The 53,135-nt window shown below is 40.9% G+C and carries 55 protein-coding genes and 2 pseudogenes; 20 read left to right on the forward strand and 37 right to left on the reverse strand.

Annotation, left to right across the window (positions count from 1 at the left end; genetic code table 11):
* Positions 1-30: 30 nt before the first annotated feature.
* The 3 genes from rluF to GJU40_RS03465 all read left to right on the forward strand — a co-directional run bounded on the left by rluF (position 31) and on the right by GJU40_RS03465 (position 3,472).
* The gene (gene rluF, locus GJU40_RS03455; RefSeq protein ID WP_154306350.1) at positions 31-738 is read left to right on the forward strand and encodes a 23S rRNA pseudouridine(2604) synthase RluF; all 708 of its coding nucleotides are present in this window, start codon (positions 31-33) and stop codon (positions 736-738) included.
* A 638-nt stretch (positions 739-1,376) separates the two neighbouring features.
* Positions 1,377-1,859: a hypothetical protein gene (locus tag GJU40_RS03460; RefSeq protein WP_170289312.1), complete on the forward strand. Its 483-nt coding sequence runs from the start codon at positions 1,377-1,379 to the stop codon at positions 1,857-1,859.
* A 380-nt stretch (positions 1,860-2,239) separates the two neighbouring features.
* Positions 2,240-3,472 (forward strand): NAD(P)/FAD-dependent oxidoreductase, encoded by a 1,233-nt coding sequence (locus GJU40_RS03465; RefSeq protein WP_154306352.1) that lies wholly within the window; start codon positions 2,240-2,242, stop codon positions 3,470-3,472.
* A 3-nt stretch (positions 3,473-3,475) separates the two neighbouring features.
* Here GJU40_RS03465 and GJU40_RS03470 read toward each other — a convergent pair whose 3' ends face one another.
* The 19 genes from GJU40_RS03470 to GJU40_RS03560 all read right to left on the reverse strand — a co-directional run bounded on the left by GJU40_RS03470 (position 3,476) and on the right by GJU40_RS03560 (position 20,108).
* Positions 3,476-4,180: a cadmium resistance transporter gene (locus tag GJU40_RS03470; protein WP_154306353.1), complete on the reverse strand. Its 705-nt coding sequence runs from the start codon at positions 4,178-4,180 to the stop codon at positions 3,476-3,478.
* Positions 4,181-4,297: 117 nt separating this feature from the next.
* Positions 4,298-4,681 (reverse strand): gas vesicle accessory protein GvpU, encoded by a 384-nt coding sequence (gene gvpU / locus GJU40_RS03475; RefSeq protein ID WP_154306354.1) that lies wholly within the window; start codon positions 4,679-4,681, stop codon positions 4,298-4,300.
* A gap of 4 nt (positions 4,682-4,685) precedes the next feature.
* Positions 4,686-6,701, reverse strand: a complete 2,016-nt coding sequence (gene gvpT / locus GJU40_RS03480; RefSeq protein ID WP_154306355.1) for a GvpT/GvpP family gas vesicle accessory protein — start codon at positions 6,699-6,701, stop codon at positions 4,686-4,688.
* A 57-nt stretch (positions 6,702-6,758) separates the two neighbouring features.
* Positions 6,759-7,220 (reverse strand): YtxH domain-containing protein, encoded by a 462-nt coding sequence (gene gvpT / locus GJU40_RS03485; protein ID WP_154306356.1) that lies wholly within the window; start codon positions 7,218-7,220, stop codon positions 6,759-6,761.
* A gap of 19 nt (positions 7,221-7,239) precedes the next feature.
* Complete coding sequence (locus GJU40_RS03490; RefSeq protein ID WP_154306357.1) at positions 7,240-7,572, reverse strand: gas vesicle protein; 333 nt, start codon at positions 7,570-7,572, stop codon at positions 7,240-7,242.
* A gap of 32 nt (positions 7,573-7,604) precedes the next feature.
* Positions 7,605-7,889 (reverse strand): gas vesicle protein K, encoded by a 285-nt coding sequence (locus tag GJU40_RS03495; protein ID WP_343031371.1) that lies wholly within the window; start codon positions 7,887-7,889, stop codon positions 7,605-7,607.
* On the reverse strand, positions 7,855-8,130 hold the full coding sequence (locus tag GJU40_RS03500; protein WP_154306358.1) for a gas vesicle protein: 276 nt from the start codon (positions 8,128-8,130) through the stop codon (positions 7,855-7,857). Before GJU40_RS03500 ends, GJU40_RS03495 begins: the two co-directional genes overlap by 35 nt.
* Before the next feature lie 14 nt (positions 8,131-8,144).
* Positions 8,145-8,954 (reverse strand): GvpL/GvpF family gas vesicle protein, encoded by an 810-nt coding sequence (locus GJU40_RS03505; protein ID WP_154306359.1) that lies wholly within the window; start codon positions 8,952-8,954, stop codon positions 8,145-8,147.
* A gap of 12 nt (positions 8,955-8,966) precedes the next feature.
* Positions 8,967-9,221: a gas vesicle protein GvpG gene (locus tag GJU40_RS03510; RefSeq protein WP_154306360.1), complete on the reverse strand. Its 255-nt coding sequence runs from the start codon at positions 9,219-9,221 to the stop codon at positions 8,967-8,969.
* The gene (locus GJU40_RS03515) at positions 9,221-9,988 is read right to left on the reverse strand and encodes a GvpL/GvpF family gas vesicle protein (protein ID WP_154306361.1); all 768 of its coding nucleotides are present in this window, start codon (positions 9,986-9,988) and stop codon (positions 9,221-9,223) included. The genes GJU40_RS03510 and GJU40_RS03515 overlap by 1 nt, the downstream gene beginning before the upstream one ends.
* A 1-nt stretch (position 9,989) precedes the next feature.
* Entirely contained in the window at positions 9,990-10,916 is a 927-nt protein-coding gene (gvpN, locus tag GJU40_RS03520) for a gas vesicle protein GvpN (RefSeq protein ID WP_343031372.1), read from the reverse strand.
* A 24-nt stretch (positions 10,917-10,940) separates the two neighbouring features.
* Positions 10,941-11,207, reverse strand: a complete 267-nt coding sequence (gene gvpO, locus GJU40_RS03525; RefSeq protein WP_154306362.1) for a gas vesicle protein GvpO — start codon at positions 11,205-11,207, stop codon at positions 10,941-10,943.
* 65 nt (positions 11,208-11,272) lie between these two features.
* Positions 11,273-11,542: a gas vesicle structural protein GvpA gene (gene gvpA / locus GJU40_RS03530; protein WP_154306363.1), complete on the reverse strand. Its 270-nt coding sequence runs from the start codon at positions 11,540-11,542 to the stop codon at positions 11,273-11,275.
* Between the two features lie 23 nt (positions 11,543-11,565).
* Positions 11,566-12,033: a gas vesicle protein GvpQ gene (gvpQ, locus tag GJU40_RS03535; protein ID WP_154306364.1), complete on the reverse strand. Its 468-nt coding sequence runs from the start codon at positions 12,031-12,033 to the stop codon at positions 11,566-11,568.
* A gap of 28 nt (positions 12,034-12,061) precedes the next feature.
* Positions 12,062-12,520 carry a GvpT/GvpP family gas vesicle accessory protein gene (gene gvpT, locus GJU40_RS03540; RefSeq protein WP_246188259.1) on the reverse strand — a complete coding sequence of 153 codons (459 nt, stop codon included), beginning with the start codon at positions 12,518-12,520 and terminating at the stop codon, positions 12,062-12,064.
* A 42-nt stretch (positions 12,521-12,562) separates the two neighbouring features.
* A complete protein-coding gene (gvpA, locus tag GJU40_RS03545) occupies positions 12,563-12,817 on the reverse strand; it encodes a gas vesicle structural protein GvpA (RefSeq protein ID WP_154306366.1) in 255 nt (84 codons plus the stop codon).
* A gap of 480 nt (positions 12,818-13,297) precedes the next feature.
* Entirely contained in the window at positions 13,298-13,906 is a 609-nt protein-coding gene (locus GJU40_RS03550) for a hypothetical protein (protein ID WP_154306412.1), read from the reverse strand.
* 8 nt (positions 13,907-13,914) lie between these two features.
* Positions 13,915-15,084 (reverse strand): ParM/StbA family protein, encoded by a 1,170-nt coding sequence (locus GJU40_RS03555; protein ID WP_154306367.1) that lies wholly within the window; start codon positions 15,082-15,084, stop codon positions 13,915-13,917.
* A 1,214-nt stretch (positions 15,085-16,298) separates the two neighbouring features.
* Positions 16,299-20,108, reverse strand: coding sequence for a 5'-nucleotidase C-terminal domain-containing protein (locus tag GJU40_RS03560; RefSeq protein ID WP_154306368.1), 3,810 nt, complete (start codon positions 20,106-20,108; stop codon positions 16,299-16,301).
* Positions 20,109-20,262: 154 nt separating this feature from the next.
* On the opposite strand from GJU40_RS03560, the gene GJU40_RS03565 reads away from it, so the two are divergent.
* The 5 genes from GJU40_RS03565 (at position 20,263) to GJU40_RS03585 (ending at position 23,261) form a co-directional block, all read left to right on the forward strand.
* Positions 20,263-20,460, forward strand: a complete 198-nt coding sequence (locus GJU40_RS03565; protein ID WP_154306369.1) for a hypothetical protein — start codon at positions 20,263-20,265, stop codon at positions 20,458-20,460.
* 151 nt (positions 20,461-20,611) lie between these two features.
* Complete coding sequence (locus tag GJU40_RS03570) at positions 20,612-21,511, forward strand: 3-hydroxyacyl-CoA dehydrogenase (RefSeq protein WP_154306370.1); 900 nt, start codon at positions 20,612-20,614, stop codon at positions 21,509-21,511.
* A gap of 131 nt (positions 21,512-21,642) precedes the next feature.
* The gene (locus GJU40_RS03575; RefSeq protein ID WP_154306371.1) at positions 21,643-22,209 is read left to right on the forward strand and encodes a PadR family transcriptional regulator; all 567 of its coding nucleotides are present in this window, start codon (positions 21,643-21,645) and stop codon (positions 22,207-22,209) included.
* Positions 22,202-22,681, forward strand: a complete 480-nt coding sequence (locus GJU40_RS03580; protein WP_154306372.1) for a DUF4188 domain-containing protein — start codon at positions 22,202-22,204, stop codon at positions 22,679-22,681. Before GJU40_RS03575 ends, GJU40_RS03580 begins: the two co-directional genes overlap by 8 nt.
* 196 nt (positions 22,682-22,877) lie before the next feature.
* On the forward strand, positions 22,878-23,261 hold the full coding sequence (locus GJU40_RS03585; protein WP_154306373.1) for a hypothetical protein: 384 nt from the start codon (positions 22,878-22,880) through the stop codon (positions 23,259-23,261).
* A gap of 89 nt (positions 23,262-23,350) precedes the next feature.
* On the opposite strand, the gene wrbA is transcribed toward GJU40_RS03585, so the two are convergent.
* The 4 genes from wrbA to GJU40_RS03605 form a co-directional block, all read right to left on the reverse strand.
* Positions 23,351-23,965 carry an NAD(P)H:quinone oxidoreductase type IV gene (gene wrbA, locus GJU40_RS03590; RefSeq protein WP_154306374.1) on the reverse strand — a complete coding sequence of 205 codons (615 nt, stop codon included), beginning with the start codon at positions 23,963-23,965 and terminating at the stop codon, positions 23,351-23,353.
* A 474-nt stretch (positions 23,966-24,439) separates the two neighbouring features.
* A complete protein-coding gene (locus GJU40_RS03595) occupies positions 24,440-24,607 on the reverse strand; it encodes a hypothetical protein (protein ID WP_154306375.1) in 168 nt (55 codons plus the stop codon).
* A gap of 15 nt (positions 24,608-24,622) precedes the next feature.
* Positions 24,623-25,603: an SDR family oxidoreductase gene (locus tag GJU40_RS03600; protein ID WP_154306376.1), complete on the reverse strand. Its 981-nt coding sequence runs from the start codon at positions 25,601-25,603 to the stop codon at positions 24,623-24,625.
* Between the two features lie 124 nt (positions 25,604-25,727).
* Entirely contained in the window at positions 25,728-26,930 is a 1,203-nt protein-coding gene (locus GJU40_RS03605; protein WP_170289313.1) for an MFS transporter, read from the reverse strand.
* A gap of 102 nt (positions 26,931-27,032) precedes the next feature.
* Between GJU40_RS03605 and GJU40_RS03610 the strand changes: the two genes are divergently transcribed.
* From GJU40_RS03610 to GJU40_RS03650, 9 genes are all read left to right on the forward strand, one after another.
* Positions 27,033-27,560 carry a CGNR zinc finger domain-containing protein gene (locus GJU40_RS03610; protein ID WP_154306378.1) on the forward strand — a complete coding sequence of 176 codons (528 nt, stop codon included), beginning with the start codon at positions 27,033-27,035 and terminating at the stop codon, positions 27,558-27,560.
* Between the two features lie 48 nt (positions 27,561-27,608).
* A complete protein-coding gene (locus tag GJU40_RS03615) occupies positions 27,609-28,034 on the forward strand; it encodes a VOC family protein (RefSeq protein ID WP_154306379.1) in 426 nt (141 codons plus the stop codon).
* A 219-nt stretch (positions 28,035-28,253) separates the two neighbouring features.
* A complete protein-coding gene (locus tag GJU40_RS03620; protein WP_425481192.1) occupies positions 28,254-29,309 on the forward strand; it encodes a sulfite oxidase in 1,056 nt (351 codons plus the stop codon).
* 340 nt (positions 29,310-29,649) lie between these two features.
* Entirely contained in the window at positions 29,650-30,714 is a 1,065-nt protein-coding gene (locus tag GJU40_RS03625) for an iron-siderophore ABC transporter substrate-binding protein (RefSeq protein ID WP_154306413.1), read from the forward strand.
* The gene (locus GJU40_RS03630) at positions 30,715-31,749 is read left to right on the forward strand and encodes a FecCD family ABC transporter permease (protein WP_154306381.1); all 1,035 of its coding nucleotides are present in this window, start codon (positions 30,715-30,717) and stop codon (positions 31,747-31,749) included.
* The gene (locus tag GJU40_RS03635; protein ID WP_154306382.1) at positions 31,746-32,777 is read left to right on the forward strand and encodes a FecCD family ABC transporter permease; all 1,032 of its coding nucleotides are present in this window, start codon (positions 31,746-31,748) and stop codon (positions 32,775-32,777) included. The genes GJU40_RS03630 and GJU40_RS03635 overlap by 4 nt, the downstream gene beginning before the upstream one ends.
* Positions 32,777-33,595, forward strand: a complete 819-nt coding sequence (locus GJU40_RS03640) for an ABC transporter ATP-binding protein (protein WP_154306383.1) — start codon at positions 32,777-32,779, stop codon at positions 33,593-33,595. The genes GJU40_RS03635 and GJU40_RS03640 overlap by 1 nt, the downstream gene beginning before the upstream one ends.
* Positions 33,596-33,755: 160 nt before the next feature.
* Positions 33,756-34,349 carry a TetR/AcrR family transcriptional regulator gene (locus tag GJU40_RS03645; RefSeq protein ID WP_154306384.1) on the forward strand — a complete coding sequence of 198 codons (594 nt, stop codon included), beginning with the start codon at positions 33,756-33,758 and terminating at the stop codon, positions 34,347-34,349.
* A gap of 238 nt (positions 34,350-34,587) precedes the next feature.
* A complete protein-coding gene (locus GJU40_RS03650; protein ID WP_154306385.1) occupies positions 34,588-35,196 on the forward strand; it encodes a CPBP family intramembrane glutamic endopeptidase in 609 nt (202 codons plus the stop codon).
* 328 nt (positions 35,197-35,524) lie between these two features.
* Here GJU40_RS03650 and GJU40_RS03655 read toward each other — a convergent pair whose 3' ends face one another.
* Complete coding sequence (locus GJU40_RS03655; RefSeq protein WP_154306386.1) at positions 35,525-37,129, reverse strand: glycoside hydrolase family 43 protein; 1,605 nt, start codon at positions 37,127-37,129, stop codon at positions 35,525-35,527.
* Between the two features lie 135 nt (positions 37,130-37,264).
* Entirely contained in the window at positions 37,265-38,227 is a 963-nt protein-coding gene (locus GJU40_RS03660) for an AraC family transcriptional regulator (RefSeq protein ID WP_154306387.1), read from the reverse strand.
* Between the two features lie 297 nt (positions 38,228-38,524).
* Between GJU40_RS03660 and GJU40_RS03665 the strand changes: the two genes are divergently transcribed.
* Positions 38,525-39,613 (forward strand): NAD(P)-dependent alcohol dehydrogenase, encoded by a 1,089-nt coding sequence (locus GJU40_RS03665; RefSeq protein WP_154306388.1) that lies wholly within the window; start codon positions 38,525-38,527, stop codon positions 39,611-39,613.
* Between the two features lie 88 nt (positions 39,614-39,701).
* Here GJU40_RS03665 and GJU40_RS03670 read toward each other — a convergent pair.
* The 12 genes and pseudogenes from GJU40_RS03670 to GJU40_RS03725 all read right to left on the reverse strand — a co-directional run.
* A pseudogene (locus GJU40_RS03670) lies at positions 39,702-40,307 on the reverse strand (TerD family protein); the annotation flags it as partial.
* Positions 40,308-40,370: 63 nt separating this feature from the next.
* The gene (locus tag GJU40_RS03675; protein WP_154306390.1) at positions 40,371-41,456 is read right to left on the reverse strand and encodes a toxic anion resistance protein; all 1,086 of its coding nucleotides are present in this window, start codon (positions 41,454-41,456) and stop codon (positions 40,371-40,373) included.
* Between the two features lie 14 nt (positions 41,457-41,470).
* Positions 41,471-43,093, reverse strand: a complete 1,623-nt coding sequence (locus GJU40_RS03680; RefSeq protein WP_154306391.1) for a YceG family protein — start codon at positions 43,091-43,093, stop codon at positions 41,471-41,473.
* Positions 43,094-43,120: 27 nt separating this feature from the next.
* Positions 43,121-43,915 carry an HAD family hydrolase gene (locus tag GJU40_RS03685; protein WP_154306392.1) on the reverse strand — a complete coding sequence of 265 codons (795 nt, stop codon included), beginning with the start codon at positions 43,913-43,915 and terminating at the stop codon, positions 43,121-43,123.
* Entirely contained in the window at positions 43,912-45,000 is a 1,089-nt protein-coding gene (locus GJU40_RS03690; RefSeq protein WP_154306414.1) for a cysteine protease StiP family protein, read from the reverse strand. Before GJU40_RS03690 ends, GJU40_RS03685 begins: the two co-directional genes overlap by 4 nt.
* A gap of 17 nt (positions 45,001-45,017) precedes the next feature.
* Entirely contained in the window at positions 45,018-46,277 is a 1,260-nt protein-coding gene (locus GJU40_RS03695) for a phosphoribosyltransferase family protein (RefSeq protein ID WP_246188260.1), read from the reverse strand.
* A 64-nt stretch (positions 46,278-46,341) separates the two neighbouring features.
* Entirely contained in the window at positions 46,342-47,541 is a 1,200-nt protein-coding gene (locus GJU40_RS03700) for an HpcH/HpaI aldolase/citrate lyase family protein (RefSeq protein ID WP_154306394.1), read from the reverse strand.
* Between the two features lie 67 nt (positions 47,542-47,608).
* Positions 47,609-48,385, reverse strand: coding sequence for a TerC family protein (locus GJU40_RS03705; RefSeq protein WP_425481189.1), 777 nt, complete (start codon positions 48,383-48,385; stop codon positions 47,609-47,611).
* Positions 48,386-48,422: 37 nt separating this feature from the next.
* Positions 48,423-49,001: a TerD family protein gene (locus GJU40_RS03710; protein WP_154306395.1), complete on the reverse strand. Its 579-nt coding sequence runs from the start codon at positions 48,999-49,001 to the stop codon at positions 48,423-48,425.
* Positions 49,002-49,088: 87 nt separating this feature from the next.
* On the reverse strand, positions 49,089-49,667 hold the full coding sequence (locus tag GJU40_RS03715) for a TerD family protein (protein ID WP_343031373.1): 579 nt from the start codon (positions 49,665-49,667) through the stop codon (positions 49,089-49,091).
* 39 nt (positions 49,668-49,706) lie between these two features.
* Entirely contained in the window at positions 49,707-50,273 is a 567-nt protein-coding gene (locus tag GJU40_RS03720; RefSeq protein WP_154306396.1) for a TerD family protein, read from the reverse strand.
* Between the two features lie 438 nt (positions 50,274-50,711).
* Positions 50,712-51,563 (reverse strand): hypothetical protein, encoded by an 852-nt coding sequence (locus tag GJU40_RS03725; protein ID WP_154306397.1) that lies wholly within the window; start codon positions 51,561-51,563, stop codon positions 50,712-50,714.
* Between the two features lie 547 nt (positions 51,564-52,110).
* On the opposite strand from GJU40_RS03725, the pseudogene GJU40_RS03730 reads away from it, so the two are divergent.
* Both GJU40_RS03730 and GJU40_RS03735 read left to right on the forward strand, forming a co-directional pair.
* Positions 52,111-52,917, forward strand: a pseudogene (locus tag GJU40_RS03730) (BCCT family transporter); the annotation flags it as partial.
* Positions 52,918-53,063: 146 nt separating this feature from the next.
* Positions 53,064-53,135, forward strand: a 72-nt coding sequence (locus tag GJU40_RS03735; RefSeq protein ID WP_154306416.1) for a helix-turn-helix domain-containing protein, incomplete at its 3' end; no start/stop codon positions are given.

Here is a 53,135-nt window from a genome sequence, read left to right on the forward strand (position 1 = left end):
AAATATCCACATAAGGACGTGCTATTCAACATGCGTATCAATAAGTTTATCAGCGAATCCGGGAAGGCCTCCAGGCGCGGTGCGGACAAGTTAATTACCGAAGGAAGAGTCACCATCAACGGGAAAGTCGCAAAAATCGGCAGCCAGGTGCAGCCGGGCGATGATGTGCGTGTCAGCGGAGATCCCATCCGCATGGCGAGAAATTATGTGTATATCGCGCTAAACAAACCCGTCGGCATTACCAGTACTACAGAAAAGCAGGTAAAGGGAAATATCATTGACCTGGTAAACCATCCTTTACGCATTTTTAATATCGGTCGCCTTGATAAAGATTCAGATGGATTGATTTTGCTGACGAATGACGGAGACATCGTAAATGAAATTCTTCGTGTAGAAAACAAGCATGAAAAGGAGTACATTGTTTCTGTCGATAAACCAATTTCTCCTGAGTTTGTCAAGCAAATGTCGGAAGGGGTTGAGATTCTCGGGACGAAAACTCTTCCATGCGAAGTCAGACAGCTGTCAAAGTTTGATTTCCAGATTATCCTGACACAGGGTTTAAACAGGCAGATCCGCAGAATGTGTGAAGCCCTCGGCTACGAAGTATACCGTTTGCAGCGCACAAGAATTATGAACATTCATCTCGGAAACCTTCCTGTCGGGCAATGGAGAGACTTAACGAAAAAGGAAAAAAACCAACTTTTCCGTGAATTGAATTATGAACCGAAAGAATGGTAATCTTGCACTGCAAAGGGGAGAAGCGCACTTCTCCTCTTTTTTTTCTTCAATTAACCAAGCCCTTCAACAGCTTCTGGATAATAGCAAACTTTAGAGTTCTAAACTTTGCTTTGTCATACTCTGCTACCTCTGCAACATTTTGATTCAATAAAATTACAAATCTCACGTTTACGCTTTCTTCCTTTCAATTGCAGACAAACATTCTTACAATGTTACATGAATTTTGAGAAATGACGCCTGCTTTATAGTTGGTTTTATCGTTTGCAGAGGTATGACATTGTCTTTTCTGAATAAAAAACGGATCTTTTCATAGTAATGAAGAAAGATTTTTTATAAGCAACACGATCATCATCAACCTGCTTTTTCTCTGCGAAGTTTACCTTCCTCTAAAGTTGGCACCCTGCACTGTGTGCTGGCTGCCGAGACTTCTGACCTGTTTCCTCCAGCTCTCTCGATGAGTGAAAAATAAGAGACTTTCAACCCTGCATATAGATGGGTAGTCAATTATTCTAAATTTATAGTTATTTGTCTAAAAGTTTCTAGCATTCCCTCTTTCACTTCGACATATCCCGTATACGGCATGTATTACAATCAAATCAGAACAAAAAAACAATACAAGGGAAATGGGGAATGAAAAAGTGAAAGAGAAATTATCTATGTTATCAGCATTTATTTTATCAGTGTCATTATTTATCGGGGTCACGCGCGGCCAGGCAGAAGCATTAGGAAATGGGAATCATCTTTCAGGCATGATTGAGAAATTATCTGCTCATATGAAAGCAGCCTTAATGGCAGCAGGCAGAAATGTGGAGAGAATGATGAAAGAGGCAGGCATACATCAGGTTATCTCAGGGATGATTGGCGCTCTTTCAAATGTAACGCAGATTTATCATGCTGCAGGTGCAGAAAATGAACGTCAAGCCTATTTAAAGACACATACTAACACTTCAGTTCAACGAGCGCCATGTCGATCAAAAGGTGAACCACTCTTCCTGCAGCCGCTTAAGGACAAATTATGGGACAAGCAGCTCAACATTCAGTGTGATACATATCATGCAATCTTTGTGAAGTTCATTGGAGATAGCAGGATCAAGGAAGTTGCAGTCATTGATACATCCTGAAATATGTGAAAAGAGAAGATATCTACTTACCATTTATTTAAGTAATGCTGGACTATAAGTTAATCATAGATTCCAAGCTGCAGCTGCTTTTATGAGCAAAAATCCTAGATGACAAGAAGGAGGAATATACCCTATATCATTTATATTCTAATTACAGGAGGAGATGATCTATCAGTTGAATAACCAGCTTTACCATGTGCATTTTAATTTCATAGAACAGCCTTGAGGGCTAGAATTCGGGTATAAATCCGGGATTCTGCCTTTTTTTTGCTTTGGTTTCCCCCCACTCTGTCCAAAGTTATGATTTTTTTTGGTAGTCTGAATGCCAAAAGCAAAGCCTGGTAATATTAATACTCATAACAGTATAAGGGAGAAGAAAGATGAACCTGCAATCTGGCAATTATTACTGGCCTTCTATATTTCCGGAAGCTCCATCTTATCCAGCACTTCAGCAAGATACTCACTGTGATGTACTGATTATAGGCGGCGGGGGATCAGCAGCACAGTGCGCCTTTCAGCTTGCTGATAAAGGACTGGCTGTTGCTGTCATTGAGAAAGCAAAGATAGGTTCCGGCAGCACTAGTGCAAACTCTGCACTTCTTCAATATTCCGGCGAGAAGTTCTTCACATCCCTCACTCATTCCTTCGGTGAAGGATATATTCAGCGGCATTTGCAGTTATTAAAAACGGCCATTGATGACATAGAACGATCAGCGGAGGTCAGCGGAGACAAGTGCGAGTTCAGGAGAAGAGACACGCTTTATTTCGCCTCAAGTGCAGGGGATGTTCCGCGCCTCAAGGCAGAATATTCCTTTCTAAAGGAGCAAGGTTTTCCCCTCGATTACTTAGAAAAAAGAGACATCCAGAAAAGGTATCCTTTTGTGAAAGAGGCTGCTATATACGTATATAATGATGCGGAATACAATCCCTTTAAATTTGCCCATCAGCTGCTTCTCTACGCTTCAAAAAAAGGTGTCTCAGTATATGAAAACACTGAAATGAACGGCCACTATTTTGATAAAAGCCTGAAAAACACAATTGTTCGCACTAAAAACGGTCATAACATCTATGCCAAAACAGTTATTTTTTCAGCAGGTTATGAAAATATGGATATTCGAAAAGAAAAGCAAGCTTCTTTTGTCAGTACATATACTATGACTACAAAACCCCTTAATGAGGCAAGCCTCAAAGCCTGGTATAACAGGACTTTGATCTGGGAGACTGCACGCCCTTACTTGTACTTAAGAACTACAGCAGATAACCGGGTGATCATTGGCGGACTTGATGAGAACACCACTGATCCGCTTGACCGGGACAGCAAGCTGAATCATAAGATGAAGAAATTGAAACAGGAATTTCAAAAGCTTTTTCCTGAAATAGACGTAGAGCCGGCATTCGGTTTAACAGGTTATTATGGCGGAACAAAAGATGGACTTCCCATTATTGGAAAGTACGATGAATTTCCACAGTGTTATTTTTTGCTGGGCTATGGTGATAACGGAACTGTCTACAGCCAGCTTTTAGCAGGACTCATTTCACAAGAAATATTGACGGGCAGCAGCATTGATTTACAGCTTTATCTGCAGAATCGTCCGTTAAAAGGAAAGCTTTGATCTTTAAAGAAAAAGGGAATAGGTTTCGCTTTCCATAATGATATACAATCCTAACACAATAAAAACAAATGGAATTAGTTTATTTCCTCCGGCTTTTATTCCCTTGGCAATAATGGGGTTTTTCACAAGTTGGAATCCCAGGTAGCACCAAACACCAACAAGAAGCATGAAAACCGCCGTAATGATAAGCCCGCCAGAAAGTCCGGAATTGGCAAACAGCGGGATATAAATCGCTATATTATCTCCCCCGTTGCCAATTGTGATAGCAGCGACTTTTATCACGGGAAAACTTGCTATCACAGTGCTGCTTGCACCCTTAAAGAGGGCTGGATCTTCCCCGGCTACCAAAACGCCGATTTCTTCGGGTTCACTTTCTGAAGCGTGTTTTCTCAGCTGCAACAGGCCTTTTATCCCTATATAAAGAGGAACTAGTCCAAGCAGTCCTATCCAGGGAACTGGCACAAAAAACAAACCCCAGGCAGCTAATGCAGACACCAGCGTCAGAAAGACAATACCTGCATACTGGCCCGCGACTATTTGCTTAAGAGACAGTGATTTTTTATCAAGCTGTGAAAATAAAGCCATCAACACAAAGATATCATCAATATTTGTTGAGACAAAGGCAATGATCGCTGTAAGCAGTACATCCATGTCAGGTGCCACTCCTTCCCTAATTTTGATGTTGATGAGAAACGGACATTTATACATTATATCCTTCCTGCTGATGAAGCAGTATGATTTCTATTGCAGTCGGCTCCGCTGCATACATTATATTGCCGAAGACAGCAGAAAAGCAGCCCCCTGCAGGACTGCTTTTCAATGTGTTTAATTTTCTTTATCACTGCTGTCAAAGATTTTTCCTAAGAAAAATCCATCAACTTCTTCCAGCTTTCCTCTCCAAAGGATTTTCCCTTTAGAAGGAGTAGACTTGCTGTCTCCGATATATACTTTTGTGTCCTTCATATGAATAAAGTTAGCCTCTTTTGCTCCGCCAGATTGGAAGGATTCTCCTGCTTGTTCGAGCTGCTCGCTCAATTTCTGGGCAATTTCGTTATCTCCTTCAAATGTGTCGCTGAGCAAGTGAAAGTATTCTTTTGCTGAAGTCAAAGTACCTGTGACGATAGCACCCTTCACGTTTAATGTGATATCTAAAGCAAAGTTGTGTTTATTTGCTGCTTGTACGAAAACCTCTAAAATGCTGTCCTTCATGTGACTACTCCTTTCTTAGTCCGTTTAAGAGAAGGTAGGTCTCATCGTCCGCCGAACTAAAAGAGTAGTTTTTCTCCTTTTGTTCTTTGTCTGATGTTTTGGATTTAGCTGACCTTCTTCCCTGGCCTTGCTTTTTTGTTTTTGCAGCTCTGGAAGAAGCGGGTTTCTTTCCGTCTTTACGCTGTTCCTTACCCTCTTTGTTCTCCTCAGAAGCTTTCTGCTTTTCATTTGTTGAATCCTTTGCTGCCGGCTCCTGCGCCTCATCTTCCTCTGAGTCTTCCGTGTCTTCGGAATCAGTTTCTTCTGCTGCTGGTTCCTCTGCCTCGTCTTCCTCTGAGTTCTCAGTGCTTTCAGAGTCAGCATCTTCTGCCGCTGGCTCCTGCGCCTCGTCTTCCTCTGAGTCTTCCGTGTCTTCGGAATCAGTTTCTTCTGCCGCTGATTCCTCTGCCTCGTCTTCCTCTGAGTTCTCAGTGCTTTCAGAGTCAGCATCTTCTGCTGCTGGCTCCTGCGTCTCGTCTTCCTCTGAGTCTTCCGTGTCTTCGGAATCAGTTTCTTCTGCCGCTGGCTCCTCTGCCTCGTCTTCCTCTGAGTCTTCAGTGTCTTCAGAGTCAGTTTCTTCTGCCGCTGGCTCCTCTGCCTCGTCTTCCTCTGAGTTCTCAGTGCTTTCAGAGTCAGTTTCTTCTGCCGCTGGCTCCTCTGAGTCTTCCTCTGATTCTTCAGTGCTTTCAGAGTCAGTTTCTTCTGCTGCTGGCTCCTGTGTCTCTTCTTCTACTGAGTCACTTTCTTCAGCACTTCCTTCTTCTTGCCCTTCAGTTTGCTCTTCATTCTCTTCTTCGCGATCTTCAGTTTGATTTTGTTCTCCTGTTTCCTGATCATCTTCTGAAGCTGCTTTTTCTCCATCAGAATCACCACTATCCCCTTCATCTTTTGCTGAATTCTCTTCTTTGGAATCAGCTATAGTGTTTTTTTTTTGCTGATCTTCAGATTCTTCTGAGCTGCTTTCACTCTTTTCAGACTTTCCCTGAAGCATGGCAGAAAGCATTTCTTCTATTTTGCCAAGTCGATCTTGAAGGTTCTTGTTCTCATCTTTAAGAGCTTCATATTCTTGATTTCCTGACTTACTTTCATCATGATCAGATTCTTCTTCGCTGTTCTCAGAAAGAGGCTCCGATTGTTCTTCTGAATCCTCGGAATCAGATTCCTCTTCTTGCTGATCTTGGGCACTAGGCTCTGACTCTTCCTGATCTTCTTTTGATTCATCCTGCTCCGGTTTTTCCTCACCTGAAGCGCTCTCTGTTTGTTCTTGCGCGTCACCCTGATTATCTTCTTCATCTTGCTGATCTTCTTGATTTTCCTGATCTTCTTGATCTTCCTGCTCGTTATTCACCGGATTTCCTAAATAGGAACCAGATTCACTTTCTTCTTCTTCTTCCCCAGTGCTGTTCGAAATTTTTTCTTCCTCATTGCTGTTTGAAGTTTCTTCTTCTTCATTACTGCTGCTAGAAGTCTCTTCCTTCTCTTCCTGATTTTCATCGCCCTCAGCTTGACCGTCTTCATCCTCAGTGTTTTGAGCTTGACCATTTTTCTGCTGTACCAGCTTTGTAATCATTTCTTCCAGACGGTCTATTCTTTCGTTGTAATCTCTGTTTCCGTTGCTGTCTTCATTCCCGCCTTCATCTTCACTATTAGAGTTTTCAGAAGATGCTTTTTCTTCACTCTTTGTCTCTTCGTCATTGTTCTCCTTACCGTCACTGTCCTTCTTAAACAGTTTCACGGCAGAATCCTTAATAGATCCAGCTGCCTTTTTTGAACCATCACCGACAGATTTGCCGATCTTATTGATATCAAAGCTTTCCAACAGTTTCTTTGTATTTCCCGGGGAAGATAGGTAGCCCACAGTTGCTCCAATGACTCCGCCTGCTAAAGATCTTTTAAGCTGACTTGAATCAAACTTAAATTCCTCTTCTGAATTCTTCTTTTTTTCTTCTTTTTTGTTTTCATTTACTTTAGTCTCTGCCATTGTCATTACCTCCATTATTCTAGTAATCTATTTTATTTATTGCAGGAACTGCCGCGATTAATTAGCTTGCGCGAGTTGTTCTACCATTTTTTCCAATCGCTCAAGGCGTTTATCAGCTGTATCTTTGCTATCATCAGAATTACCAGTATCTTCATTGCTAGAATCAGTATTTGATGAAAGGCTGGTTTCGTTCTCATCGTTCTCTTCCTGTCCATTATCACTATCAGTTGAGAAGCCTTCCACTTCAGGATCTTCGTCCTTTTTATGAAATAGCTTGCTTGCTGAGTCTTTTAAGCTTGATGCTGCTGACTTTGTTTTTTCCTTTACTGTTTCGCATAGACTTGAGCCAGCATCTTTCATTTTGCCGGGACTTACAGCTTCAGCAAGCCTTTTACCGTTTTCAGGTGTTGCTGCATAACCAACAGCCGCCCCGATTAAGGCACCCGTCAATGTTCTTTGCAATGTGTTGTCGTTTGTTTCTGTTTCTTCATTTTTCTTCGTTTCCTTGTTTTTTGCCATGCTAAAACCTCCAAATAGATTAATAGTTTAACTCAGTAGACTCCAGTCGGCTGCCGGACATATTTTTTTCCAGAGCCTCAAGTCTCTCTGTAAGCTTCCTGTTTTCTTCTTCAAGTGCTTTCGTATTGTTTCCGGCTGCCTTTGATGTTAGATAAGGATCGTGTTCCCACCAATCCATTCCGATTTCTTTTGCCTTATCTACCGATGCGACAATCAGCCGGATTTTGATGGTTAACAGCTCAACATCAGCAATTCCTACTGTAATATCCCCTGCAATTACGACCCCTTTATCCAGGATTTTTTCGAGAACATCTACAATAGAACTGGATTGATTAGCATGTTCAATTGCCATTTTATTTTCCTCCTTGCAATTACCTCTTTTTGTTATAGCAAGCTGCCCAGCGGTCCAAGATCAATGTTCAGATCTTCCGCATCCAAGCCAAAAATCTCCTTCAGCTCTTCCATTTTTTCTTCTAAATTCATCAGGGCTTCTCCGAGATCTTCGATTTGTTCATCTGTCAGAGTTCCTCCCTCTACCCGCCTGATTGCATGCCTTTCAACAATTTGCCGCAATAATTCAATCACTGTCAGGACGAGCTGTGCCAGCCCATGTTCTGCATTTTCCGGATCAAGGTTAATCTTGCCATTTGTTTGGTTGGCCGGTTGCACTGATTAATTCCTCCCTTTGTGAATCAAATTGTTCAGAGGACACCGTTTTGCGGCCCCCCTGCTGCGCTTGAACGAGTGATTCCACAGAAGCGATCAGAACTCTCAGGTCGAGATAAACCAAATCCACCCCGGCAATTGAAATCACTAAATCCGCTTTAATCGCAACACCCTTGTCCAGGATGACGTCCAATATATCAATTAACGCAATGTCCTTATTTTCTACCGATTCCCTTAATGACATATTCTCTCCTCCACTTATGAAAAGCTGGAGAAATGATAAGCGGGCCACGGTCCTGAAACCTCAAATTGCCATCCAGCTTCCTTCATATCTTTTTCATATTGCTGAACTCGTTTCAGGAAAGTTTCCACTTCCGGTTTGGAAATGAGGTACACGCCATTCCAGGTCATTTGTTCTTTCTTTCCTGTAACATCATTGCTCCAGGTTCTTTTCACATTTCCTTTTATCGTAAATTCCTTCAGTTGGTCATGAACTTTTTCACAAACAGCATTTTTCTCATTTTCAAGCTCATTTTCCACAAGCTTATCCAGCTTCTTTTTTTCAAAGAACTGCTTGCCCTTTGGGAGCTGGCCTATTTCTTCTCTTTTCGCCTCAATCGTTGGATTATGAAGGCTTACTTGTTCCTTTAGAAGCTTGTCATCAGAATAGATTTTTACATTCCATTCTTCATTTCCAGTGATGAAATCCAGCGTGTCGATCATTTTAACCTGATTTGCAGCCACAGTTGTTTCCAGACTTTCAACATTTTTATAGATGGTGCAAAACTTCAGTGGTATGACTGTATAATGCTTAGCTAAATTCAAGACTGTTTCATGGTGGTGAAAGGCCTTTTCCTGAAGCCATTCCATATCATTGCTGGTTTTGTCCTTGATGATATCCTCGCTGTATTCCTCAGGATTCAGTTCACAAACAATTGCTGTCAGTTCGCCGATTTGATGGCCAAGGATGTTCGAATTTTCATCAAAACCTTTTAACCCTTGCGGAAGCGCATGCTCTTCAGCTTCCTTTGAGGGTACTAATCCATAAAGATAAACAAGACCGTTCATTCTTCACTTTCCTCATTTCTTCTTAGTCATCTCTTCCCATTGCTGCATTTCCAGCCTTTTAGCCGTTTCATACCTGATTAGAAGCTCTTCTTCCTTCGCCTTGTAAGCTTCTTCAGGAATTTCCCCAAGCTCAAACATCATTTGCAGCTGAATCAGCTTTTGCTGAATGGTCGGCAGGTCGAATAGCTCTTTATCAGCTTCTTCCTTGACCTTTTCTCCAATTTTCATGATCAGGTTGATGGGGGCTGAAACTAATTTATGAATCATCAGGCATCTTCTACTTTCAGCCTGATATTGATAAAGTTGTAAGCCGGCCATGGACCACTGTAGCTGAATTCAACTTTATCCTTCCATTTATCATGAATGTCATTGACCCTTTGATCAAAATCAGCTTCTTTGTCCTCTTCAACCAGAAAGGAAGCGTTCAGAAGCATTTTCTCTCCGATAGGATCATTCTTTTTTGCTGTCACGGCAATTTCCTCGAGTGGAGCAAGAATTTCCTTTTCCATATCTCTTTGCAGTGAAGTGATGATTTTTTGAGCAGCACCGCCTAATTGAATTCTTTCATAGTAGCTTGCTGCCTCAGATTTGCCCTGAACTGATTTAGCCATTTTTTCAATGTTGGCATTTCCGCTCACCTGAGATTCCAGCCATTCCTTTTTTCCAATTACTTTTAGTCCCAGCTCAATCTTTCCTTCAATTTCAGGAAACAGCTTTTGAAATTGGGGATAAAGATTTTCAAGAAGCACTGCTACATCCTCTTTTGATCCGAAGACATTTCCAAAGCTGACCGGAATAACAGTCTTATTCTTCTTCATCACTTGGGACACAGCATTCTGGTGCATTAAGAGGTTATCTTTGTTAGGATGATAAATTTTCATCGGCACGTCCGCAGCAACCATTGCAGCGTCCTTATAGCCGATTGTATATAGCTTTCTTACTTCTCCTTCTATTTCCAGCTGACCGAATTCCTCCTGGCCGTCTGTCTGAATTCCACAAAATATATAAACGCCTATTGTTTCTTCTTGACTCATGTTAATTCTCCTTTACTGCTTGGGGCGCACCTGCAGATTTGCAGGCTTCCTGAATAAGTGATACCGCTTCTTTCAATGGTTCTTCCGTTTCCAGGCAGCGGCTGACCTGATGCCCTAAAATATCAATGCACAGCTTTTGAAATGCTTCCTGGTTTCCGTCGATTGCAATATCCTCTTCTGAGGCAATTCTTGCAATCATTAAGGATGCCCTGAGACTCGGTCCTTGATCTCCCTTGCATTTCTCTCTTAACCGGCTGACAATGTCTGTCACAAGCCTTGCCTGAACGCTGCTGATGTCTTCCTTGTCTGCAATGATCGCCGCCTCGCTGCTGCTGTCCTTGCGCTCTACAAACATGGTGATCAATCTGTCCAGAAGTGCATCCTGTGTCTGGTAAACTCCTGCATATTCCTCAGGATTGCTCGTAAAAATAACCGAAAACTCAGGATGGACACGGACAAATGGATCTGTCAGCTTTGTGCCGTACAGTGGAAGAACCCCTTCTTCCAAAATGGATAAAAAGATGTTGTTGGTTGAAGGCTTTGAACGGGTAAATTCATCATAAACCAGCGTATAGCCGTTTTTCACTGCTTCCAGCAGCCGCCCGTCCTTCCATGTTTCCGTCACGTTTTCTTCCCGTTTGTATACGGAGCGGATGTAATTATCCACCATCTTCTTACTTGTATAGCCGGTAAAATCACCTATAAGGTCCTGATTGTTCAGCTCGTGATTACCATGAATAAGCATAACAGGCCTGTTTCGTTTCTTAGCCAAAGCCAAAGCAAGAGAAGTTTTCCCAACTCCTGAGGGCCCTGTAAAATGCACCGGATACCCTGCTTTCAAATACTGCAGGGAGCGGGAGAGCAGGGCTTCAGTGCCGGCATCCTTTGTAATAAAGTTTCTTTTCATTTTGGTCTTTAAAACTGTCACACTAGTTCCTCCTGCCCGCCTGTCCTACACTTCCTGTTTGATAGAGCTTCGATAACGAATGTCCCATCGTTTATAGGATACGACTTCTTTCTCTTCATTCAGATAAACTTCATACACACCGAGCATTTCATCCTTAGCATATCTTTTCATATATTCTTTTTCTTCAATTACCTCGACTGTCAGCTTCCAGCCATTATTGTCACTTTGTTCAACAGAGGTAATTTTGTGGACTGGTGCAACAAATTCATTGAAAAACTCCGTCACATTACCGATTATTTTTTTAATCTCCATTATGCCCTCCTGCAAAACCATACAGGCCAGGGCTGTTAACACCCTGGCTGTACTTTTATATCAACCTAAATGCTGAACTGCGCATTTCTTTCGTTAGTCTGGCCCGGGAGCCTGCCGCCTTCATCGTTTTCATACTCATCTCGCAGCAGCCCGACGGCTTCTGCGTAACGCAGCCATGTGTCAACACTCGCTATAACAACTCTGGCTTCTACCGTCAGAATTTCTATTCCTACCACTGAGACTCTGACAAATGCATCAATGACGATCCCTTTGTCTAGTATCCTGTCAATAACTTCTGCCAAGCTTGAACTGTCTGTACTTTTTTGCACTGCCATTTCGCATTCTCCTTTCAATTATCTTACGAACCCATTGTTTTAATATGATTAGAGGATTTAATATCCCCTGCACCTTTGATTTTCGCTGCACTTTTAACATCTCTTGAAGACTTGATGCTGCTTACGCTTTTCAGATCGTTGACACCCTTGACTGTCCGATCATCATCATTTTTCCTGCTCGATGAAATTTTCTTTTGAAAAGCTTCGCCAGCCTCTCTTACATTTCCGAGCTTGTCTCCGACCTTTAAAAGGACATTCTGCGTTTTTTCCTTCGCTTTTTCTGCGTTATCGTGAAGTTTATCTTGGAATTCATCCCGCCCATGTTCTACCTTTTCCGTAAATTCATGAGCCTTTTCCTGTACACCTTCAGTTAATTTTTCTTTCGCTTTATCAGCGACATAATCTTTCACTTTATCCTTTAGTGGTTCAGGTGCATGCTGATAAGCACTTTTTGCCAGCTTACCAGCTGCCTTTTTTAAGTTGTCTTCCATTTTGAAGCCCCCTTAGTAAGGGTTGCAGTTACTTTGAATCAACCAGATTGCTAAGCATCTGCTCAATTTTTTCAAGCCTGTCATTCAGCTGTTTATTTTCTTCTTTAATCTCTTCGTAATCGCCATTGTCTTCCTGCTTTTTGCCCTTGTCTTTTTTCGGAGACAACAGGCCTTCTTCAATCTTGGATAAATATCCTGATGCAAGTTGTTTAACACTGTTTTGTGCCTGTCCTGCAATCAGCTCCTGTGCTGTCTTGCGGAATTCGTCTCCGGCCGTTTTCACAAATTCTGACTCACTCAAATTCTCCATGATCTTTTTACTCGCCTTTGGATTAGCCAGCAAACCGATTCCCGCGCCGACTACTCCGCCAAGGATAGCCATATTCACAGAGTAATTTTTATCTCCATCCTTCTTTTCAGCACTTTCCTCCTGACTGTTCGGTTCTTCATTTTCACTTTGGGTCTTCTTTACTTCTTCTTTACTCATCAACGAATCCCACTTTCTCCAGAGTTATAGTTTCTTCCCAAATCAATAGCTTAGCTGTGCCTGACCTCTTCCTTCAGGCAATCCTTCTTCCAATACTTCATCTCTAAGCAAACCAACTGCCTCTGCGTAACGCAGCCACGTATCAACACTGGCAATCACTACCCTCGCTTCAACAGTAAGAATTTCAATACCTACAAGGGATACTCTCACGAAAGCATCAATGACGATCCCCTTATCAAGTATTCTGTCAATTACCTCTGCAAGACTTGAACTGTCAGTACTTTTCTGAACACTCATGTGATGGCCTCCTTTCAGATTGTGACATTGCTTTGGCCATGTTATTTTGCGGAACTAATATGTATATACCTTTACTAAATGAACTTAAACAGGCAAAACTGACCATTTACAGTAAATTCATGCAATATGACAAAACTTCTTTTTACGAAAGCATGGAAACTCATATGAATTCTGCATTCTGCAGCTCTTTATAACGTTCATTACACTTATATTACTTAATCCCTATTAGGTCTAAAATCATAGAGCAACTTCCTTTTCTTACTTCTCGACAAAATGTGAGTTTATTGAACCAGTTAATATGCCCTATCACTTTCCTTTTTTTCACTTGAGAATATTTTGAATTGACGTTATCTGCAGATCTTTCAAACTGAAAAATTACTATTTTAAAATAATGATCTACTCACTGGTTGTTGATGAATTTTAATATTATGAGGGAAATATACAGCAAAAAAACCCCTCTTTATTAAGAGGGGAGGGGAATCACTTATTCATTCTGGAGAGAAAGTCGCCTAACAGGTCATCCAGATCTTCTTCGGTATCTTCTTCAGGTTCTGCTTGGGGTTCACTCTGCTTTGCTAACTCCCAGTCAAAGTCATCCAAGTCAGCATCAAAATCTTCTTCTAATGCACTCGCTGCTTCATTGGAACCTGAATTCATTTCACTCTCTTCCGAAAAGCTCTGCAGCTGTGTAACATCCTTGTCGTTTTCTGTTTCCTGCAAATACAGCGCCTCGTCAATGTCAGTCGATTTGCTGTTCAGCGTAGCGAGAATAGAGGTTGAACGAACAGGATCTGTTAAAAGCTGATAGATGATATTGCCGATCAGCGCCTCAGAGTGTTCATGCTTCAGCCAGTTTCTTTGTGATTTAGTCAGCTGATGGGGGAGAGGGACGGTAATTGTTTCTCTGCTGCTTCCCTTGGAACTTGCCGCCCCAGCCATTACAAACTCTGCAATCTTACTGGAAAAATTTCTTCTTTCTGTTTCCTTGAGATTCTGCAAATACTTCAGTAAGTGATCAGGAGTATCAGAAGGGATGCGAAAAGAAATGGTCTGCCCTCTCTTCATCTCCCCATAATTGTTTTTCTTCATCATCTGACCTATTTCTTAACAGGTTCTTTTGTATTTTGCTTTTGTGTTTTTCTAACATAATCCTTTACTAGCTTGTGATAAGCATTAGCCATCATCCAAATACTTTCTTTTTCATCCTCGAAAAAATCAATATTATAGCCGTCCAGATTGTTATTCAGCGTTTTAATATATTCCTTTAACACTGTTGAACCGCCCCCGACAAAGTAGCAGATCTCTGTTTGTGAATTTTTCTGCCAGGTGTTGCGCAGCAAACGATATTGCTTTTTCGCTAAATCCAGAAGGATACGGTCTGTAATATCATGGACACTCGTACGGCTGCCCCTCACCATAATATGATTGCGGTCATTCTTTTTTGTGATAATTTCTACTACATCACGGCGGCTGTCCAATTCTACACCGTGCTTTGTTCTGATTTCTTCGCGGATTGCCTCCAGGGATTCTGACACACCCAGGTTAAAACCTTGCGCTTTATCATCATCCACATTGCGGTTTTTAATCACTGCAATGTCCGTAGACAGGCCGCCAATATCTTGAATGAGTATTCTTTTATCAATCAAATCTTTATTAATGATTTTCAAGTCATTGTCCATGACAAGGTTGATATAAGCTGCGAAACCTTCCGGATACACTTTTACCTCTTCAAACTTAATATTAACTTTTAAGCCTTGATATTTAGGTGTTACCAAAAATTCCACTTGATGAACTGATCCAAGCAATCTAGATCGGTATCCCGCATCTTTGCCTTCCTTCACTTCTCTCAAAGGAAGTCCAGTACCCAGTATGTAGGAAGCATCAATCACGTTTTTGTTTCTCGAAAACTGTTCCTTGTTTTCATCTCTGACAGCATCCAAAGCAAGTGTGGTTAAAAGCATAACAAGTGTTTGATCTTCCTCGGACTTGCTGCTGCCCGGATCAAGTTCAGTGGCATTGTCACTTTTTGTCGCAAGAATGCCAACTCGGTAAATAGCATTGTTTTCCTTTAAAGCCGGTGAATGAACTTTCACATGTATGCCGTCCAGCGGATTTTTTTCATCCAGCTCTTCTATTCCAATTACAGGGCGGTCTTCTGTATCTCTAGCAACGATATTTGGGATATTCAGCTCGTAATCTGCTTCTCCTAAAATTGCTTTAATAGAGTCGTTTCCAACATCAATAGCTGCCAATCGCGATTTAGCCATTCTATAATCATTCCTTTTCTGGTTAAAAGTTTAGAAGTATGTAATATTTTCTTCTTTCTATAGGTTAAACTGACAATCGAAATACTTCAATGATTTACTGAAAAAGATACACAAATGTAAACTTGTATACTTCTAAGATTACATTTGTGTATACATGTATACAAATTTGTGTTCTTGTATACAATTTTGTACACACGTTGATATTCATGCTTGTATACGCATTTGTATACTTGCAAACAGTTTTGTATACTTCATGTTTACATTTTGCATACAAGTACACATTTTTGTTTACAAGTGGTTTTTCTCTTATTCTTCCATTCGTGCACACCTCTTTTCCCACCTCTCAGAAAGGTGACTGCTCCTATTTATTGGAAGTGTTAAGCGCTGAATATAAGGAGAGTTGCTAAGAAAAACTATTTACTGAGTGAAGCTAACTATTAAAATTGTGTTTGTATTCTAATCAGGTAATGAGATGTAAATACACTAAGCACTGCCCTCATAGTAAACAGTGTTCTTTTTAAGAGGAGGGAATCAAAGATATGGAAAGTGGAAGATCTGGATAACGAAGCTGGAATTATACAATCATAAACTGCATACAAGTCTGCAAAAGACCTATAACGGGTTACTTTAGCAACAGTACCTATCAGCATTTTAATAATGAAAGCAGAACAGGAACCAAAAGAAATGCCAGCTGGGATATAGCATGAGCTTCATAACTAATTAGATGACTTAATTCAGCAAAGCAGAGTCGAAAAATAGCTAACTATATTCACTATCCTTGTAAAACCCTATAAAAGATTGTCGAAAATGAGGGAGAAGAGTTCCATTTATTGGCAAGCCGCAAAAACCAGATCTCTAATGAATGTGTAGAAAGTGCTCCAAAACCACTTGGAAAAAGAAAGCCTAAAAGTTTGGAGATTTTATGAGAAGAGACAGAGACAAAGAGGTATGACTACAGCTTTAGGAGAAGCTCAGCCGGGGAAGATAGAAGTACATCACTTCACGAGTAGACTTTTAGTCAAATTTCAAAAGAGAAACCCACCAATTCGCAAGTATTCTATGAAAGAAGCTCCTTAAACTTACTACAGCATGAGTCACAATCCTTCTACGAGGTTCATATAGCCCTTCTAACCTCCATCTAACAAGACATAAGGGTTTATTATTGCTTTTAAATAAAAAAAAGCTGCAGGCTCAGCTGCAGCGTCTTTCAATTACTAGTTCTTAACATAAGATAACTTATTGCGGTCAATATTTATATAATATCCTCCGCCGACAAGCAGTTTATTTCCTTCGACACCATAAACACGGTACTGTTCACCTTTTTTCAGGCTTCTCATGGACTTGCCATCCAACAGAAGAGAAGTGTCAGCCTGGATGTTTACCAATCCTTCAAAATACAAAGCATTTCTATGAAAATGAACATAATAACCGCCGCCTACTTGGTAGCGCCCATCTTCAGTTTCATAAACCCTGATTGCTTCTCCCTTTGTCAGCACACGGTGAATCTTTCCATCTGGCGTATACAAGTTACGGTTTTCTCTGATTAGGATGCGCCCAGTGTACATGGCAACAGCATGATTTTCATGCTTAATATAATAATCTCCGCCTACATTGTAGTATTGACCATTAGATCCATACACACGAAGAGCTTCTCCTTTTACAGCATTTTTAAATGGTGTAATGGTTCCATCCCTATCAATTTTAACAATTTGAATATCTTTCTTAATAATTAAACGGCCTTGAGGCTCTCTGCTTACTTCAATATCTCCAACAACCGGAACCTCTGGATTTGTCACAGGTGGTTCTGTACCTGGATTTGTCACAGGAGGCTCTGTGCCTGGATCTGTTACAGGCGGCTCTGTGCCTGGATTAGTTACAGGTGGTTCTGTACCTGGATTTGTCACAGGAGGCTCTGTGCCTGGATCTGTTACAGGTGGCTCTGTGCCTGGGTCTGTTACAGGTGGCTCTGTGCCTGGGTCTGTTACAGGTAATTCTTCAAAAGCAGCAATATCATTAGCAGAACGTGTTTTCAGCTGAATAGTATCATTATATCTGCTTGAGATACCAGTTACGTTTACTTTGTCTCCGTTTTTGAATGAGAAGTTATCAAATACTAAACCAGAACGATTATCCACTCTGACTGTTACTGCTTCACCATTCTTTTCAGCAGTAAATTCAAATGTTCCAAAGTTATTTATCTTCTTCAAATCTTTGATTGTTACAGCTTCAATGCGCACAAGCTGGCTTTCATTTGAAGCAGAAATTTGTCCAGGAGTCAGCTTTAATGCTGCAGGCACGCTGCCCTCTGAAAGAACTTGAAGTGCTGTTACATTAGATACTTGCTTTTCTTTAGCAAATTCCCCGGTTTTTCCGCTTACGCGTACAACATCACCAGGTTTCACATCGGCACTGTTTTGGAAAATATACAGTCCGCCTGTTTCATCTTGAATGTAAAACCCTTTTTGGCCCCAGATGCCTGTCCCAGTTGTTACTGTTCCTTCAATGATCACTTCTTCACCAGCAGCTGTGTTACGCGCTTCAGCGATGGTTACAGGTGTTGCGACAGGTTCTTCTATGATTTCAATAAATTCATATGACTTTGTATCGCGCAAACCTGGCTGTGAGAAATATGCAGCAAGGTTGCCGGATACCTCTACAAGCTTTCCAATATTTGCAGGGTTATCAACCAAATTTAATGCTGAACGGACAGCTCCGCTTGGAAGCATCACTGGAAGAACCTTTGTGCGATCACGCTCGTCAAGGCTGTCAGCAATCACAAGGTTTGTTGCAACATAATTCCCTTCATAAGAAGGTGCATTGTTTGTCATTGTTCCAACGATGTACCCTCTAACTTTTCCTGAACCGCTGTTTTTAGCGATCGCCTCAGCAACAGTCATATAATCAGCATTAGCAGGAGGCGGAGTTGGAGCAGCTGTATCGCCTGTTACCTTAATTCTTGAACCTTCAGTGTAATCTACAGGTCCTTGGTGGTTCCTAACAAACTCAACAACAGCCTGCCAGACTTTTCCGTGATTGCTGCCGATCAGCTCATCACCAAGATTGTAGAATGCTGCTCCATGCATATAGCTATTATAAGCAACAGTTAATTTCTTTGAAGAATCCAAAGGCTGTCCTTCTGTTGTAGTAAGAATCACATCAGTAAATTTACCATTTTCTTTTACAACCTCATAATGGAAACCTGAAACTTGAAGATCAACACCATTGTGGTAAGTTGATTGTTCCTTAATTACTTCTTTCAAACGCTCAACAGTTGTTGTCGTAACAGTTAAATCATTTGAGAACTGATCCATAAATTCAATTTGCTTGTCTGTAATTTTTCCTGCAGGAATGTTTCCTGTTACAGAAGAATTGTTCAGCACTGCAATATCAGTTTTCGCTGCCGCACGGATAGCATCAGTGTACAGATTTCCTAAAGAGGAATCAGCTTTTGCATTATTATTGGCAGAAAGACCTTTTGTTGTTGTTCCAATTTCTTGTCCGTCAATAGGAGCTGAATTGGATACTTCAATAGCAATACGCTGATTAGCAGCATAATTTATTGCTTTGCCCTCTGAAGTTAAGTGCTTTGCATAGTCAATCATTGCAGAAGTCATAAAACCTGAAGTTGCTTCGAGTACAGTTCCTGCAAACTCATAGCCGGAACCGCCAGTTCCAATATAGTCGCCTACAGCAACAATATATGTTTGATCAGCTTTTACAGGCTCACCATTCACAGTAAGCTCGCTTCCTATGTAACGGCCTGTATTGTTTGTCAGAATCTTATAATGTAAGCCTGAAGTTTGCAGATCAATTCTGTTACGGCCGCCGCGAGTATAGGAATACTCAATCACATTTTTCAAAGCCGCTCCAGTCATTTCAATTTTCATAATTTCATTTGCAAATGGCTCAATTACAAAAATATCATTCACCTTAATTGAGCCTGCAGGAATGTTGGCACGAATGCCCCCGCTGTTTGTAAGCGCCACATCTGCATTTGTGTAATGACGGATGGAGTCAGTCCAAAAATTACCCAGCTGTGTATCCAGATTTCCGCTTCTGTTTAATCCTGTTTCCGTACTTCCGATTACTTCGCCAAGAAGCTCTTCCATCTCAGCATTATAAGCATCTACTTTTGCTTGTATGCTTGCATTTACTGCAGTAAGTGCGCTTACTTTTTGAAGGAAGCCCTGAACGGAAACAACCTTTCCTGTTTCAGGCTGATACTGAATCGTCAGGTTTCCAACATTTTCAGCATTTCCTCCTGTTTGAACGATAGGCGTTCCATTGACAATTGCCGGAGCATTTAAAGTTGTGTGTGAATGTCCGCCGATAATCACATCGAAGAAGTCAACCTGCTCGGCAAGCTTTCTGTCTTCTGTGTATCCCTGGTGAGTCAAAGCGATTAGAATATCTGTTTCATCTTTGAGGTGCGCGTATTTTTTGGCAGTCTCAATTGGGTTGTGGAAGTTAATACCCTTAATGTTGGCAGGTGCAGTGGATGGAGGAGTTTCAGTCAGTGAGAATACCCCGACTGATAAACCATTTACATCAAAAATTTTATAAGGCTCCGGCTGCGGGAAAGGAACATGTGTATTTCCCGTCACTTCTGTGTTGGCACTCAGCCAGGCAAAGTTTGACTCTGCCATTCTAGCCACTGTTTCCTCTTGTCCATAGTCAAAGTCATGGTTTCCGATTGCCATAGCTTGAAGACCCATGTCATTTAATAGACTCACGATTGGTTTTCCGAACTGCAAGTCTACGACTGGATTTCCGCTGAAAATATCACCGGCATCCAGGTACATGGAATATTGGGACTGTGATCTCTGATTTTCAATATAAGCTGCAATTTTTCCAAAGTCGTTTACTTTCGCGTGAATGTCATTTGTGTGAAGTACCTTAAGCTCAATTGTCTCACCTTCTGCAGCATGGGCTGCAGGCACAATTGAACCAAGCAGTGAATAAAGAAGTACAAAAGCAACCATCATAATAGAAAGCAGCTTTTTGCAATTTGAGTGGAATTTCATTTTCGTCCTCCTTGAAGTATAGTTTTTTTTGCACAACACAAACTATATAATATCATTATTAAGTCTTTATTAATTGAGAGTAAATGTATATTAATTTACTAGGTTTTATGGCAGAATAAATTCGAATTTACCATAGTTTACTAGGAGGAAAGTCATGAAAATCAAAATCAATGATAGGTCAATTGAACTATTCCATGGTGCTACCTTGAAGCATGCTCTTTTAAAAACAGATGAAAATCTTTACCGGCTGGTTAGAGACGGCAAGGCTTCCATAAAAGATCAAGAAGGAAATATTACAGATATAAATGGAGCCGCCGGCAGCGGATTTTCTTATTATGTGGTAAACAACTAATATATGAATATCATTTTTTCTTTGGAATAATACTGTTGGACTATAGGAAAAACCGCAATTTTTTAAATAAATCAGGATATTTGTACTGGTTCCTTAGAATGGGTATAATAAAGGAGAAGTTATTTCAAAAAAATGTAGGAGGATGATCAGCATGAATTATAAAAACATAACTGTAGCAGGAAGCGGCGTTTTAGGAAGCCAAATTGCCTTTCAAACAGCTTACAAAGGATTTCAGGTATCGGTATACGATATTAATGAAGAGGCAGTGAGCCGCGCTAAAGACAGAATTCAAAACTTAAAATCCTACTACCAAAGAGATTTGGGAGCGACTGACGAAGAGTTATCTGCTGCTTTTGACCGCGTTTCTTTTTTCACCGATTTATCGGAAGCGGTTGCAGACGCGGACTTAGTCATAGAAGCTGTACCAGAAATCGTTAAGATTAAAACAGAATTTTATGAAAAGCTTGGTAAAGCAGCCCCTGAAAAAACTATTTTCGCAACAAATTCTTCCACGCTTCTGCCAAGTCAGTTTGCAGAAGCAACAGGCCGCCCGGAAAAGTTCTTGGCTTTGCACTTTGCAAACCAAATCTGGACAAACAATACGGCTGAAGTCATGAAGCACCCAGGCACGGATATGAATGTGTTCAACGATCTTATGGAGTTTGCAAAAGCAATCGGCATGGTTGCTCTTCCACTTCATAAAGAACAGCCTGGCTACATTCTGAACTCTTTACTGGTTCCATTCCTTAGCGCAGGACAGATGCTTCTTGTAAATGAGATCTCAGATCCTAAAACGATCGACAAAACATGGATGATTGCTACAGGTTCTCCAAAAGGCCCTTTTGCCACGCTTGATATCATTGGTATCACGACGGCTTACAACATTGCCAGCGCAAGAGCTGAAGCTACAGGAGACGAGCAGCACAGTAAACTGGCTTCCTTGCTAAAAACTGAATACATTGACAAAGGAAAGCTTGGCAGGGAAACAGGAGAAGGTTTTTACACGTATCCTAACCCTGAGTATGAGCAGGAAGACTTTTTGAAAAGCTAAAGAGTTTTTAAAGTAAGGTGCCGATATATTCGGTGCCTTTTTTTATTTTGCATGATATTCCTCTTGTAAATATTTATATAAGAGAGTATCATATATCTAAATGATATATATCATATTGATAGGTGGAACAAATGAAAACATACAACGATACGACATATGCTATCCTCGGAATCCTGACAACTGATTGTAAAACAGGCTACGAAATTAAACAGCTGATTGACAGAAGTTTGAATCATTTTTGGAAAATCAGCTACGGACAGATTTATCCAGCCCTGAAGCTCATTGTTGACGAAGGGCTTGCAGAAGTAAACAACGTTGAAAACGAAGGCAGGCCTGACAAAAAAGAATATCATTTAACGCCTAAGGGTTTTGACGTGCTGAAGCAGTGGCTGGATTCACCGATTGAACAGCTTCCAAACGAAAAAAATGAAATACTGCTCAAACTGTTTTTCGGGCAATATCAATCTCATGAAAGGACCATCTCAATCCTTCAAAGCTATTTGGAAAAACTTGAAGCACGCTATTTAACATATCAAGGCATTGAAGAGTCCATTCTTGTCTACAAACACAAAAAGCAGCAAGATGATGCTGCATACTGGCTGTTTACGCTGGATTACGGGAAGCGGGTCACGCATGCTGCAATAGAATGGTGCAGGGAAACGATTAAAAAGTGCGAGGAGGAGCGAAACGATGTCTGACATTTTTTCCGGAAGGTATACCGTAGAAAATAATAAGGATGCAGCAGTTTTGATCATTGGGATGAGAATTAATAAATGGAGCGCACCTCATAAATGGATTCCTGTTCTTAAAGCAATGCCGGAGATGATTAAAGAGCTATACGCACACAAAGAAGAGCTTGGCTTTTTGTCCATGGAAAGCTATTTCGGCCTTCCAACTACAACTATGATACAGTACTGGAGATCAACTGAAGATTTGCTTTCATATGCAAAAAATGAAAAACACCTCGCTGCTTGGAAGCATTTTAACAGCAAAGCAGGAAAAAATTCGGCAGTGGGCATTTATCATGAAACGTTTCAATTAAAAGCTGGAAGCTACGAGTCTATCTATGTGAACATGCCCCAGTACGGGCTTAGCAAAGCTTTACAGCACATTCCCATTAGTCATGGCATGCATTCTGCACGGGAACGGTTAAAAGCTGGAGAAGTGTAATCATAAAGACGGTGTAAGTATCATACGGGAGGTAGCAACAGCTATAAAATAATGCTGCACCAGGTATTTTCAGGATTTTATTTTAATCTAAGCATAAGAATAAGAATGTATTAAAGTTAACAAGCAGCTTAGTGGAGTAAGTATCTACTCATATGGCAGGATAAGAAAAGACATTTTGTAAAGGGAGGTTTCTGGGTTGGATTATACTTACATAGCATCAATAACTGTTGCAATCATTTTTGTTTCTATCTCAATATTTCAACTGCTGCTCTCTTTCGGCTTTCCGTTAGGTGAATATGCAATGGGGGGATACTATAAGATTTTACCCAATAAATTACGAGCTTTTAGTGCCGTTAATAGTCTGGTTTTGTTATTTATGGCCTTCATCTTTCTCCAACATTCTTCTGTCTTAGATAGAATAGATTATTTGCCGACAAATGTTTTAGTATGGATTATTACAATTTTTCTTAGCCTTAATACAGCTGCAAACCTAGTATCTCGGAGCAAAAAAGAAAGACTTATTATGACGCCGGTGTCGGGTTTTACTTTCTTATTATGTTTATTTATAACACTATCATAGAGATTTCCTTTTAAAGTAACAATCCGTCCAACCAAAAAGCTCAAAGAAAAGAGAACCAGGATGCAATCTGGTTCTCCTCTGCTGTATTTTTAAGCCTGGCTTCCTTTTTTCACCCATTCTGCAACCGTAACAGTACGCTTAGCCTGATGTTTTACTGCTGCCTCAACATCTTCAATCATTTTTCCGTCCTGTCCTACTGTTACGCTGGTTCCATAAGGATTTCCTCCTGCACCAAACAGTACCGGATCGGTATAGCCGGGAGTTGCAATAATAGCACCCCAGTGCATCATGGAAGTGTAAAGAGCAAGTAATGTTGCTTCTTGACCGCCATGAGGATTTTGTGCAGAAGTCATAGCGCTGACTACTTTGTTTACTGTTTTCCCAGTTGCCCAAAGTCCGCCCTGCATATCAAGGAACTGCTTCATTTGTGAAGGGATATTTCCAAAGCGTGTTGGAACGCTGAAAATGATTGCGTCTGCCCATTCTAAATCCTCTGAAGTCGCTACAGGAACATTTTCAATTGTTTTAACTGTTGTATTCCATACTTCGTTTGCCTGAATAACTGACTCCGGAGCAAGCTCCTGTACTTTTACTAATCTAACCTCAGCACCTGCTTCTTTTGCTGCACTTTCTGCCCATTGAGCCATTTGGTAGTTTGTTCCACCCATTGTATAAAAAACTACTGCTACTTTTACGTTTGCCATCTCTTTCATCTCCTCTTTTTTTCCGAATAACTTACTGAAAAAACCCATTTACTACACCTGCTTTTTTAAAATTCCTGTTTTCGTACACTGCTTGCCCTCAGCACCTTAGAGGGAATGCATGGCCAAGCTGCTACTTTTCCGAAATCTCGAATCTGAGATAATTAACTATATTGATTTATCTAAGCTGATTTATTCTACATGTATCATCTTAACATCTTTAATATCTCTAATTCAAGATAAATTTATTTTTTTTTTAAATTTATTTCTCTGGCTGCTTTTCAGCAGGTTTGCTGAGGCTCTCAAGGGTGAGGTCTGAGAACTTCTAGTGTTTTTCAACAAATGCTAATCCGGAGCGGCTTTTTTATCATGACCTTGTTTTAATACAATAGCAGCCTGACAATACAACTTGGGGAACGCAGTGCTGAGAAATGAAAATAAGACTTCTATACAAACATGTACAGAAGTCCCTTATCTTTAAATAACAGGGTAATTCAGCTGATACTCCGGATAGCAGTAATATGGCGGCCTGGGTCCTATTCTTGGCATAGGCCACGTACGATCAATATAAAGCATTTGGACTTTTTCATTTGATTGGTTAATCAGCAGCAGCTTTGCTTCTGGGTAAAACTCATATCTCAACATAATTGCCTCCCCATTTTAGGAATGTGTTGTCTCTCCGCCGTTTACATGAAGCACCTGGCCTGTCACAAATCGGGAATCATCAGATGCCAAGTACACATATGTCGGAGCAAGCTCAAACGGCTGGGCTGCGCGCTCCATAGGGTTATACGACCCGAATACAGCAACCTGATCAGAGGAAAAACTGGCAGGAATCAACGGTGTCCAGGTGCGTCCGGGAGCAACCGCATTTACCCTGATTCCTTTTTTTACAACGCTGTTGGCAAGAGCTCTGGTAAAACCCACATTTGCCGCCTTTGTGGCCGTATAATCTATGAGCTGTTCCTCTCCCACATATGCTACAACAGATGCAGTGTTGATAATGGAACTGCCTTCCTTTAAATGTGGAAGTGCTGCTCTTGTGGTATAAAAGTGAGAATAAATATTTACTTTGAACGTTTCATCAAACTGTTCATCTGTAATATCAAGCAGGCTCAGCTGCTGAAATTGAATGCCGACATGATTGCAAAGGATATCGAGCCTTCCGAATGTGCTGATTGTCTGGTCAACAATGGCAACGCACTGGCGCTTCTCCCGGAGATCCCCCGGCATCAGCAAGCACCGCTGTCCCAGCTCTTCCACCCTTCTTTTTGTCCTGTTGGCATCTTCTTGCTCATCCAGATAGGCAATTGCAACGTCTGCTCCTTCTTTTGCAAAAGCAATTGCTGCTGCCGCGCCAATGCCGCTGTCACCGCCTGTAATCAGGGCCGTTTTTCCAGTGAGCTTTCCGCTGCCCTGATAATTCGGATTTTCAACCAGGGGAAGCGGCACCATCAATCCTTCAATCCCGGGCTGACGCAGCTGCCTCTGCTCAGGAACATTTAACGGAACCTCTTCATAACGGGTAATACTGCCGTAATTCGGATACAGGGGATAAGGATCTGCCTGCAACCCCTCCAAAAACTTCTGCTGTAACTGTCTGATCTGCTCCTTCTTGCTCTGTTGATCTCTTGAATCCATGTCGGCCTCCTATAAAAACCATTTTATTCTATAGGAAGTGTATGTTCTGTTGGAGAAATAAAGTACAACTGGGACGCAGGGACGTGGGACGCAGGGACGGGTACAGTGTCCCACCTGGCTTAATTCAAGCCTGCACTTTCTTGCCATCTCTGCTTTCAATTTCCGCGCTCACCTTCTCAGGCAGAAGAAACATGGTCCTAATAAGAAAAAAACCGAGAAGTCCAACAGCCGAGAAGACAATCCATGGAACAAATGAATATTGTTTAAAAATGTCTAATAATAGCGTTCCTGTGTAATTGCCCACTGTAGCGCCTACAGCAAAAGAGAGGTCTGAAAAGCCATAATAAGTTCCGGAGTACCGTTCTTCAGCAAAATCTGCAATTGCAATATCTGAAGATGGAAGCACAAGGGTTTCTCCGATTGTAAATCCCATGATGCATATTAATATCCATAAAGGATAAGGAAAAAAGCTGACGAACAGCAAGGATAAAGCCATGATGAAGGTCCCTGCAGACAGCAAACGAATACTGCTGACATTCATATAAACATGTTTAAAGATAATCATAAAGAGGAGACCAGTAAGTGCATTAACAATCAACACCATGCTGACAAACCCTTCTTTCTGAGAGATCGCAAACATATGAAGAGGCAATGCGACAGTTAACTGTGCAAACATGAACCAAAAGAAAATCATTGAAATGCAGAATAAGAGGAACTTTTTATCTCTCATGATAAATGGAATTCCCCTTAAGAAAGAGTTGAGTTCTGCTTGTACAGCATTTCTTTTAACAGGCAAAGTCAGCATTTGAATGAGATATAAAGCGAAAAAGACAGATGCACTAAGTAAAAAAGGAAGCAGGGGATTTTTCATCAGCAGTAGTCCGCCGAGAAGCGGTCCGATGACTGCCCCGCCATTAAGGGCAAAATTCAAATAAACAAAAGATTTTTTTCTAGTCTGAGGATCTGGTTCCTGGGAAATGAATGCTAATGCAGAAGGCTCATAACATGCTGCCCCTGCCCCTATACATATGACAGATAGTGAAACAAGACCAAAAGAATCTGAAAACGCCAGGGCAGCAAACCCGGTCCCTCTTAATAAGAGGCCAATCCCCATCATTTTTTTGTATCCATACTTATCACCCAACCCTCCAGTGAATAGAGGAAGGATTCGGGATGACAATGTCAACAGAGTTAAAATTGTGCCAGTTTGCCAGCTTGATAAATTCAAAGTGTAGGATAAATAAACTGCTAGAAAAGAAAATACAGCAAATCCGGCAAAGTTCAAAAAAAAGCCTGATGCTAACGTTACCTTTGTAGAAAGATTCATTGAAAACACCCCTTTTGTAACCATCAATATTTTTTGTTGGTTACATATCATTTTATGGTATAATCAGGAAAAGTACAATGTAAAAAAGATAGGTGGCTACTCATGAATACATCTACAGCAGAAAGCTTTATCCTCAGGTTCCTGAACACCTGGGAAATACCGAATGACACCAGAGTCCCAATTGAGAACTTAAAAAACCAAGATACTTTGACGGGTTTTTTTCAACAGGAGACCACAGATGACGTAAAACAGGTAATCCTCTTCAGGAACAGTCTCAGACAAATGGTAGAAACCAGTTCTGTAGATGAAATCAATTACTGGATAACTAACAGAGTTATTGGTTCCTCAGTGAGGAGTGATAGCGGAAGATATATGGTTGAATTTCATACAACAAGAAACAGTTTGATTGATCACATGCTCATACAGGTACTCAGGAAGGTCGAGGAAGGGAATTTTCACAGATTTAAGATATGTCCTGATTGTAAGTGGGCATTCTACGATACTTCCAAAAGCAGTACAAAAAAATGGTGCAGCATGACAAAAAACAGTGCTTCTGGAAGAGCCTGCGGAACGATCAGCAAAGTGAAAAGATTTAGGGAAAAGCAGAGGGACGGAGAAATGAAGAATTGAGTTTGTACTTCCACTTCGACAAACTAAGATTGAAAGGAGCTTATTGGTATGCTCAAAATAGGCAGTATTTTTATTCCTGTCACTAACCTTGAAAAATCTGAACAGTGGTATGAAAGGATTTTAGGTGTTAAGAAGATTGACAGCTGGGGAGAAGGAACCGGATTCTATCTTCCATTAGGTTCAACTCAACTGGCTCTCATACAAGTGGAATCTCTGCAGCCTGCGCACTTTCACATAAATAAAAATGAGATAAACTCTTACTACAATTTTATGGTGGATGATATTGAAAGCACTCAGCAGCATTTCAGAGACAACGATGTCAAAACTACCGAAATTGAAGACTTTAACGGAATGAAGTTCTTTGATTTTTATGATTTGGATGGCAACTCGTTCAGTGTTGTCTCAGAGGTGGAAGATTCTCCGTATCATTCAGATCAAGTGAGGAGAATGCAGGAGCGGAATCGAGCGTTGTAATAGACAGCTTTAGAAGCAAACATTTAAAGAATCACCCTGTAAATGTTTGCTTTTTTGGTTTGCAGTTGGTTTTCTTGGGACGCAGGGACAGGTACACTGTCCCAGTGACTCAGATCAGAAAACAACTTAATACTGGAAACTTAAATCTAAACCGCCGCCTAATCGGAATGTTTTTTACATATATATGTGATATCACCATCCCAAGAGGAGGTAACACCTATCTCTATTGTAAAACCTTACTTAACAACTCGCAGCTTAGTGCCTGAGAATCAGGAATCTCCCATTTCATTTTTAAGAACCAGCGCCGTGGATTCCTCATTGTTTTATAAGAGAAACCACTTTTCCTATCCTCATCTTTCCTATTCTAGTTACTGGATTCCTATTTCCGGTCTGGTAGAAACACCTCTGCTTCTCTCCATGCAGGATATTCTACAATTGCCTTCTAAAACCATAGAGGTTGTGCTGGAATGTGCAGGAAATAAGCGCAGCTTCCTCCGTCCCAAGGTTTTTGGAGAGCAGTGGGAAAAGGGCGCAATCAGCCAAGGCTTCTGGAAAGGCGTGCCGCTGCGAACGCTGCTTCAGCTTGCAGGAGTAAAACAGGGGGCAAAAGAAGTAGTTATCGAAGGATATGACGCGGGAAAAAGGACAGATATCGATGGTGTATTCAGCTACACAAGAAGCTTGCCCATTGAAAAGGCTCTCCACCCTGATAGTATTCTGGCTTACGAGTATAACCAAAAACCTATACCCTATAAACACGGATATCCGCTGAGACTTATTGTGCCTCAGTGGTATGCAATGGCTTCGGTAAAATGGGTCAGGCAAATCAAAGTGATTTCTACCGCTTTTACAGGACCTTTTCAGACAAAAGATTACGTTTATTATCCTCATAAGGAGAACGATGAAGATGCCTTCCCTGTAACTTTCATGCATGTGAACTCCACAATCCAAGCGCCTGCAGACAGAGAGATTCTAAAAACTGGCAAGCATACCGTGAAAGGGATTGCTTGGACTGGAATCGGTCAGGTTGAGAAGGTGGAAATCAGCCTGGACGGCGGGAAAACCTGGCTGCCAGCAGAACTAAGCCCTGCCGGGGATCATGGTTACAGCTGGCGTTTTTGGACTTTTGACTGGTATGCATCAGAAAAAGGCGAATATGCGATTCTTTCCAAGGCAACAGACTCCAATGGGCATACTCAGCCGAACCAACCCTACTGGAACAGAAAAGGATACGGATATCATGCTGTTGATCGAATTGTGGTTAAGGTGGAATAGGTTTGACGGAGGGACAATGTCCCTCTGTTTTGCTTTTTCTGCTTTTGCAAATCCCCGTACGGCCAATCTGAGATAAATAAATACTATATCGTACATTCTACTCCCCCCGCCTTTTCCTTGTTGCCGGCATGCTGTCCTCACTCAGTCATTAAATAGCCTAGGCCTACGTGTATGCAGAACTGGGACGAGGGACCCGTCCCTGCGTCCCACTGTCTCAACTTTCAAAATATATTGACAACCAACCCATTACGATTTATATTGTTGATAATGATAATTATTATCAAATAAAATATAGATAAGGCAGGGTTTACAAGTGACTATTAAACTTAAATACTCTATTATGACTACATTTTTGCTGGCTGTGATGTTGATCGCAATGGCAGGCTGTTCTGGTTCCGGTCAGCAATCTAGTTCACCGTCTGAGCCGGCTTCAAACGAAGCGGCTGAAACAGAAACGACTGAAACTGAGTCCCAATCTGCAGAAAGTACAGAAAGCGACTATCCTATTACCGTTCAGCATGCTTTTGGTGAATCTGTGATTGAAGAGAAGCCTGAACGCGTTGTGAGTATTTCTTGGGCAAATCATGATGTTGCTCTTGCTCTTGGTGTTGTACCTGTTGGGTTTTCAGCTGCCAATTATGGTGTTCAGGATGAAAGCGGAATGCTGCCTTGGACTGCAGAGAAATTAAAAGACCTTGGTGCTGACACGCCAACGATCTTTCAGGATACGGACGGTTTGGATTTTGAAGCCATTGCTGATGCCAACCCTGATGTTATCCTGGCAGCATACTCAGGTATCACTCAGGAAGATTATGATACATTGAGCGAAATTGCTCCGGTCGTTGCTTATCAAACAAGCCCTTGGGTAGCTTCTTGGCGTGAACAAGTTACATACAACGCTCTGGGTATGGGAATGAAAACAGAGGGAGAACAGCTTATTGCTGATACAGAGAAATTGATCGAAGATAAAGCAGGTGAACATCCTGAGATCCAAGGTAAAAAAGCTGCATTTGTCAGTCTGAATGCCGCTGATCTATCCAAGTTCTACATCTATTCTCCGGCAGATCCGCGCGGTGCGTTTCTTGGCGAGCTTGGAATGGAATACCCTGAAAGCATCTCAAGTCAAATTGCCGAGGACAGTTTTTATATCGAAGTAAGTACTGAAAACGCTGATATGCTTAATGATGTTGATATTTTTGTATCATACGGAGATGAAAACACACTTGCAGCCCTGCAGGCTGACCCTATCCTTGGAAAAATCCCTGCTGTTGAAAGAGGTTCTGTCGTTATTATAGGAGATAACACACCACTTGCAGCAGCCGGAAATCCAAATCCGCTTGCAATTCAGTATTCAATTGATGAGTACGTAGCTTTACTTTCAGAAGCTGTAAGCAAAGTGGAATAAATGAGTACTCCATCTCTTTCAGAGACGAAGCAGCTGCTTATACCGAAACATTTTATAACAGTGCTCACACTTTCCATTGTGTTACTCGGTCTATGTGCAGCAGCCTCGCTTGCTTTTGGTTCCCGTATAGTTGGATGGAATGAAATCATCAATGGATTATTTCATCCCGATGTGCAGTCACACGATGCTAATGTAGTTCGCCAAAGAATTGCCAGAACTGTCTTTAGTCTGATGTGCGGTGCGGCATTGGGTGTCTCTGGCGCGCTCATGCAATCAGTTACCCGAAATCCTATCGCAGATCCCAGCATTTTGGGAGTTAATACAGGGGCGGCACTTTTCGTTGTTTGCGGAATTTCCTTCTTTAATGTTAGTTCTGCCAGTCAATATATTTGGTTTGCACTCGCAGGAGCCATCATCACTGCAATCTTTGTTTTTGGAATTGGGTCAATGGGGAGTGGCGGTGCCACGCCCCTTAAACTTGTTTTAGCAGGGGCAGCTACAAGTGCTGCGCTCTCTTCTCTAGTCATCGCCATTATGATTCCCCGCTCAAATGTCATGGATCAATTTAGATTTTGGCAAGTAGGCAGTGTAGGGGCCGGAAACTGGTCCTCTGTCTCACTATTTATACCTTTTCTGATTGTCGGAATACTCATAGCACTGCTTTCAGCTCCGGCACTCAATGCAATTGCGCTGGGTGATGAGGCAGCCGCAGGGCTTGGCGTCCGCACAGGAACACTGAGGCTTACTGCTGCCTTGGGAGGGGTGCTGCTATGCGGTGCAGCAACAGCACTCGCAGGTCCTATTGGATTTATAGGTTTACTGGCAACGCATTTGATCCGTCTCTTGATTGGCCCTGATTTGCGATATATCATACCTATGTCAGCACTGTCAGGCGCAATTATTTTAACTCTATCAGATGTATGCGGACGCCTGCTGGGCAGCCCGGGAGAGCTCGAAGTCGGAATTGTAACCGCATTTATCGGAGCTCCCCTACTCATCTTAATAACAATAAAAGCGAAAATGCGGGGAATATGATGAATGAATCTATCAATCTCATTATGGCAGGCAGGACGAAAAGACTCCGCCGTTACTATCTCGTCACCTCACTTCTTGCCAGCATTGCCATTGCCCTTTGCTGCACGATGCTTATGCTCGGAAACACAATATATCCCGCTTCTGATGTGATAAGCGTTCTGCTGGGTGAGAAAATAAAAGGCGCATCCTTTGCAGTGGGGACAATCCGGTTTCCGAGGATGGTCGCAGGTGTTTTAGCCGGGTTTGCTTTTGGTGCTGCCGGCTATGTGTTTCAAACAATGCTGCGCAATCCCCTGGCCAATCCAAATGTGATCGGCATAACAGCCGGGTCAAGTGCAGCAGCTGTTTTTTGCATCATCGTCCTTCAAGCAAGCAATGCCTTTGTATCTATCGCTTCTATCATCGGCGGACTCTTAACTGTCATACTTATTTTTTTATTATCAAAAGGCACGTCTTTTTCAATAGGAAGGCTGATTCTCATTGGAATCGGCATTCAGGCTATGCTGAATGCTGTGATTTCCTACCTTCTTCTGATTGGCCGGCAGAATGATATTCCTGCTGCCATGAGGTGGCTGAGCGGCAGTCTGAATGGGGCAAAACTCGATGATTTGTATCCTCTTATGCTGACAGTACTGATCTTTGCACCCATTCTTATCCTGTTTGGAAAACAACTGGATATGTTAGAGCTTGGAGAGCAGGCAGCAACGTCACTTGGTGTTGATACAAACAGAACACGTCTTGTCCTCATTATCAGTTCAGTACTTATGATCGCGTTAGCCACTGCTGCAACAGGTCCTATTGCATTTGTGGCATTTCTTTCCGGACCTATCGCAAAAAGATTAGCCGGTGCTGGTTTTTCCGGCATCATCCCTGCAGGTCTTGTAGGCATTATCTTAGTTTTGGCATCAGACCTGCTGGGACAGTTTGCATTTACAGTTAGATATCCCGCAGGAGTCATTACAGGCATTCTCGGAGCACCATACCTGATTTACTTGCTCATCTCAATGAATCGGAAGGGAGATTTATAATGAGACCATCACATGCTTTTCAAGCTGAAGGAATTTCTGCGGGTTATGATCATAAAACCATTTTGCAGGATGTGAGTATTTCTATTCCAAGCAACAAAATCAGCATTATTATTGGAGCCAATGGCTGCGGGAAATCTACCCTGCTGAAAACGATGGCCAGACTGATCAAACCAGCATCCGGAAAAGTAACCCTGGGAGGGAAATCCATACATAAAATTCCGCCCAAACAGCTGGCGCGCGTATTGGGTCTTCTCCCTCAGTCACCTATCATTCCTGAAGGGATAACGGTTGCGGATTTAGTTGGACGGGGAAGATATCCTCATCAATCTTTTCTCAAAGGCTGGACAAAAAAGGATTACGAAGCGGTTGCTGAAGCAATGGATTTGATGAAAATTACTGAATTTGCTGACCGACATATTGATGAGCTTTCTGGCGGCCAAAGGCAGCGAGTATGGATTGCGATGGCCCTGGCACAGCAAACAGACATCCTCTTTCTGGACGAACCGACAACCTACTTGGATATCACATATCAAGTTGAAATTCTGGATCTCCTGACGGATCTTAACCGGAAAATTGGCACGACCATTGTGATGGTTCTTCATGATATCAACCTGTCTGCCCGCTATGCTGATCACATCTTTGCTTTACATGAAGGAAAGCTTATAAAAGAAGGCCCGCCATCACAGGTGATTACAAGCTCATTGATAGAAGACATTTTTGGGCTTCACTGCACTGTCATAAATGACCCTGTTTCAGGCTCTCCTTATATGGTGCCGATCGGGCGATATCATAATAAATTAAGAGTATATTCTAACTGACGTTAGATGCTTAGGCCGCGGATAATCCCATCCGCGGTCTTTTTTCGGGTAAGAAATAATGGTAAAAGTTGGTTGACAAAGGAGTTAGCTTCATGGTATATTAACACCGTTAATGTTAACGGTGTTAATATAATGTTTTTAATAAAAAGGACATGATAAAATGAACAGTAAAAGAAGAAACTTGACCAAAGAAGATATTATATCAGCCACTACTGAGCTTTTTTTATCAGAAGGATACAGCCACGTCTCTATGAGGAAGATTGCAGCAAAAATAGGCTGCTCCTCCACAAACTTGTATAACCATTTTCAAAACAAAGAAGAGATACTGGAATATTTGCTGAAGGATGGATATGCCCTCTTTTTAGAGACTTTGGAGCAGTCTGTCAAAAAGCACTCACATTCTGACCCTCTTGTACAACTAAAGACACTAATGTCTTCTTACATACAATTCGGCTTGCAGCATCCCGGCTACTACCGCCTTATGTTTATTCACAACATCGAGGGTGCCTCTCAAATAGATACCCAGGAGGAAACCGATATGCTAAAAGGTTTTTCACTTCTCCTCGCACTTGCTGAACAAGCTGCAAAAGAAAAGCGGATTACACATGAAAATCCGCATATTGTCGCTCAGTCACTATGGGCTTCCATGCATGGATTAACCTCTTTGTTTCTCACCTTTCCCAACCTGGATTGGGGCGATCGTGACGCGCTGATTTCCACGCATATTGATACTTTTATAAAAGGATTTACCTAAACATTATTTAAAATGGAGGAATGTTTATGCTGCGAAAGGCAGGGTTGATTTTTCTGATTTTCAGTGTGTTATGGCCAGTGAGTTTTTTGCCTTGGGCCCACACTTATATCGCTCCGGGGTTCCCTTATTCAGAGCTGATCTGGCTTCTTGTTGCTTTACTATCATTAGGAATCATGTATGTACTGCTAAATTGGTCTAATACCAGAGACCTTACAAATGTCACCTTAATTCAACGAAATTGCATTTTCATATTATCTCTGCGTTTTTTCTCGGCTTTGGCGGTTATTCTTTTGCGTTTCTTATGATGTGGGTAACCGGTCGCTTTACAATAAGCGGAATAAAAGACTTTTCTGATTCTCTTCCAATCATTTTTATGGTCCTCATTTATACACTCTACATAGCTGTTTCTGAAGAGCTTATCTTCAGGGGGTTCGTTTTAAGCAGTATGAGAAAGCTCTACAGTCTGCCTGCTGCCATTATTATTTCTAATTTGCTATTCATACTCTATCATTTGCCCAAGCTGAATCACTTGCTGCATTCCCCCTATGCCCTTCACCTGCTTGCGGCGGGACTTCTATACACATTCGCTTACTTGGCATTCAACTCTATCTGGGTCAGCATAGGACTGCACTGGGGCTCGAACATGGCTGTATTCTCACTGCTCGACAACACATATCCCTTTTACCAGCTCGGTTATGAAACCAGGCTGCTCAACCTGGAGCCCTATCAGCTATCCATGCCGGGGTGGCTGAACCTTTACAGCTATATGTCGCTTCTGGGGCACCTCCTGGTCTTTGTGCTGCTGCTGCGGGACAGAGGGACGGGTACCTTGTCCCACCGGCTATAGAACGGCACTGAGGAAATGCAATGTTCCTCTGCCTTCTGTGTTAACAAGCAGTTTCCGAGGATTTTATCATCTTCACGCCTAGTTATGATCTCAACAATGCCGGTGAACCCTTACCTGTTACTCTATCAATCTATCTACAGAACGTTTGCCAGTGTAGAGCAAAGCTCAAGCTTATTAGATGGCAAAGCTCACTTCAACGCAAAAACCCCCTGCATGTGGTTCCTTTCGATCGTTAAGATCACAATGGCAACCAATTGCACAGGAGGTTTTTTGTTTCAAGTTTCCATGTTACCCGCGGGCTGGGACGCGGTACCCGTCCCCGCGTCCCTTAAACAGGCTTATACACAAAGTAGTCAAAGTCAGCCGGCAGGCTTTGCCCTGAGGTGTCCTGACATTGCATTCCTACGAATGCCCCCGTAAAGAAGCCCCCGCCCCGCACGTAGTCATCTGACAGTTTATAAGATTGGAAGGTTACAGGGATTTCTACCCACTTGTCTTCACCGAAAGAGTAGGAGTATTGATAAGTATCTGTTTTCACTTCAACACGAAGGTACACATACTCTGCATCTTCTGGAATGATAATTTCATTTCCAAGGAGCGGCTGTCCAAATGTAAAGTTATCACACGTCATCAGCTCTAGTATTCTTCCTTTTTCTTCGTTCCAGGAAATTTGAAGTGACGTCCAGTTTTCAGTGTTATAGTAATTAACAAGACCTGCAGATTGCTGGAACGTATCTGGATTGAATTTCAGCTTTGTTTCTGCGGTAAATTCAAAATGCTGCCAGCGCCTTGCAACATGTGCCTGTGTAAATTTTGAGGTGAGCGACTCTTTCCCATATAAGCGCAAATGCCCAGGGTTATCTGTCAGTGACATAATATTCTCACCCAAAGGAATACGCAGCGTTTGAAAATCCAGCCCTAATACATTGTGATCAAAATCGTCCTTCTCAGGATTCTTCTCCCAAGTTACTTCAGGAATGTTCGGACCTTCAACCTCAAGTGAAGGCTGATTTCCGCCTACTACATAAGGCCAGTCTTCTTTCCATTCTAAACGCTGAATGGCTGTTTCCCTTCCTAATGGACAGTATCCGCGAGGATCCAGCAGCGCTTGTCCCTCACGAGAGAGCGGGCGTCCAGTTAAGTGAACAAGAAACCATTCGTCCGTATGAGTTTGAACAATAGAAGCATGTCCAGCCTTTTGCAGCGGATTCCGCGGATACGGGAATGATGTAATCAACGGGTTTTCCGGATGAACTTCATAAGGACCGTTGATGTTTTTGGAACGGGCAATCGTTGCCTGATGATCAAACCTCGTACCGCCTTCTGCCGTTAACAGATAGTAATAGCCATTCCATTTATAAAGATGAGGAGCCTCTGTCAGTTTGACGTCAGTTCCTTTAAAAATAATTTCCTGCTTGCCAACCAGCTTTTTCTCTTGTGCACTGTACTCTTGAAGGACAATACCATAAAAACTATGGCTGCCGACACGATGGTCCCAGCACATGTTAACTAAGTATTTTTTGCCATCTTCGTCATGAAATAAAGATGGATCAAAGCCTGAGCTGTTTAAGTAAACCGGATCAGACCATTCACCGTCAATTGTGTCACAAGTAGCAAGATAGTTATGGCCGTCTTTCCAGTTGCCGTCAGTAACTTTTATATCGGAATATATTAAGTGAAATTTATCATCGCTGTAAGACAATTGAGGAGCCCATACACCGCCGGAATCCGGGTTGCCTATCATATTGAGCTGACTTAAACGATCAATCGGCCGGGAAACAAGCTGCCAATTTTTCAAATCCTTTGAATGGTAGATTCCAACACCCGGGAACCATTCAAAAGTAGAAACCGCAATATAGTAATCTTCCCCTACACGACAAATGCTTGGATCAGGATTAAAACCAGTTAAAATTGGATTTTTTATAGTTGCCATTAGAATACTCCTCTCGTTTTCTAATTGTTCATAGGAAGCGCAGAAAACTGCTTATCCCTATAATCACTGCTATTCTTCTTTTCAGGTTCAATGTATCAAAAAAAGAATGAGCAAGGCAATGTACCATCTTACCTTTTACATGTCCAAATCGGGAATGAATGCACCCTCCCTCGTCTGGGATTGATGAGTACGATATGTACCGGGCGACATGCCCGTCCAGCGCTTGAATTGCCTGCTGAAATGAGAGGAATCATGATACCCCATAACAAATGCAATCTGCTCTATAGTGTACACATCCTGAATCAGGAGAGATTTGGCTTCGTTCAATTTCCGGAACGTCACATATTGCCTTGGCGACATATGGTACACCTTTTTAAACACCTTCTGACAGTAGGACAGACTGATATTAAGTTGTTCCGCAATTTCTTCAATGCGAACCACATGGCTTTCTCCGCTTTTTGGGTTGCTTGGTTTTTTTAGAGCTGTATCAATTTCTTGGGCAATACAATGTGCCGTTGAAACAACATGCTGTGACACATCGCTCTTCTGCTCCTTTTCCAGGCTCGTCATCATCGTACCAATCAGTTCAAACATGGTTGAATGAATCATCATTTTGTCCATAAAGCTAAAAGATGTCCGAAGAGAATAATCCATGAGCCTGTTGAGATAAGGATGCACGGAACGATTAAGAAGCGAATCGGCCGGATAGTAAGATTCTGTAGATTCCTTTAAAAATGGCAGCAGTATTTTATCGTCGAGTTTAAAATGCATGCAAAAATAAGTAAAGCCTCCCCCATGATTTGCCGCATTGGAGCTATGATGAAGCTCTCCGGGACGGATGAAAACGAGATCCCCCTCGTTCATCTGAAAAGTTTGGTTTCTCACTGAAAACAGCTGCGTCCCTTTTGTAACATAATTAAGCTCATAAAGAGGATGTTCGTGACTGGGAAAGTACCATGAATCCTTTGTTTTTCTCACATGCATGCTGTGCAATTCATACTCTACCTTCATATCAGGAAACATAAATTCTGTATCCGTATAAGGATGGGTGACATCCCTTGGATCCTCGAAGTTTTTATCAGCATAATGAATTTCCATTGTAATCAACACCTTTTGTCTAAGCTTCCTTTTCCAATGCCCCTCTTTGGTCGGACGATTCTGTAATTTTGGGAATAAATATTCGAAATTGTTTCACCGCATTAGGGTAATTTCTGTTGCTGCGTTCAGCTCTGGCAACAGTTAAAAAATAATGTAACTGCAGCAGCTGTATAGTTCCCATCCTTATGACTCAGAATACATATAGTTAATTCTTTATGTATATTGTATCGATTTCCACAATTGATTACGATAATTATATGTCGTTCAAAAATTTGTCATACAAAGGGAGTGATCACGATGAAAATCACAGCAGCTGTCACCAATGGACAGGGTCAGGATTTTGTTCTTGAAGAAGTGGAACTAGAAGCACCAAAAGCAAATGAAGTGCTGGTGAAAATTGTTGCCACAGGTGTCTGCCATACAGATGCAGTCGCACGCGATGCAGCAATCGCACCTCTGCCAGCAGTACTCGGCCACGAAGGTGCTGGAATTGTTGAGGAAGTGGGCACAGGGGTCACACGGCTGGAAAAAGGCGACCATGTTGTTCTATCTTTTGCACATTGCGGTTATTGTGACAATTGTCTAACAGGTCATCCTACCGTGTGTGAAACGTTTAATGACTTAAACTTTGGCGGCTTGAATGATGATGAGACTCATCGTTTATCTAAAGATGGACAGCCCCTTTCAACCTTCTTCGGCCAGTCTTCATTCGGCACATATGCAGTTGCGCATGAACGAAATGTGGTCAAAGTGGATAAAGATGTAGATTTGGCTCTGCTGGGTCCACTGGGCTGCGGGGTGCAAACCGGCGCAGGCACTGTTTTAAATAGACTACAGCCTCAATTCGGCTCAACCATCGCCATTTATGGTGCTGGTGCTGTTGGGTTAAGTGCCATCATGGCTTCAAAAATTGCAGGCTGCAAAACCATTATAGCAGTGGATGTTCATGATTCACGCTTGGAGTTTGCGAAAGAACTTGGTGCGACACATACATTTAACGGAGCAAAATCAGACGTTGTAAAAGAAATAAAAGAAGTAACTAACGGCGGTACCACATACGCAGTTGATACAACAGGTGTTCCTCCCGTTGTTCGTCAGTGCCTGCAGGCATTGCGTCCCCTCGGCGTTGCAGCAATCGTTGGTGTTACACCTGAGATGAACATTGATGTTCACAATGACTTAATGGCTGAAGGCAAAACCATGATGGGTGTCATTGAAGGAGACGCAGTACCAAACGTCTTTATCCCGCAATTGATTGAATACTACAAAGCAGGGCAGTTCCCCTTTGATAAATTAGTGAAGTTTTATGAATTTGACCAAATTAATGAGGCATTTGAAGAATCAAAGGCAGGTAAAGCCATTAAACCGATATTGCGGATACAGTAAGAAGTCAGGAGCAATCAAAAAACCTGTACCTTCACATGAGAGGGTACAGGTTTTCTTGCAGAATACATTTAAGAAAGTCCTAAAGAAATTACTTTGAACCTGCTGTCCACTTCATTCCCCAGCCAAAAGCTTTGTCCAATTTTGCATGGCCATTGTAATATTCCACTAGCTTTTTCACACGAAATGTTTGATCATTTACATTTTCAATCATTGCAATGGCACACATTGTCAAACCGTTGCGGTGTTCGTCCATTTTTACAACAATATCTTCACCTGTATTATATTTCAACGTAATGACACCATCTACTTCAGACCAATTTGCTGCTCCTTCATAAATAAATGTATAAACTAATATTCGCTTTATTTCCGATATTTTGTTTCCATTAATTCTTAAGTTTTCCCCTCCAGCTGAAGAGCCTGTACGATCGTCATGGTCAAGTTGAATGTATGGAAAACTGTTTAGGGAGCCAAATGCATTTCCAAGAGCTTGCACACAGCCTTTTTGGCCATTTTTAAATTCATATAAGCATCCTAAATCAAGGTCCATATTTTTATTGCCCTTAAATAAAGTGCTGAAAAAGCCGCCTGAGCTTTTTGGAGTTTGGTCCCAATTCAAATTGACCACGATCTCTCCAATACTCTGATTATTAGATTTTGAAAGATTGATAGATTCGCCTTTTTTCTTTAATTCAATCATGCTATTCACCCTTTATGAAAATGTATTTTTGTTACCTTATTTCTGAAAATGAAAATGATCTTAAGCTTGTTGTGAGATTTTCTTGATATTATCCTGCAGCTGTTCAATTCGCTTGATTCCATCTACACGAATGCGTTTATTTTCTTCCTCAATCATTTTAGTTTCCTGCATTCCTTTTACAATCGTATTCCACGATTCTTCAATCGTTTCAATTTTAATACTAGGTCTGCCTGCAAGCTTTGCAATCTCCACACTTTGATTCGCAATATTTTTTGAATTGCGTATCAGCATTTCATTTGTACGCCGGTCCAACTCGCTCATTGAATCAGCCACGAGTTTTTGGCGCTTGGCAGTCACAGCTTGAATCACACCATTCTTGAAGATAGGAATGGTAATAACAAAGGCAGAATTGATTTTACCTATTAGTTTGGTGTTTCCTCTTTGTAATAACCGTATTTGAGGGGCAGTTTGCAAGGCAACCATCCTGGCCATCTCTAAATCGTAAATGCGCTCTTCTAACAATTGAATTGCATTCTTTAAGGAATCCATTTCTAATTGCGCCATCTGGTCTCCGCTTGCAGCTTTCTGCTCATATGATGGAAGAGTATTGTTCAATTCCTGTAATTTCAGTTCACCAGCCACTACATACTTTTCCAAAGACATATAGTAGTCAATATTATTTTCATACATCTCTTCAAGAGTTAGTGTGGTTCTTGACATTTCGTCCTTATATTTTGAAATTTCAACATGGACTTTTTCGATTTCTCCGCCCAATGTTTGATATTTGCCAAAGATTTTCTCGACCATATCATTACCTTTTTTGAAAATTTTACTGAACAGGCCGCCTTGCTTTTCTTCAAAATCTTTTTTATCAAATTTATCCATAATCTTTCCTAATTGTTTCAGCATTTGACCAGAGTCAGTGACACTTGTGGAACCAATCATAGATAATATCCGATCAGAAAATTTAGAGATTTGAACGGCCGGTTCCTTCCCAAATTCTAATAAGGCCATTTGGTTTTTAATATCTATTTGCTGAGAGAGACGGACTACTTCCGGATCTTGGCGAAGCTGTAGTCGAATTTCATTTGCCTTGGTTTCAGTTATTTCTTCATTGCTGCTTGCAGCTTGTAATTCAGTTGTCATGTTCTTCACTCCAATTATGATAATTTTATAGATTTAAATAATCTTTTAATAAAAGAAGGTTCTTGTTCCTTATATTCTTGCTGAAACGACATTTCTTCCAGCCAATGAACATCAAATGCAGCCTTATCTATAAACTGCTCAATACAATTGTGTCCAGGCGGATTGTAGATGACTATATCTACGCCAAGCTCATTGAAAAAAAGTATTTTAGCAGCGTCTGAACGAGAAAGTGTGCCATTTATTTCGGTATTGAACAACACCAGCTTGGGAACATCCTGAGAGTAGTCAAACTGCTGTATGAGCTCTTGTTGTTCCGGCGTAATTATTGTTGATTGTGTAAACAAATAAAGCCGGACATCATCGATCTTTTCACCGTTTAAGGCTGCGAGCTTTGGCGTTGCACACATATTGGAAATCACATGAGCAATTGAAAACTGTGTATCCTCAGGAAGGTGTTTATACTGCCACCAATTGCTTTCCAGCATTTTTCTCGGATCTAATTTTCCATCCCTGCCAAGCGCATGCTGATAATGAAAGATATGATTGGTCTTCACTTCTTGAGTAAATGGAAAAGATCTAACCAAGATGGAGTTTTTTGTTTCCGACAGCTTTTGTAATCTATCCCAATACTCTTTTTTATCAGTTGAAACTCCCATAATTTTCGCGAAAATGGAAGGAATCTCAACAGAGTTCCTTCCCGCCTGGAAGCCGGGGCGCAAAAATGCTTTTTCGTTTGCAATTAAAAAGATTTCATCATAAGTTGTTTTTAATGTGACCGATGAAGGTATGTGACTGCGGAACTGCCAAGGTCTGTATAATTGGGATCCTTCTTGAAACAAAACATTGTGAATTTCCTTCGTTGCCTTGTAAGCTACTGTTGATTGACGATCAGGCTTTTCTTTGGGGAAAGGCTCAAGTTTTCCAGACATCGGGTACTGGATGATCTGAGAAATACTTTGATTGGGATCAAGTTCTAGAAATTGGTCCTTTCCTTCAGGATGAAAAATCAGTACGTCACAGCCCATCAGCATTAGGAAGTACAGAAAATATAATTGGCTTTTCGATGCGTCTCCGTACCAAATAACACGGGGCATCTCGACCTCAATATCAATAGATTCCAACCAAACCTGAAGATGATTCCAAGACCATTTAATCATGTCCACCAGTACCCGTTGAAACGACGGGTCATTAAATCCAGCTTCATGATGCTTCTTGAAAGTTTCTAAAATGGAAATGAATGAACTTCTTATATGGCGGTGCAGTACAAAGTTTGAATGATGGGGAATTAACCTTTCTCCCTCTAAGAATGCTACGAATCTATTAATAGATAAACCTTTTTCCTGCTTATTGATTGAGTGCACTTTTTGAACCCTTTTAAAGCGGTCTTGTGAAATCGTCTTATCTAAATTTTCACTAAGAACATGTACTTTCCCTGAAATAAATAAGTTGTGAAGTGTTGTATAGTACTCATTCTCATCATAGCCGGTACCTGTTATTCTTGCCGCTACCTGGCAAAATTTGTAGCTGCTTCCTTTTTCATAAGGCGTTCTCTCAGGGAGAGGTTTTAAAAGCTGTTGCTCCCAGGTCTCACTGTCTACCTTCACCTGCTTCATTTCTATACGATTAAAATTAGTCATGAGGTCACCCTCCTAGTGCTATAACAATTAAGTTATTGTTAACGTTTGCTTTTGTATTCGTTCTACGATCTCTTCAGAGGCATTCATTCCAAATGTTTTTGTGCTATTTAATAGTGAGTAATGCTCTAAAACTTCTCCATGAAGTGGAGAAATACCATCGTTCCCATTTACAATTAAATCGTAATCGAGCAATGAATCCCCCGCCGTATAGACATAGTCGATGTTTAACGTATCGCATAGGAATTTTACTGCTTTCCATTTGTTGATTATGTGTGGCACAAAGTACAATTTTCTTCCTTGGAGGGATATTTGCCACCCAAGATTACTGGACCAGGCACTTAATGTTTCCAATAAATCTTGGGAAAACAAACTTCTATCAATGATTAAATAAATAAAAAGATTGTCAGCCTGTCTAACTTTCTTAATCCACTGATTATCTGAAAATCCTTCTATTTCTCTTATCATCTCACTCAATGGGACACTTGAATGTAACTCCTCTTGAATGTGGTTATACCATTCTCTTAAAACTGTTCCATTCTTTAAGATATTGCCTCCATTGCTGGTAATGGCATATTCCGGTATGATGTCTTCCTGAAATAATCGAATTCTTTCATACTGTTGAATGGTTCTTGTCGTTACTGGGATAAAAAGCATTGTGTCATTTATTTCTTTCAGGGCCTGCTTTGTTTTTAATGAGATGTAAGATATTTCTTCTCCATCCAGCCATTCTATTGGTTCATATGGACTGTGTGCCTGGTACATGCCGATCATTTTTTTTGAGTAGATGAGCGTACGGTCTAAGTCGCTTGCGAATGCCTTCATGAATCCTGCTCCACTTGTTTAATCAATCCGCAGCAGCTGTATGACATATCTGCATATTCTTCTACAGGAACATTTCTTTCTTCAGCAAGAAGAAGGATGTGGTCTAAATTCTGCTTTTCTGCCGGGTTTATTAAAATTTTCCAAGGGATTCTTCTTAGTAAGACACGGGTTGTTTCTCCTACGCCCGGCTTAATATAATGCGTATTGCTAATGCTGAATTTCTTTTGAATGCTTTCAATCGACTTCAAGCCTCTCCAGTCAGCCTCTACATGCGATTCCCTGATGCTGCTGATATGTTTCTCAAGGTCTGGAAGAACATCAGGAAACTCAGAGGTGATACTGTCGACGTAAAAATTAGAAAGATCTTCATCCATTAACTCGCTGTAAAATTTAGCGCCGTGAAAGTCATTTGGTCCTATTAAAGATGAATTCAATACAGTTCTGCTCACCAAGCCTGATACCGTCGAGTTCAAACAAGCGCTCGGAATTAAAAAGTCTTCTCTAGTTCCGTAGTAACTGGCACAATAACCCGGATCAGCTAACACTGCGAGCTCTGATGATAGCTGCTGGTTATATTTATGGTTGAATGCCAGGATCGATCTCTCAAGCTCCCTTGTGATGGCTCCCTTTCCTGTCCAGCCATCCACAAACACGATATTCTCCTCAGGATGTTGAGATAGAATATAGTTCAGAGCATTTTCATCGATTCCTTTGTCGCGAATAATCGAAATACTAAAATGCGGAACCACTTTCCCGTACATTTGATGTATGTACCTCTTTATCAATACACCAATGGGCGTTCCTGCCCTTGCCAGACTGCATAGCACAATATTCAGGCCATTCTTCTGTACAACCTGTTCGGAAACCAGAGCAACTGCAATCGCAACTTTTTTCTTTGTCTGTTCCAGAGACTCATAGAATAATTGAATGTATTGATCTGAAGGCTTATACTCTACCGGGAGCATCTCCGAATAATGGACGCCGCTTTGTATCGCATCTTCTCGCTCATTTGTATCTTTTTCTAAATTGGCTTCTGACAAATCTTTCAATAAAAAAGTAACATCCTGTTCAGGATAGCTTCCCATTTTAGCTAATGTTCGATTCACACGATAACCCCCCTATTGTTCTTTGAAAATACAACAATATTGATTGAAAGTATTCCTCGTTCTTTCATAATGTCCTTTAATTCCTTCAGTGAGCTCTCCGGAATTTCTTTTTCAAAAAAGATAAATACATCATCGTAAACATCCTTCGGAATGTTATATAGATAATGCACAATGCTCATATTCTCAGGATTAGAAAAGGAAAAGCCATTCTGGATGCCGTAGTCCGGCTGATTTACCGGGAGGATAGGACTTCTTGTAGTTGAATGAAAATAAACTCCCTCTCCCAGATGAGATGCAATTCTCATTGGTATGTACATGAACTCGCCTGTACCCAGGCAGAGCGTCTGATGTCCCTCACGCATTTGGCGCAAATATTGTCCTGCTTTCATGCATGCATCTTCAATATGCAATTGAGAGGATTTTGAAATACCAAACCTGCCAGTCCCCTCTATGTAAGGTATAGACTTGTTGCTGCAAACATAATGACTTTCAATAAAGTACTCATGCAGGCTGACATAGTTTATGTGTTCTTCTGTACCAGCATGATCAAGAGGCTGATAGTTATAGGCTGCGTCTTCTATTGTCCGGCCAATAAACTCCATTCTTCCAGACAATAGTGACACGATTGTAATCTGTATATTCAATTCTTTTTCCAGCTGCAGAAACTGCTCTCTATTCTCTTCAGATCGCCAATCTAGTATCGAGACGACTGAATAATGTTTCCGAGGATATTTAGAATGTATATTTCGAATAATGTTCAATGCTGTATTACCTGTCGTAATTTCATCGTCTACAAGAATAATCGGTTTGTCATGATTAATGCGCTCTTCATGAATATAGCAAAGCTGATCCACAGCATGAGAATGCTCTTCCTCAAAAGAAAGACAGGGCGTCTCATCTTCTACCAATTCCCGAGTTGTATGATAATAAAATGCATGTTCAAATCTTTCAAAAAAGGAATGACCAAGAGAAGTGGCAGTTTCAGCAAACCCTATGATGACAGGACTCTCTTTCAAGTCCAGATGAAGAGTCGTAAGTAAATTGTATGCTTCTCTCATCTCATGAGGACAATCTGAAAAAGCACCCTTAATAATGGCTTCCTTCCCTTTCACTGATTCACCTGTTGTATGTTCATAATATGTAATTGCCAATAATCCGGAAGTTAAAAGGGGTTTTAGCGGATGCACAGGCAAGTGTTTTCCTAAAACCTTGCTAACAAATAGAAACCCTCTCTTTTTATTAACTCTTGCGGACATAAGAAACAGCTCATCAGGTGAAAGGTCAAGAGGATTAAAAGTAATTTGTAAATTTACACACATGCTAGGTAAGATTTGTAGTGTGTACTGATTCTGAGAGTAAGTCGATAAAGTTGTGGTTTTCATGATACACCCCATAAACCTCAGATTTTTTTAACATCTTTTCAGCCCATAAATAATGCGGCTTGACCTCATTCATCTTGTTTGAATAACTACTTTTTATAACACCTATATTTCCAGTAAAGCTTTCAACAATGGAGAGTGCGTCTGCATATTCTTCTTTTGAAACAACATTTAAACTTTGAACAATTTTTAAATGGTTCGGATGTATCACTGTTTTTCCAACTAGGCCGTTTGCCTGATCTAATAGCGTTTCTTTTATAAGGCCGTCTCCGTAATCACGTAATAACTGTGAACGCATTTTTAAAGTTTCATCTTCTTCATGTATCTCTTTAAGCGGGGAATTGTGATATTCTGCACCTAACAATTTGGTTGTTGAGTTGTTAAAGTACTCCCACACAGGACCTGATATAACAAAATCTTTTCCAAAACAGTTAATAAGATCTGTAATAAAATCTCTCATAATGGAAATATCATAAATGGTCGTCCTATTATCTCTTCTGATGCCATACAAGCCGCATAAATCTGTAGCTCCAATTCTAATATTTAATATTGATTCCTTATGCTGCTTTAAAATACTCTTAAGGTGATACAAGTTGGGCAGTCTTGTTTCTTTATCAATCACATCCCAGGATTCAAAAATCGGCATTCCATATAATTTAACGTTATGTTCTTTTTCAACTGTAAGCAGATTTCCAAGATAATTTTCTGCATTATGTACCGAAAACTTCGGAAAAACAAATCCAGTCAGGCAATCAACCGCTTCACCAAGCTTGGAACTGATTCCATGAATTTGTTCCGGAGTTCTAACTCGCAGAAAAATTAACGGCAGGTCTTCTGGAGGCATCAGCCCCATTTTTATGTGATGATAAATGGATTGTATCTCAATAGTGACTTGAGCTTCTGCCAGTTCCACCTCATTATCTCCGATTGCATCCTCAAGACAGATCACCATGGAGCATAGCTCGGGATATTTACCTGAAGTGACTAAGGCGCCAATATCTTTTCTGGTCGCCGGCATATATAGAGCAGCTCCCAAGCCATATTGCAATACATCTCTTGAAGTTGTTTTTGTAATGATGGACGGTTTTTTAAAGAAGATTCCTTCTTTTTGAAATTCAGTTAAATGATTAAAATATTTCAATTTATCACATCCTTACTTATAAAAAAGAAGGAGATAAAAAATTAACTCCTTCTTTCTTTGCTCGTTATTATTCTTTTGTAGCAGCAGCTTCAATTTTTGCAGCTCGAGATTTGTTTATATAGTGCACTATAAATGTTGATAGGAAGGCAAGAATCAAGATAATGAAGAACAAAGTATGACTCAAATGGAATCCGAAAACACTAGCGAACATCTTAGCTGAAATCATGGCAATTAAGATAAACGCCGTAGTTTCAAGCTCAGGAAATTTATCAATGAGTTTGAGGAATACACCAGCGACAGTACGCATCATTAGAATTCCAAGCATACCGCCTACTAATAACACCCAAACCTGATCAGAAATTGCAAAAGCTGCTAAGATAGAATCAACACTGAATGCTATATCGACCATTTCAACTGAAATGACTGTTGCCCAGAAAAGGCCGAATACTTTTACTAACCAGGAAGACTTATTAAATTCTTTACTCTCTTCTTCATTGCTGCTGCTTTTCTCGCGGAAGTATTTGATCACGATCCACGCTAAATATGCAGCTCCCAGTACTTTAATCCACCAAAACTTTACGAGATACACCCCTACACCAATAAATAGGAATCGGAAGAAATAAGCACCTAAAAGACCGTACATCAAGGCTTTCTTCCTTTGCTTTTCCGGTAAGTGCTTAACTAAAACTGCCAATACAAGTGCGTTGTCTGCAGATAAAAGCCCTTCAATGATTACTAAGGAGCCAATTAGACCCCATGCTACTGGATCTGATAAAATTTGACCCCACATCTCAAAATCAAAAAACATACCATATGTTGCTAACATCTGCTCTATAACTCCCACTTGCTGATCCTCCTAAATATTGCTCTATATCTTTCTTTTATACTGTCAGGCCGTAATTACGGCACAAATCTGCCAATCCGCCTGCAAAACCGCTTCCAATGGCATTAAACTTCCAGTCATTTCCATAACGGTACAATTCACAAACCACAACAGCTGTTTCAATAGAAAAGTCTTCCCCTAAATCAAATCGGATTAATTCCTGATTGTTTGTTTCATCTACTAACCGAACAAATGCGTTCGATACTTGTCCGAAATTCTGGTGACGGTGATCAGCATCATGAATGGTCACCGTTATACCAATTTTGTCCACATTAGAAGGAATTTTCGAGAAATCCACAATCAGCTGCTCATCGTCTCCATCACCCTCGCCGGTTCGGTTATCACCCGTATGAACAACAGATCCAGAAGGATGTGAGAGATTATTATAAAAAACAAAGTCCTCATCATTTGAACATTTGCCATTGAAATCAACGAGAAACGCAGATGCATCTAAATCAAAATCATGCCCGCCTTGATATTTATTTGTATCCCAGCCAAGTCCAATAATAGCTTTAACCAACCCTGGGTTTGTTTTTGTTAAATCAATACGCTGTCCTTTTGATAACTGAACTGCCATCTTAGCTACCCCCTGCTTCTGATGAGTTTTCTGTTAACTAGAGAAGACAAGAAAATCAGCAATTTCTTGTCTCCTCTAAAAGATATGTTATAGCTGTAAACCGTAATCAGTTGCGATGCGTGCAAGCCCGCCTTGATATCCTGATCCTACCGCTGAGAACTTCCATTCCCCATTATGCCGGTATAATTCACTCACAATAATAGCTGTTTCAATGGAGAAGTCCTCTCCAAGGTCATAATGAATCAATTCTTCATTATTATCTTCATTTACAACTCTGGCGAATGCGTTGGAAACCTGGCCGAAATTTTGATTGCGGGATTCGGCATCATGTATTGTTATGACAAAAGATATTTTTTCAACATAAGCGGGAACATTACTTAAATTCACTTTGATCTGTTCGTCATCCCCATCACCTTCACCAGTAAGATTATCACCAGTGTGTTCAATAGAGCCTTCTCCGCCAATTAATTGATTGTAGAAAATGAAATCACTCTCAGAAGCGCATTTCCCATTAGCATCTAAAAGAAATACACTTGCATCTAAGTCAAAATCATTTCCGCCATCGTACTTGTTAGTATCCCATCCTAATCCTACAACAACCTTTGTTAAACCTGGATTTGTCTTTGTTAAATCAACCTTTTGTCCTTTAGATAATGAAATTGCCACCTGTATCTTCCCTTCAAAAATCTATATTTGTTTTCTCCATTATTGATAAAGTTTTACCAGATCTCTTAATGCAGCATCTGTTGTACCGTTTCCTATTGCTGCAAACTTCCACTCACTGCCATGTCTATAGATCTCGGCTACAATGAGACTGGTTTTACCAGAGTAATTTTCAGTTAAATCAAACATGAGCAGCTGGTTGTTATTGCTTTGATTTACTACACGGATAAAAGCATTTTTAATCATTCCGAAATCCTGTTTTCTTCCTCGGCAATCGTAAATATTAACTGCAAAAACTAATTTATTTATAGATGATGGCACTTTTTCCAGATCTATCAGAATTTGTTCATCATCCCCGTCACCGTCACCTGTTAAATTATCACCAGTATGTTTTACACTTCCGCATTTGCTCTTTAAATTGCCAAAGTAAATGAGATGAGCATTATTTGGTAATCTATCATTTTCAAGCATGATGACAGAGGCGTCACAATCTATATCCCGACCTCCAAGTTCAACAGGATCCCATCCTAATCCAACTGTCAATTTTGATAGTCCTGCATGACCTTTTGTTAAATCGATTCTTTGTCCTTTTTGCAAGGAAATAGACATGTTCACTTCACTCCTTTTTACTTCACATGGGCAGCATAACGGCAAAAGTACAGAAAATATTACCTATTGTTATCATAGTCAAATGTTCCCTTATAGGAAGATTATGATAAATCCTGTAGAATACTTGAATATTTTAGATAATATTGTAAAAAACAATCTAATGGTATTTTACTAGAATTCAAACTGTTAATCTAGTCCTTTTGGGTAAATTTTTACCATTGAGTGTTCTCATTGTAACGATGCCTCTTATGCTAATTTGACTGTTTTCTGCTCTATCCAAACCCTCTTTTTCTCTGATAGGCCAGGCTTAAAAAGACTGCAGTTCATAACAAGCCCAATAAAAGAAAAAGCCTCTCCAATTGGAGAAGCTTTGGGCCATTCTGCAGGTATCAAGATTCCTTAGTGAAGTCAGCGGGGAACGGAGAAAACAATCTCCTTTTACCTGCCCATCACAGTTTCTATAAAAAGGGCTTCTGCATCGTCATCCAGCTGATTCAAATGTCTGTCTAAAATCTCTGTCATTTTAGGGGACATAAAGAAAAAATCCCTCACAATAATAGCTTTTCTTTCTCTATCATCATCTTCCAGCTGCTGTATTATCATCGCTGCAGCATGGATGTCCTTTTCGATCACTTTCATATCCTTCATTGTAATAGAGGTTCCTTCAAGACTAGTAAAATACATATCATAGTTAACATACTCTTCTACTCTGCCATATCTGGCAACAATTGTCTGTCTTTTTGGATCTACCTTTAACATCCAAACTTGATCAATCGGCAGTGTCGTTGAGGAGAACACTCCTTTGCTATGTATTGCGTCTTCATCCACATACTGATAATGATTCAGCATCGCAATATTCCATCCTATGAAAATGAGCGAAGTCCATATGAATAACTGCCATCTTCTAAACCAATGTTTCTTATCAGAAAACAAGCATCCAGTAAAGAAAACCCATGTGAGGAAATATGTAAAAAAAGTAGGGAGATCCGTATAGTTAGAGTGATATAAACGCACATACAGGGCATCTTTCGGTACAAACCAACCAAGCTTAAGCTCGTTTGCAAATCCAAATAAATACATAATGAAGAGTAAAAAATGTACACTCACATATCCCTTAAACCATTTATTCTCAAACCAGCGCTCTCCTTTATCCTTTAAAAGCAGTACAGCTATTATACAAAGAAACAGCGCAAGAATATATCCACCCCAGTGATCAAATACTCCTCTGATCAGGGTAAGATAAGCCATTACTAGTACTAGTCCGCCAAAGTTCTTTCTATTAATCTCCACTGCACACCCTCCAGCCGTCTCAATATTCTGTTATTATTATACAGGAATATATTAGAAAGTTACTTCTGTAGGTGTTCGTGGGTAAAAGAATCAGCTTGGAGATAGTGCTTGTATGCAGCTTGCAAGTCAGCTTTAGTCACTTCACCTTCCTACCTTAAATAAGCCCGTCACACCTGCCCGAATATTAGCATAATCCAATACATTCCCTGTATAACCTTATGATTCTTGCTCCAGCTAAAAAGGAGGGACTATTTATTTACATCCATCCAGCTTCCCCAATTAAGGAAAGATGGGTCCTTACGTAAGGAATTCCAGGTCCATTATCATAGTTTTTGATCGATAGCAATTTAATCAGTTTCAAGGTACAGAAAAGCATTTTTCATCTGCTAGTTTCAAGTTTCTTTTAGTGCCTACTTTTTAATAATTTGGGGTATAGTTTACTCTCACACTCATAATGTCATGCTCCTTTACTACTATATCAACTCATTTGATTATGTTGTTGAGTTACGAGATAATTTTAGTTGACTATCTGAATTGAGGTGATCCTGTGAAGAGCCAAAGTGAAGTTTTCTGGTATTCACTTTCTATTTGTGCCTTATTTGTCCTATGGGGTGCAATCAGCCCTGGTCATTTACAGGCTGTATCTTCAACTGTAACAACATATATCTCTGAAGTATTTGGCTGGTACTATTTATTAATTATTATGTTGTTTTTATCTTTCTGTATCTACCTTATTTTTTCCAGGTTCGGGAAAATTAAATTAGGTAAAGAAAGTGACGTCCCTGAATTTAGCTTACCATCTTGGTTTGCTATGCTGTTTAGTGCAGGAATGGGGATGGGGTTGGTATTTTGGACGACTGCTGAGCCAATTTCACATGCATTTATTAGTCCCCCAACCGCTGAAGCAGGGTCCGACGAAGCGATTAGACAATCACTGCAATATTCTTTTTTCCATTGGGGCATTCATGCTTGGGGCGTATATGGAGTGGTGGCGCTCGTTTTGGCTTATTTTAAGTTTCGAAAAGGGCTGCCAGGCTTGATTAGTGCTACTCTTATACCGGTATTTGGGAAAACCCGGATGCAGGGGCTGCCTGGTAAGTCAATTGATACGCTGGCGATTTTTGCGACAGTGGTTGGGGTAGCTTCCACTCTCGGCTTCGGTTCTGCACAAATCAACGGCGGGTTATCCTATCTATTTCATACACCTGCTAATTTTGGCATGCAATTAATCATTTTAGCAATTTCAACTGTTTTATTTATTGGATCAGCATGGTCCGGTATTGGAAAAGGCATCAAATATTTAAGTAATGTGAATATGGGACTGGGTCTCGGTCTGATGGTCCTGTTATTTATCTTTATCCGACAGAAGACTCCCTCTTCAAGCGCGTGATGAGCTTTAGCTCAGCGATAAGGGGGAGATGAATGGAGGTTGGCGATAGCCAAAACACTCACTGTCATGGTAAAATTAGAACGTGCGTTCCTATAAAGCGAGGTGAAATCATGTTAGTTAAAAAGGCGTTTAAGTTTCGTATCTTCCCTAATCAAAAACAAATGGAGTTAATCAATAAGACG

Source organism: Metabacillus lacus (genome assembly GCF_009674805.1).
Taxonomy (GTDB): domain Bacteria; phylum Bacillota; class Bacilli; order Bacillales; family Bacillaceae; genus Metabacillus_C; species Metabacillus_C lacus.

What these genes read in the sequence shown, in the direction of transcription:
- rluF (WP_154306350.1), top strand. Translation starts at nt 31, where the DNA reads ATGCGTATCAATAAGTTTATCAGCGAATCCGGGAAGGCCTCCAGGCGC.
- GJU40_RS03465 (WP_154306352.1), top strand. Translation starts at nt 2,240, where the DNA reads ATGAACCTGCAATCTGGCAATTATTACTGGCCTTCTATATTTCCGGAA.
- GJU40_RS03470 (WP_154306353.1), bottom strand. Translation starts at nt 4,180, where the DNA reads ATGTATAAATGTCCGTTTCTCATCAACATCAAAATTAGGGAAGGAGTG.
- gvpU (WP_154306354.1), bottom strand. Translation starts at nt 4,681, where the DNA reads ATGAAGGACAGCATTTTAGAGGTTTTCGTACAAGCAGCAAATAAACAC.
- gvpT (WP_154306355.1), bottom strand. Translation starts at nt 6,701, where the DNA reads ATGGCAGAGACTAAAGTAAATGAAAACAAAAAAGAAGAAAAAAAGAAG.
- gvpT (WP_154306356.1), bottom strand. Translation starts at nt 7,220, where the DNA reads ATGGCAAAAAACAAGGAAACGAAGAAAAATGAAGAAACAGAAACAAAC.
- GJU40_RS03490 (WP_154306357.1), bottom strand. Translation starts at nt 7,572, where the DNA reads ATGGCAATTGAACATGCTAATCAATCCAGTTCTATTGTAGATGTTCTC.
- GJU40_RS03500 (WP_154306358.1), bottom strand. Translation starts at nt 8,130, where the DNA reads ATGTCATTAAGGGAATCGGTAGAAAATAAGGACATTGCGTTAATTGAT.
- GJU40_RS03505 (WP_154306359.1), bottom strand. Translation starts at nt 8,954, where the DNA reads ATGAACGGTCTTGTTTATCTTTATGGATTAGTACCCTCAAAGGAAGCT.
- GJU40_RS03510 (WP_154306360.1), bottom strand. Translation starts at nt 9,221, where the DNA reads ATGATTCATAAATTAGTTTCAGCCCCCATCAACCTGATCATGAAAATT.
- GJU40_RS03515 (WP_154306361.1), bottom strand. Translation starts at nt 9,988, where the DNA reads ATGAGTCAAGAAGAAACAATAGGCGTTTATATATTTTGTGGAATTCAG.
- gvpO (WP_154306362.1), bottom strand. Translation starts at nt 11,207, where the DNA reads ATGGAGATTAAAAAAATAATCGGTAATGTGACGGAGTTTTTCAATGAA.
- gvpA (WP_154306363.1), bottom strand. Translation starts at nt 11,542, where the DNA reads ATGGCAGTGCAAAAAAGTACAGACAGTTCAAGCTTGGCAGAAGTTATT.
- gvpQ (WP_154306364.1), bottom strand. Translation starts at nt 12,033, where the DNA reads ATGGAAGACAACTTAAAAAAGGCAGCTGGTAAGCTGGCAAAAAGTGCT.
- gvpT (WP_246188259.1), bottom strand. Translation starts at nt 12,520, where the DNA reads ATGAGTAAAGAAGAAGTAAAGAAGACCCAAAGTGAAAATGAAGAACCG.
- gvpA (WP_154306366.1), bottom strand. Translation starts at nt 12,817, where the DNA reads ATGAGTGTTCAGAAAAGTACTGACAGTTCAAGTCTTGCAGAGGTAATT.
- GJU40_RS03550 (WP_154306412.1), bottom strand. Translation starts at nt 13,906, where the DNA reads ATGAAGAAAAACAATTATGGGGAGATGAAGAGAGGGCAGACCATTTCT.
- GJU40_RS03555 (WP_154306367.1), bottom strand. Translation starts at nt 15,084, where the DNA reads ATGGCTAAATCGCGATTGGCAGCTATTGATGTTGGAAACGACTCTATT.
- GJU40_RS03560 (WP_154306368.1), bottom strand. Translation starts at nt 20,108, where the DNA reads ATGAAATTCCACTCAAATTGCAAAAAGCTGCTTTCTATTATGATGGTT.
- GJU40_RS03565 (WP_154306369.1), top strand. Translation starts at nt 20,263, where the DNA reads ATGAAAATCAAAATCAATGATAGGTCAATTGAACTATTCCATGGTGCT.
- GJU40_RS03570 (WP_154306370.1), top strand. Translation starts at nt 20,612, where the DNA reads ATGAATTATAAAAACATAACTGTAGCAGGAAGCGGCGTTTTAGGAAGC.
- GJU40_RS03575 (WP_154306371.1), top strand. Translation starts at nt 21,643, where the DNA reads ATGAAAACATACAACGATACGACATATGCTATCCTCGGAATCCTGACA.
- GJU40_RS03580 (WP_154306372.1), top strand. Translation starts at nt 22,202, where the DNA reads ATGTCTGACATTTTTTCCGGAAGGTATACCGTAGAAAATAATAAGGAT.
- wrbA (WP_154306374.1), bottom strand. Translation starts at nt 23,965, where the DNA reads ATGGCAAACGTAAAAGTAGCAGTAGTTTTTTATACAATGGGTGGAACA.
- GJU40_RS03595 (WP_154306375.1), bottom strand. Translation starts at nt 24,607, where the DNA reads ATGTTGAGATATGAGTTTTACCCAGAAGCAAAGCTGCTGCTGATTAAC.
- GJU40_RS03600 (WP_154306376.1), bottom strand. Translation starts at nt 25,603, where the DNA reads ATGGATTCAAGAGATCAACAGAGCAAGAAGGAGCAGATCAGACAGTTA.
- GJU40_RS03605 (WP_170289313.1), bottom strand. Translation starts at nt 26,930, where the DNA reads ATGAATCTTTCTACAAAGGTAACGTTAGCATCAGGCTTTTTTTTGAAC.
- GJU40_RS03610 (WP_154306378.1), top strand. Translation starts at nt 27,033, where the DNA reads ATGAATACATCTACAGCAGAAAGCTTTATCCTCAGGTTCCTGAACACC.
- GJU40_RS03615 (WP_154306379.1), top strand. Translation starts at nt 27,609, where the DNA reads ATGCTCAAAATAGGCAGTATTTTTATTCCTGTCACTAACCTTGAAAAA.
- GJU40_RS03625 (WP_154306413.1), top strand. Translation starts at nt 29,650, where the DNA reads ATGACTACATTTTTGCTGGCTGTGATGTTGATCGCAATGGCAGGCTGT.
- GJU40_RS03630 (WP_154306381.1), top strand. Translation starts at nt 30,715, where the DNA reads ATGAGTACTCCATCTCTTTCAGAGACGAAGCAGCTGCTTATACCGAAA.
- GJU40_RS03635 (WP_154306382.1), top strand. Translation starts at nt 31,746, where the DNA reads ATGATGAATGAATCTATCAATCTCATTATGGCAGGCAGGACGAAAAGA.
- GJU40_RS03640 (WP_154306383.1), top strand. Translation starts at nt 32,777, where the DNA reads ATGAGACCATCACATGCTTTTCAAGCTGAAGGAATTTCTGCGGGTTAT.
- GJU40_RS03645 (WP_154306384.1), top strand. Translation starts at nt 33,756, where the DNA reads ATGAACAGTAAAAGAAGAAACTTGACCAAAGAAGATATTATATCAGCC.
- GJU40_RS03655 (WP_154306386.1), bottom strand. Translation starts at nt 37,129, where the DNA reads ATGGCAACTATAAAAAATCCAATTTTAACTGGTTTTAATCCTGATCCA.
- GJU40_RS03660 (WP_154306387.1), bottom strand. Translation starts at nt 38,227, where the DNA reads ATGGAAATTCATTATGCTGATAAAAACTTCGAGGATCCAAGGGATGTC.
- GJU40_RS03665 (WP_154306388.1), top strand. Translation starts at nt 38,525, where the DNA reads ATGAAAATCACAGCAGCTGTCACCAATGGACAGGGTCAGGATTTTGTT.
- GJU40_RS03675 (WP_154306390.1), bottom strand. Translation starts at nt 41,456, where the DNA reads ATGACAACTGAATTACAAGCTGCAAGCAGCAATGAAGAAATAACTGAA.
- GJU40_RS03680 (WP_154306391.1), bottom strand. Translation starts at nt 43,093, where the DNA reads ATGACTAATTTTAATCGTATAGAAATGAAGCAGGTGAAGGTAGACAGT.
- GJU40_RS03685 (WP_154306392.1), bottom strand. Translation starts at nt 43,915, where the DNA reads ATGAAGGCATTCGCAAGCGACTTAGACCGTACGCTCATCTACTCAAAA.
- GJU40_RS03690 (WP_154306414.1), bottom strand. Translation starts at nt 45,000, where the DNA reads ATGGGAAGCTATCCTGAACAGGATGTTACTTTTTTATTGAAAGATTTG.
- GJU40_RS03695 (WP_246188260.1), bottom strand. Translation starts at nt 46,277, where the DNA reads ATGTCCGCAAGAGTTAATAAAAAGAGAGGGTTTCTATTTGTTAGCAAG.
- GJU40_RS03710 (WP_154306395.1), bottom strand. Translation starts at nt 49,001, where the DNA reads ATGGCAGTTCAGTTATCAAAAGGACAGCGTATTGATTTAACAAAAACA.
- GJU40_RS03720 (WP_154306396.1), bottom strand. Translation starts at nt 50,273, where the DNA reads ATGTCTATTTCCTTGCAAAAAGGACAAAGAATCGATTTAACAAAAGGT.